The 57,092-nt window shown below is 68.8% G+C and carries 49 protein-coding genes, 2 tRNA genes and 1 pseudogene (2 of these 52 running past the window's edge); 26 read left to right on the plus strand and 26 right to left on the minus strand.

Going from position 1 to position 57,092, the window contains the following annotated elements; genetic code table 11:
* Together AB0J55_RS36595 and AB0J55_RS36600 are read left to right on the plus strand one after the other, a co-directional pair.
* Window positions 1-51: the 3' portion of a glycosyltransferase family 4 protein gene (locus AB0J55_RS36595; protein WP_364259572.1), read on the plus strand. 1,008 nt of this gene lie to the left of the window's left edge; 51 of the gene's 1,059 nt are visible here — the last part of the coding sequence; the start codon falls outside the window, past its left edge; its stop codon occupies window positions 49-51.
* A 39-nt stretch (window positions 52-90) separates the two neighbouring features.
* Complete coding sequence (locus tag AB0J55_RS36600; RefSeq protein ID WP_364259409.1) at window positions 91-642, plus strand: DUF4231 domain-containing protein; 552 nt, start codon at window positions 91-93, stop codon at window positions 640-642.
* Between the two features lie 41 nt (window positions 643-683).
* Here AB0J55_RS36600 and AB0J55_RS36605 read toward each other — a convergent pair whose 3' ends face one another.
* Window positions 684-3,932 (minus strand): GH92 family glycosyl hydrolase, encoded by a 3,249-nt coding sequence (locus AB0J55_RS36605; protein WP_364259412.1) that lies wholly within the window; start codon window positions 3,930-3,932, stop codon window positions 684-686.
* A gap of 93 nt (window positions 3,933-4,025) precedes the next feature.
* Window positions 4,026-5,348 (minus strand): PLP-dependent aminotransferase family protein, encoded by a 1,323-nt coding sequence (locus AB0J55_RS36610; RefSeq protein WP_364259415.1) that lies wholly within the window; start codon window positions 5,346-5,348, stop codon window positions 4,026-4,028.
* 47 nt (window positions 5,349-5,395) lie between these two features.
* On the opposite strand from AB0J55_RS36610, the gene AB0J55_RS36615 reads away from it, so the two are divergent.
* Complete coding sequence (locus AB0J55_RS36615) at window positions 5,396-6,391, plus strand: aldo/keto reductase (RefSeq protein WP_364259418.1); 996 nt, start codon at window positions 5,396-5,398, stop codon at window positions 6,389-6,391.
* On the opposite strand, the gene AB0J55_RS36620 is transcribed toward AB0J55_RS36615, so the two are convergent.
* On the minus strand, window positions 6,319-7,221 hold the full coding sequence (locus AB0J55_RS36620) for a LysR family transcriptional regulator (protein WP_364259421.1): 903 nt from the start codon (window positions 7,219-7,221) through the stop codon (window positions 6,319-6,321). The genes AB0J55_RS36615 and AB0J55_RS36620 overlap by 73 nt on opposite strands.
* Window positions 7,222-7,303: 82 nt before the next feature.
* Here AB0J55_RS36620 and AB0J55_RS36625 point away from each other — a divergent pair, with 82 nt between their 5' ends.
* Together AB0J55_RS36625 and AB0J55_RS36630 are read left to right on the plus strand one after the other, a co-directional pair.
* Window positions 7,304-8,437 (plus strand): MFS transporter, encoded by a 1,134-nt coding sequence (locus AB0J55_RS36625; RefSeq protein ID WP_364259425.1) that lies wholly within the window; start codon window positions 7,304-7,306, stop codon window positions 8,435-8,437.
* A 231-nt stretch (window positions 8,438-8,668) separates the two neighbouring features.
* Window positions 8,669-8,845 (plus strand): hypothetical protein, encoded by a 177-nt coding sequence (locus AB0J55_RS36630; protein ID WP_364259428.1) that lies wholly within the window; start codon window positions 8,669-8,671, stop codon window positions 8,843-8,845.
* 164 nt (window positions 8,846-9,009) lie between these two features.
* On the opposite strand, the gene AB0J55_RS36635 is transcribed toward AB0J55_RS36630, so the two are convergent.
* Window positions 9,010-11,928: a tetratricopeptide repeat protein gene (locus AB0J55_RS36635; RefSeq protein ID WP_364259431.1), complete on the minus strand. Its 2,919-nt coding sequence runs from the start codon at window positions 11,926-11,928 to the stop codon at window positions 9,010-9,012.
* A 148-nt stretch (window positions 11,929-12,076) separates the two neighbouring features.
* On the opposite strand from AB0J55_RS36635, the gene AB0J55_RS36640 reads away from it, so the two are divergent.
* The 3 genes from AB0J55_RS36640 to AB0J55_RS36650 all read left to right on the plus strand — a co-directional run bounded on the left by AB0J55_RS36640 (window position 12,077) and on the right by AB0J55_RS36650 (window position 16,178).
* Window positions 12,077-12,739, plus strand: coding sequence for a hypothetical protein (locus tag AB0J55_RS36640; RefSeq protein ID WP_364259434.1), 663 nt, complete (start codon window positions 12,077-12,079; stop codon window positions 12,737-12,739).
* Window positions 12,726-13,583: a hypothetical protein gene (locus AB0J55_RS36645; RefSeq protein ID WP_364259437.1), complete on the plus strand. Its 858-nt coding sequence runs from the start codon at window positions 12,726-12,728 to the stop codon at window positions 13,581-13,583. Before AB0J55_RS36640 ends, AB0J55_RS36645 begins: the two co-directional genes overlap by 14 nt.
* Before the next feature lie 72 nt (window positions 13,584-13,655).
* On the plus strand, window positions 13,656-16,178 hold the full coding sequence (locus tag AB0J55_RS36650) for a DUF262 domain-containing protein (protein ID WP_364259440.1): 2,523 nt from the start codon (window positions 13,656-13,658) through the stop codon (window positions 16,176-16,178).
* Window positions 16,179-17,254: 1,076 nt separating this feature from the next.
* Here AB0J55_RS36650 and AB0J55_RS36655 read toward each other — a convergent pair.
* From AB0J55_RS36655 to AB0J55_RS36675, 5 genes are all read right to left on the minus strand, one after another.
* Window positions 17,255-18,034 carry a hypothetical protein gene (locus tag AB0J55_RS36655; RefSeq protein ID WP_364259443.1) on the minus strand — a complete coding sequence of 260 codons (780 nt, stop codon included), beginning with the start codon at window positions 18,032-18,034 and terminating at the stop codon, window positions 17,255-17,257.
* A 982-nt stretch (window positions 18,035-19,016) separates the two neighbouring features.
* Window positions 19,017-22,220, minus strand: a complete 3,204-nt coding sequence (locus tag AB0J55_RS36660; RefSeq protein WP_364259446.1) for a type I restriction endonuclease subunit R — start codon at window positions 22,218-22,220, stop codon at window positions 19,017-19,019.
* Window positions 22,221-23,366 (minus strand): restriction endonuclease subunit S, encoded by a 1,146-nt coding sequence (locus AB0J55_RS36665; protein ID WP_364259449.1) that lies wholly within the window; start codon window positions 23,364-23,366, stop codon window positions 22,221-22,223.
* Entirely contained in the window at window positions 23,359-24,981 is a 1,623-nt protein-coding gene (locus tag AB0J55_RS36670) for a class I SAM-dependent DNA methyltransferase (RefSeq protein WP_364259452.1), read from the minus strand. Before AB0J55_RS36670 ends, AB0J55_RS36665 begins: the two co-directional genes overlap by 8 nt.
* Window positions 24,902-26,728, minus strand: a complete 1,827-nt coding sequence (locus AB0J55_RS36675) for a hypothetical protein (protein ID WP_364259455.1) — start codon at window positions 26,726-26,728, stop codon at window positions 24,902-24,904. Before AB0J55_RS36675 ends, AB0J55_RS36670 begins: the two co-directional genes overlap by 80 nt.
* A 334-nt stretch (window positions 26,729-27,062) precedes the next feature.
* Between AB0J55_RS36675 and AB0J55_RS36680 the strand changes: the two genes are divergently transcribed.
* Window positions 27,063-28,751 (plus strand): DUF6119 family protein, encoded by a 1,689-nt coding sequence (locus AB0J55_RS36680; RefSeq protein ID WP_364259458.1) that lies wholly within the window; start codon window positions 27,063-27,065, stop codon window positions 28,749-28,751.
* A gap of 149 nt (window positions 28,752-28,900) precedes the next feature.
* On the opposite strand, the gene AB0J55_RS36685 is transcribed toward AB0J55_RS36680, so the two are convergent.
* A tRNA-Arg gene (locus AB0J55_RS36685) sits at window positions 28,901-28,973 on the minus strand.
* A 262-nt stretch (window positions 28,974-29,235) separates the two neighbouring features.
* Here AB0J55_RS36685 and AB0J55_RS36690 point away from each other — a divergent pair.
* The 7 genes from AB0J55_RS36690 (at window position 29,236) to AB0J55_RS36720 (ending at window position 36,226) form a co-directional block, all read left to right on the plus strand.
* Complete coding sequence (locus AB0J55_RS36690; protein ID WP_003087851.1) at window positions 29,236-29,889, plus strand: response regulator transcription factor; 654 nt, start codon at window positions 29,236-29,238, stop codon at window positions 29,887-29,889.
* Window positions 29,890-30,498 (plus strand): TRIC cation channel family protein, encoded by a 609-nt coding sequence (locus AB0J55_RS36695; protein WP_364259462.1) that lies wholly within the window; start codon window positions 29,890-29,892, stop codon window positions 30,496-30,498. It abuts the gene before it with no gap.
* Between the two features lie 66 nt (window positions 30,499-30,564).
* A complete protein-coding gene (locus tag AB0J55_RS36700) occupies window positions 30,565-31,257 on the plus strand; it encodes a response regulator transcription factor (RefSeq protein WP_033263445.1) in 693 nt (230 codons plus the stop codon).
* Window positions 31,254-32,663: a HAMP domain-containing sensor histidine kinase gene (locus AB0J55_RS36705; RefSeq protein ID WP_364259466.1), complete on the plus strand. Its 1,410-nt coding sequence runs from the start codon at window positions 31,254-31,256 to the stop codon at window positions 32,661-32,663. The genes AB0J55_RS36700 and AB0J55_RS36705 overlap by 4 nt, the downstream gene beginning before the upstream one ends.
* 182 nt (window positions 32,664-32,845) lie before the next feature.
* The gene (locus AB0J55_RS36710; RefSeq protein WP_033263444.1) at window positions 32,846-33,646 is read left to right on the plus strand and encodes a DeoR/GlpR family DNA-binding transcription regulator; all 801 of its coding nucleotides are present in this window, start codon (window positions 32,846-32,848) and stop codon (window positions 33,644-33,646) included.
* Entirely contained in the window at window positions 33,643-34,725 is a 1,083-nt protein-coding gene (gene galT / locus AB0J55_RS36715) for a galactose-1-phosphate uridylyltransferase (protein ID WP_364259470.1), read from the plus strand. Before AB0J55_RS36710 ends, galT begins: the two co-directional genes overlap by 4 nt.
* Before the next feature lie 73 nt (window positions 34,726-34,798).
* Window positions 34,799-36,226: a trypsin-like peptidase domain-containing protein gene (locus AB0J55_RS36720; protein ID WP_364259472.1), complete on the plus strand. Its 1,428-nt coding sequence runs from the start codon at window positions 34,799-34,801 to the stop codon at window positions 36,224-36,226.
* 137 nt (window positions 36,227-36,363) lie between these two features.
* Here AB0J55_RS36720 and AB0J55_RS36725 read toward each other — a convergent pair whose 3' ends face one another.
* The 5 genes from AB0J55_RS36725 to AB0J55_RS36745 are packed head-to-tail and all read right to left on the minus strand — an operon-like array spanning window position 36,364 to window position 39,956.
* A complete protein-coding gene (locus AB0J55_RS36725; protein WP_364259475.1) occupies window positions 36,364-36,888 on the minus strand; it encodes a hypothetical protein in 525 nt (174 codons plus the stop codon).
* The gene (locus AB0J55_RS36730; RefSeq protein ID WP_364259478.1) at window positions 36,885-38,003 is read right to left on the minus strand and encodes a molybdopterin-dependent oxidoreductase; all 1,119 of its coding nucleotides are present in this window, start codon (window positions 38,001-38,003) and stop codon (window positions 36,885-36,887) included. The genes AB0J55_RS36725 and AB0J55_RS36730 overlap by 4 nt, the downstream gene beginning before the upstream one ends.
* The gene (locus tag AB0J55_RS36735; RefSeq protein WP_364259481.1) at window positions 38,000-38,632 is read right to left on the minus strand and encodes a class I SAM-dependent methyltransferase; all 633 of its coding nucleotides are present in this window, start codon (window positions 38,630-38,632) and stop codon (window positions 38,000-38,002) included. Before AB0J55_RS36735 ends, AB0J55_RS36730 begins: the two co-directional genes overlap by 4 nt.
* Window positions 38,632-39,315 carry a DUF2064 domain-containing protein gene (locus tag AB0J55_RS36740; protein ID WP_364259484.1) on the minus strand — a complete coding sequence of 228 codons (684 nt, stop codon included), beginning with the start codon at window positions 39,313-39,315 and terminating at the stop codon, window positions 38,632-38,634. Before AB0J55_RS36740 ends, AB0J55_RS36735 begins: the two co-directional genes overlap by 1 nt.
* Window positions 39,312-39,956: a glycosyltransferase family 2 protein gene (locus AB0J55_RS36745; RefSeq protein ID WP_364259575.1), complete on the minus strand. Its 645-nt coding sequence runs from the start codon at window positions 39,954-39,956 to the stop codon at window positions 39,312-39,314. Before AB0J55_RS36745 ends, AB0J55_RS36740 begins: the two co-directional genes overlap by 4 nt.
* A gap of 159 nt (window positions 39,957-40,115) precedes the next feature.
* On the opposite strand from AB0J55_RS36745, the gene AB0J55_RS36750 reads away from it, so the two are divergent.
* From AB0J55_RS36750 to AB0J55_RS36760, 3 genes are read left to right on the plus strand one after another with little or no spacing between them, the layout of a single operon-like run.
* Window positions 40,116-41,510 (plus strand): hypothetical protein, encoded by a 1,395-nt coding sequence (locus AB0J55_RS36750; protein WP_364259487.1) that lies wholly within the window; start codon window positions 40,116-40,118, stop codon window positions 41,508-41,510.
* Between the two features lie 10 nt (window positions 41,511-41,520).
* On the plus strand, window positions 41,521-42,222 hold the full coding sequence (locus AB0J55_RS36755) for a response regulator transcription factor (RefSeq protein WP_364259490.1): 702 nt from the start codon (window positions 41,521-41,523) through the stop codon (window positions 42,220-42,222).
* On the plus strand, window positions 42,219-43,268 hold the full coding sequence (locus tag AB0J55_RS36760) for a HAMP domain-containing sensor histidine kinase (RefSeq protein ID WP_364259493.1): 1,050 nt from the start codon (window positions 42,219-42,221) through the stop codon (window positions 43,266-43,268). The genes AB0J55_RS36755 and AB0J55_RS36760 overlap by 4 nt, the downstream gene beginning before the upstream one ends.
* A 294-nt stretch (window positions 43,269-43,562) precedes the next feature.
* Here the strand turns inward: AB0J55_RS36760 and AB0J55_RS36765 are convergent, their stop codons facing one another.
* The gene (locus AB0J55_RS36765; protein ID WP_364259496.1) at window positions 43,563-44,624 is read right to left on the minus strand and encodes an NAD-dependent epimerase/dehydratase family protein; all 1,062 of its coding nucleotides are present in this window, start codon (window positions 44,622-44,624) and stop codon (window positions 43,563-43,565) included.
* Between the two features lie 123 nt (window positions 44,625-44,747).
* Between AB0J55_RS36765 and AB0J55_RS36770 the strand changes: the two genes are divergently transcribed.
* Both AB0J55_RS36770 and AB0J55_RS36775 read left to right on the plus strand, forming a co-directional pair.
* Entirely contained in the window at window positions 44,748-45,248 is a 501-nt protein-coding gene (locus tag AB0J55_RS36770) for a molybdenum cofactor biosynthesis protein B (protein ID WP_013230045.1), read from the plus strand.
* Window positions 45,249-45,359: 111 nt separating this feature from the next.
* Window positions 45,360-45,530, plus strand: a complete 171-nt coding sequence (locus AB0J55_RS36775; protein ID WP_364259499.1) for a hypothetical protein — start codon at window positions 45,360-45,362, stop codon at window positions 45,528-45,530.
* Between the two features lie 7 nt (window positions 45,531-45,537).
* Here AB0J55_RS36775 and mscL read toward each other — a convergent pair whose 3' ends face one another.
* The 4 genes from mscL to AB0J55_RS36795 all read right to left on the minus strand — a co-directional run bounded on the left by mscL (window position 45,538) and on the right by AB0J55_RS36795 (window position 47,716).
* Complete coding sequence (gene mscL / locus AB0J55_RS36780) at window positions 45,538-45,951, minus strand: large-conductance mechanosensitive channel protein MscL (protein ID WP_364259501.1); 414 nt, start codon at window positions 45,949-45,951, stop codon at window positions 45,538-45,540.
* A gap of 39 nt (window positions 45,952-45,990) precedes the next feature.
* Window positions 45,991-46,608: an SAF domain-containing protein gene (locus AB0J55_RS36785; protein WP_364259504.1), complete on the minus strand. Its 618-nt coding sequence runs from the start codon at window positions 46,606-46,608 to the stop codon at window positions 45,991-45,993.
* 131 nt (window positions 46,609-46,739) lie between these two features.
* Window positions 46,740-47,039 carry an FmdB family zinc ribbon protein gene (locus AB0J55_RS36790; protein WP_364259507.1) on the minus strand — a complete coding sequence of 100 codons (300 nt, stop codon included), beginning with the start codon at window positions 47,037-47,039 and terminating at the stop codon, window positions 46,740-46,742.
* A gap of 86 nt (window positions 47,040-47,125) precedes the next feature.
* The gene (locus AB0J55_RS36795) at window positions 47,126-47,716 is read right to left on the minus strand and encodes a 5-formyltetrahydrofolate cyclo-ligase (RefSeq protein ID WP_364259510.1); all 591 of its coding nucleotides are present in this window, start codon (window positions 47,714-47,716) and stop codon (window positions 47,126-47,128) included.
* A 24-nt stretch (window positions 47,717-47,740) separates the two neighbouring features.
* On the opposite strand from AB0J55_RS36795, the gene AB0J55_RS36800 reads away from it, so the two are divergent.
* The 5 genes from AB0J55_RS36800 to AB0J55_RS36820 all read left to right on the plus strand — a co-directional run bounded on the left by AB0J55_RS36800 (window position 47,741) and on the right by AB0J55_RS36820 (window position 51,718).
* Window positions 47,741-48,646, plus strand: a complete 906-nt coding sequence (locus AB0J55_RS36800; protein ID WP_364259513.1) for a UTP--glucose-1-phosphate uridylyltransferase — start codon at window positions 47,741-47,743, stop codon at window positions 48,644-48,646.
* Window positions 48,643-49,920 carry a gephyrin-like molybdotransferase Glp gene (gene glp, locus AB0J55_RS36805; RefSeq protein WP_364259516.1) on the plus strand — a complete coding sequence of 426 codons (1,278 nt, stop codon included), beginning with the start codon at window positions 48,643-48,645 and terminating at the stop codon, window positions 49,918-49,920. The genes AB0J55_RS36800 and glp overlap by 4 nt, the downstream gene beginning before the upstream one ends.
* Window positions 49,920-50,588: a GNAT family protein gene (locus AB0J55_RS36810; RefSeq protein ID WP_364259519.1), complete on the plus strand. Its 669-nt coding sequence runs from the start codon at window positions 49,920-49,922 to the stop codon at window positions 50,586-50,588. The genes glp and AB0J55_RS36810 overlap by 1 nt, the downstream gene beginning before the upstream one ends.
* 163 nt (window positions 50,589-50,751) lie before the next feature.
* Complete coding sequence (gene glpR / locus AB0J55_RS36815; RefSeq protein WP_364259522.1) at window positions 50,752-51,588, plus strand: gephyrin-like molybdotransferase receptor GlpR; 837 nt, start codon at window positions 50,752-50,754, stop codon at window positions 51,586-51,588.
* Window positions 51,589-51,642: 54 nt separating this feature from the next.
* A tRNA-Ala gene (locus AB0J55_RS36820) sits at window positions 51,643-51,718 on the plus strand.
* 733 nt (window positions 51,719-52,451) lie between these two features.
* On the opposite strand, the pseudogene AB0J55_RS36825 reads toward AB0J55_RS36820, so the two are convergent.
* The 6 genes and pseudogenes from AB0J55_RS36825 to AB0J55_RS36850 form a co-directional block, all read right to left on the minus strand.
* Window positions 52,452-53,495, minus strand: a pseudogene (locus AB0J55_RS36825) (recombinase family protein); the annotation flags it as partial.
* A gap of 129 nt (window positions 53,496-53,624) precedes the next feature.
* On the minus strand, window positions 53,625-55,076 hold the full coding sequence (locus tag AB0J55_RS36830) for a tyrosine-type recombinase/integrase (RefSeq protein ID WP_364259525.1): 1,452 nt from the start codon (window positions 55,074-55,076) through the stop codon (window positions 53,625-53,627).
* A complete protein-coding gene (locus AB0J55_RS36835) occupies window positions 55,076-55,315 on the minus strand; it encodes a helix-turn-helix domain-containing protein (RefSeq protein ID WP_364259528.1) in 240 nt (79 codons plus the stop codon). The genes AB0J55_RS36830 and AB0J55_RS36835 overlap by 1 nt, the downstream gene beginning before the upstream one ends.
* Window positions 55,316-55,349: 34 nt before the next feature.
* On the minus strand, window positions 55,350-55,976 hold the full coding sequence (locus AB0J55_RS36840) for an ImmA/IrrE family metallo-endopeptidase (protein ID WP_364259531.1): 627 nt from the start codon (window positions 55,974-55,976) through the stop codon (window positions 55,350-55,352).
* Window positions 55,977-56,032: 56 nt separating this feature from the next.
* A complete protein-coding gene (locus AB0J55_RS36845; protein WP_364259534.1) occupies window positions 56,033-56,488 on the minus strand; it encodes a helix-turn-helix transcriptional regulator in 456 nt (151 codons plus the stop codon).
* 90 nt (window positions 56,489-56,578) lie between these two features.
* Window positions 56,579-57,092: the 3' portion of a DUF2637 domain-containing protein gene (locus AB0J55_RS36850; RefSeq protein WP_364259537.1), read on the minus strand. Its footprint extends 89 nt past the window's final position; 514 of the gene's 603 nt are visible here — the last part of the coding sequence; the start codon falls outside the window, past its right edge; its stop codon occupies window positions 56,579-56,581.

Raw genomic sequence — 57,092 nt, forward strand, 5'->3', positions numbered from 1 at the left:
CTCACCCACGTCCTCTCGCGGCTGGCGTCGGAACCGCGGATCGTCGCCTGACGCTTGCCGCGCGGACGGCGGGTCCGAGAACCTGGCCCGATGTGGCCCAGACACCGGACCTCGTCGCCGACCGAACTCGCCTCCGAACGAGGCTTCCTGGAACTGGTCGGGCGGCAGCCCGACCTCCCGCTGCGCGAGGTGTTCCTCGGGTTCCGTGATCTCGTGTCCGCCGACATCGAGTGGATCGATTCGCGGAAGAAGCGGTTCAAGCGGCCGGCTTCGCGGGTGCGGATCGCCGCGCTGGTGCTCACCGCGTTGTCGACGGTCGTGCTCGGCATCCCGGAGATACCGCTGCGGGCCTCGATCGCCTTGCCGCTGGTCGCGGCGGTCACGCTGCTGACCGGCCTCGAAACCTTCTTCACCTGGCGCTCGCGGTGGCTGCTCATGGAGGAAACGCAGTACCGGATGAACCGGCTGCGCGACGAGATGGACTACTACCTGGTCACCACGTCGGCGGCCGACCTCGAACGGAGCCGCCTCGACCGGTTCTACGCCGAGCAGCAGGATCTCTGGGCCGACGTGAGCCGTCGCTGGGTGGAGTTCCGCAAGCACGACCGCCCGCCGCAGCCGGGGGTGCGGCCCTCGCCCTGATCCGGCGGAAGGGTTCGCCGGTTGCCCGGCGAACCCGACCGTCAGGCCAGGGTGAGCGCGTAGATCTCCACCCGCGGGTCGTTCGGCAGGCTCACCGACTGCACGGTCTTCCCACCGTCCAGCCCGGCCGAGATCCCGAACAACCGCACCGGCGGTCCGTCGACCCCGCTGCCGGCCTTGATCCGGTGCGGCATCTCCAGCAGCACCGGGCTCCCCGATCCCGCCCAGTCACCGAAGGTCAACGCCAGGTCGGCGCTCGTGCCGTCGGTGTAGTGCGCGGTCACCGTCGTCGACACCGGGCCGTTGTGCGAGGCGCCCACGATGCGAAGCGCCGTGTGCTGACCCGCCGGGAGCAGCAGCGACTGCCCGCGGGCCTCCACGAAGTTGGGCGAAGTGCCCGAGGCGTCCGGGGCCGCGTACGTCACGCCGTCCCACACCACCGGGCCGGCCGCCGGGAGCAGCGAAGCGTCGTAGCTCCAGCCGCCGCCGTCGAAGTCGCCTTCCGTGGACGCGGCCACGGTGGCCGTGCCGTCGTGGTTGCGGTCACGGCTCAGATCGACCGCACACTGGGGGCCGGGCGAAACGCACGTCGACGGCGTCCGGACCTCGATCGTCGCCGAGCGCGTCACCTTGTTCGCGCCCAGGCCCGACACCGCGACCTGCACCGGGTACGTCCCGAGGGCCGCGTTCGCCGGCACGTTCACCGTGATCGGCACCGTCCGCTGCACCGGCAGCCGTCCGGACCAGATCAGCTCGAGCGGCTGGACGCGGGCCGGCCACGACCCGGCGGTGACCGAAACCGTCACCGGCTGCAACGCCGGGTTCTGCGCCACCACGTCCAGGTCGAGGTGCACCTGCTGCGCCGTGCCGGCCGGGATGACCACCGACGTCTGCCGCAGCGAAGCGTCGACGTGCCGCCGCGAGTCGCCCGGCGCGTTGTTCACCGAAGGCGGCGTCGCGGCCGGGGAGGTGCCCCACGACGACGGCCGCGAGCCGAGCTTGTGCGCCAGCGTCCCGCCGTGCGCCAGCGCCGGCCAGTCCAGGGACGTCTGCCGGACGTCGCGGCCGTTGAGCGACACGCTCTGGATGTACCGGTTCGTGTCGCTCGCGCCCGGCGCCGACACCGTCAGCGTCCCGCCCTGCGAAGACCCGTACTGTCCGATCCGGACGGTCGCCGACTCGAACTGCGGGCTCGACAGCGCCAGGAAGTTCGCGCCGCTCATCGTCGGGTACAGCCCCAGCGACGAGAAGACGTACCAGGCCGACATCGTGCCGAGGTCGTCGTTGCCGGTCATGCCGTCGGGTCCGGTGGTGAACAGCGTCATCGCCGCGCGGACGACGGTCGCCGTCTTCGCCGGGGCACCGACCCAGTTGTACATGTAGGGCGCCAGCAGGTCCGGCTCGTTGTTCGGGTTGTACGTCGCCTTGCCGTAGTAGTCGTACGGGCTGGCGATCCAGTCCTTCCGCGCGGTGCCCGCCGGGTCCTTCAGGAGGTTGCTGTAGGCGAAGAAGGAGTCGAGGCGCTTCTCGGTCGCCGTCCGGCCGCCCATCAGGGAGACGAGCCCGGCCGGGTCCTGCGGCACGAGCCACTGGTACTGGTAGGCGCCGCCTTCGTGGAACTGGTGGTCGGCGTCGACCGGGTTGTACGGCGTGAGGAAGGTGCCTTCGGTGGTGCGCGGGCGGAACTGCTGGGTCGAGGAGTCCCACAGGTTGCGGTACCACTGGCCGCGGCCGGCGAACATCCGCGCGTCGGCCTGGTGGCCCAGACCACGGGCCATCAGCGCGAGGGAGGCATCCGCGGCGGCGTACTCCATGGTCGCCGACGCCGGGTGCTCGCAGTCGTTGTCGCCGCCCTTGGCCGCGCAGTCCTTGCCCAGTTCGAGGCCGCTCGGGATGTACCCGCGGTCGTTGTAGTAGTTGACGCCGGAGCGGCCGTTGTACGGCGAGTCGGCGGGCGGGGTGCTCGTCGCGTTCTTCTTGAGCAGCGCGTACGCCTCTTCTTCGTGCCCGGCGAGCAGGCCCTTCGACCACGCCTCGACGAGGAACGGCGTCACCGGGTCGCCGGTCATGATGTTCGTTTCGCTCTCGGCCAGCGCCCAGCGCGGCAGCCACCCGCCGTCACGGCCGATGGCGACGACCGACAGCGCGACGTCCCGCGCGACCTGCGGTTCCAGCATTTCGAGGAGCTGGTTCTGCGGCCGATAGGTGTCCCAGAGCGAGAAGTTCTGGTACGGCGTGTAACCGCTCGCGGTGTGCACCTTGCCGTCGAAGCCGGTGTACGCGCCGTCGGTGTCGCCGGCCAGGTTCGGGTGCAGCTGCGCGTGGTAGAGCGCGGTGTAGAACGCCGTCTGCCGCTCGGTCGTGCCGCCGGCGATCTTGATCGCGCCGAGCCGGTCCACCCACTGCTGGTGCAGCGCCGTGCGAGTGGTGTCGAAGTCGTAGTTCGACGTCTCCGCGGCGAGGTTCTTCCGGGCGCCGTCCAGACCGGTGTAGGACAGGCCGACCTTGAGGACGACGTCGTGGTCGGTGGTCGCGTCGAAGCTCGCCCAGGCGCCGTTGTTCCCGGTGCCCGCCGCGTCGCGGTTGCCGGGCGTGCGCGTCGAGCCGCGCCAGGTGCCGAACGAGCTGAACGGCCGGTCGAAGGTCGCGGTGAAGTAGACGGTGTGTTCGTCGTGACCGGCGCAGAACCCGCCGGCCTTGACCCGCCCCTCGAGGGTGCGGTCGCCGACGACGTGGATCTCGGAGTCCTTGACGGACTGGTTGGCCTGGCCGGTGTTGAACAGGACGTTCGCCGCGCCGGTCGTGGGGAACGTGTAGCGCTGCCAGCCGGTGCGCGCGGTCGCGGTCAGCTCGGCGTTGATGCCGTACTTCTTGAGGCCGACGCGGTAGTAGCCGGGCTCGGCGTGCTCGTCGTCGTGGGTGTACTCGGACCGGTACGCGTTCTTGTCAACGTTGTCCACGGCCCCGGTGGTCGGCATGATCGGCAGTTCGCCCATCACGCCGCAGCCGACGCCGGACAGGTGCGTCTGGCTGAAGCCGTAGATCGCGTTCTGCAGGTAGTCGTAGCCGCCCTGACCGCCGGTGTCCGGGCTGACCTGCACCATCCCGAACGGCGCACTGGCGCCGGGGAAGGTGTTGCCGAAGTTCTGCGTGCCGACGAACGGGTTGACCAGGCTCACCGGATCGACCGGTGCCGGGGCTGCCGTGGCCGCGGTGGCCTGGCTCGTGGCGGCGACCACGAGCCCGACGGCCGCGGCGGCGACCAGCCGTCTGCTGTGCTGCGACCCCATGGGGCGCACCTCCCAGTGGTGACAACGTTGTCAGAAGCGGACTGTCCAGCAGCCTTTCACATCGGCGGCCCCGTTGGGAAGGCGGCAACCAGGTCAAGCCGTTGTCATAGCGCGCCGAAGCAGCCGCGCGGCGGCTTCGACGCCGGTGTCGGCGAGGTTGCCGTAGCCGAGGACGAGGGCGGGCTCGCCGGGCGCGGTCCGGTAGCTGTCGAGGTCGGCCACCTTGACGCCGTCCGCCCGTGCCTTACCGACGACGGCCGCGGCGTCCCGGTCGAGGTGGAGGACCAGGTGCAGGCCGGCCGCGACCCCGGAGAGCCGCGCCGGCCCGAGCGCGCCGACGAGCTTGTCGCGCCGCGCCCGGTAGCGCAGCCGCGCGGCCCGCAGGTGCCGGTCGTAGCCGCCGCCTTCGACGAAACCGGCGAGGGCCAGCTGGTCGACCACGGGCGGCGGGTGCGCCCGTACTGTCCACTGTGGAGGAAGCAGTGCCCAGCCGAGCCCGAGCGCGGGGCTGAGCGTCTTGCTGACCGACCCGAAGAGCGCGACCCGTCCCGGGTCGGTGCCCTGGACGGTGCCGACGGGCCGCCGGTCGTACCGGAACTCGGCGTCGTAGTCGTCTTCGAGGATCAGCCCGTCGACGTCCCGTGCCCAGCCGAGGAGCTCGGCCCGCCGCCGCGGCGAAAGGACGGAGCCGGTGGGGAACTGGTGCGCGGGCGTGACGAGCACCGCGCGCACGCCCGCCGGGATCCGCCCGACGTCGATGCCCTCGTCGTCGACCGGCACCGGATCGACGGTCATCCCGGCGCCTTCGGCCGCCCGCCGCAACCGCGTCCACCCGGGATCTTCGACGGCCAGCCGCGTGCTGCCGCGCTCGACCAGAGCCCGGCAAACGCTGGTCACGCCGTCGGTGACGCCGCCGCAGACCAGCACGGTGCCGTCCGCGGCGCCGCGGACGCGCCGGAGGTAGCCGGCGAGCACCCGGCGTAGCCGGGGGTGGCCGCCCGGCTCGGGCAGCCCGAAATCCGGGTGCGGTGTGTTCGCGAGGACCTCGCGCACCGCGTCCGCCCACGGCCGGCGGGGGAAGTTCCGCAGGTCGGGCAGGCCCGGCGCGAGGTCGTACCGCGGCGGCGCCGCCCGCGGCGGTTCCTTCGCCGCCACCGCGCCACCCACCGGCCGGACCCGGGTGGCCGACCCGGTGCGCCCGGCCAGGTACCCCTCGGCGACGAGCTGGGCGTAGGCCTGCGTGACGACCCACCGCGAGCACCCGAGGTCGGCCGCGAGCCGGCGGCTCGGCGGGACCGCGCCGGTCAGGACGCCGTCCCGGATCGCCCGGCGCAGCGCCCTGGCCAGCTGTTCGTGCTTGGGCCCCGGTCCGGTGAGCTCCGGCAGCCCGCCCCAATCGGTCTGTGATCCTGCCACGGAATTGGACTGTAGTACCGGACCGATCCGCGCCTAGCGTGATCGGCATGAAGAAGGTGGAACTGGGCCGGACCGGCCAGTACGTGAGCCAGGTGTCGCTGGGCTGCATGACCATGGGCACCTCGACCGGCGAGCCGGTGTCGGCCCGCATCCTGGACGCGTACCTCGAGGCCGGCGGCGACTTCCTCGACACGGCGAACTGCTACGCCTGGTGGGCGGGCTCGTCGTTTGCCGGCGGCGAGAGCGAATCCCTGCTCGGCAAGCTGCTGCGCGGCCGCCGCGACCGGGTCTTCCTGGCCACGAAGGTGGCGGCGGGCATCACGGACCTCCCGGCCGCCCGCGCGGCGTCCCGCCCGGACGGTTCGACGGATTGGGAAGCGCGGGAGCGCACGTACGAAGGGGCGAGTGCCGCGGTGATCGAGCGCGAGGCGGAGGCCAGCCTGCGCCGCCTGGGCACCGACCACATCGACCTCTACTACGTCCACGTCGACGATCGGCGCACCCCGCTCGAAGAGACACTGTCCGCTTTGGACGCATTGGTGCGGTCCGGCAAGGTGCGGTACATCGGCTGGAGCAACGTCCGCACGTGGCGCCTGGAGCGCATCCGCGCGCTGGCGCCGGCCAACGGCTGGGCGTCCCCGGTGGCGGTCCAGGTGCAGCACTCGTACCTGCGCCCGACCGGCGCCGACGTCCCCTCGATCGCGGGCGGCGAGCTGCTGGACTGGCTGGCGCTGCACCCGGACGTCTCACTGACGGCGTATTCCTCGCTGCTGCGGGGAATCTACGACGACGCCGCGTACCGGGAGTCCACGCAGATCTGGCGGTCGTACGCCGGCCCGGACAGCGAGGCGCGCCTGGCCGCGGTGTCCGAAGTGGCCTCCTCGCTGGGCGTCACGGGCAACCAGGTCGCACTGGCGTGGCTGCTGCACAAGGGAGTCATCCCGCTGATCGGCCCGCGGACGTGGGCGCACTACGAGTCGATCGCGCCGGCGTTCACTTTGGACCTCCCGGAGGAGTCGATGTCCTTGCTGGACAACGCGTAGGCGGTGGCGAGCAGCGCGGCGACACTCGGCTTGTGCTCGTCGCGCCGCCGCCAGGTCATGGTGACGCCGGTGGCCGCCCCGGCCAGCGGGACGGCGACCGCGCCCGGGTGCTCGACGAGGGCGGGCACGATCCCGCACCCCAGGCCGGCGGCCACGCACCGCGCGAGGGCGGCGAGGCTGCCGACTTCGGCCTCGACGACCGGCCCGTCGATCCGGTCCAGCATCTCCCGGAAGCCGCAGCCTTCCGGCGTCGCCAGGAATCCGGCGCCGTCGAGATCGCCGGGCCGGATTTCGTCCTTGCCTGCCAGCGGATGCCCCGGCGGGACGATGACGACGAGGGGCTCGGTGCCCAGTGACGCGCTGGCGAGAGCCGGGTCGGCGGGGGCGTCGCCGAAGGTGAAGCAAACGTCCACTTCGGACTGCCGCACGGCCTGGTAGAGCTCCCCGCGGCCGCCCTCCCGGAGCGTGACGCGCACGCGCGGCCACCGCGTCCGGTACTCGCCGAAGAGCGCCGGAATCCGCTGGGCGCACAGGGTTTCGAGGGCGCCGATGGTCAATGCGCCTTCGGGTTCGCCGCGTTCCCCGTCGACCGCGGCCTTGGCTTCTTCGACGAGTTCGAGCACCTGGTCGGCGTACCCGACGAGCCGTTCGCCGGCAGCGGTGAGCCGCAGCCGCCGCCCGCGTTCGAACAGCTTCGCGCCGAGTCCGGCTTCGAGGGCCTGGATCTGCTCGGTGACGCTGGACTGCGCGTAGTGCAGCTCGGCGGCGGCGCGGGTGAAGTTGAGCGTCCGCGCGACGACGCGGAAGGTGCGCAGGTGGCGCAGTTCCATGGCATCCCCCATCGGTGTTCCCGATCCCGGCCATCGTAACTGCCTGCTTCCGCCGGTGTCACCGAGCGTTCAGGCTTTCCCCGTGGCAAGACTCCTCACCGGCCTTTCGCTGGGCTACTTCCTGGTCATGCTGGACACGACGATCGTGACGGTCGCCCTTCCGGCCCTTTCGCCGTCTTTGGCGGCGCAGCAATGGATTTCCAACGGCTACACGCTGACGTTCGCGGCGTTCCTCCTGCCCGCGGGGGCGTGGTCGGACCGGTTCGGCGCCCACCGCGTGTTCTTCACCGGCCTGATCTCGTTCGGGGCTCTGTCCGGTCTGTCGGCGCTCTCCTTTTCGACGGCCTTGCTGATCGCGCTCCGGGCCCTGCTCGGCGTCGCGGGCGCGTTGCTGGTGCCTTCGTCGCTGTCGCTGATCGCCGCAGCCTGGCCGACTCCGGCCACGCGGGCGAAGGCGATGGGCGTCTGGGCGGCGGTGAGCGGGACGGGCCTGGTGGCCGGGCCGCCGCTCGGCGGTCTCCTGACGGAGGCGTTCGGCTGGCGGGCGATCTTCGTGGTCAACGTCCCGGTCGCGCTGGTCGCCCTGACGCTGTCCCGTTCGGCGCCGCCGATCCCGGCGAGGGCGGGCCGGATGCTCCCCGGGCGCCTGTTCCGGGTGCGGGCGTTCCCCCTGGGGCTCGCGGCGGGCGCGATCGTCAACTTCGGCTTGTCCGGGGTGCTGTTCGTGCTGTCGCTGTATTTCCAGGAGAATCGCGGTTATCCGCCGTCGGCGGCCGGGTTGGCCTTTCTTCCGCTGACGATCCCGACGGCGTTCAACCCGATTCTCACCGGCCGGTTGGTCGCGCGGATCGGGCCGCGGATTCCGGCCGTTTCCGGCTTTGTGCTGATGTCCGGCGGCACCCTGGTCCAGGCGTGTTCGACGTCGGCGGCCCTGTCGGTGGTCGCGCTGGCGCTGCTGGGCTTCGGGGTGTCGCTGGCGATCCCCTCGCTGCTGACGGCGGTGGTCGCCGCGGCTCCGCCCGGCCTCACCGGCGTCGCCGGCGGGGCGCTGAACGCGGCTCGCCAGGCGGGGGCGGCTCTGGGGGTGGCGGTCCTGGGGGCCGTGCTGGCCGGCACGACGACGTCGATCGCGCTGGTCACGGCGTCGGGGCTGCTCCTGGCCGGTGCGCTGCTCGTCGCGGCGATCCCGGCGGCGGAGACGCAGCCGGTGGGCTGAGCCGGAGGCCGCGTTCCCCCCTCGAGAACGCGGCCTCCGTGTGCTCACAGCATCCGCGCCGGGTGTGGACAAGAAGTGGACAGCGCGTGGATGCGACGGCGGAAACTGTTTCCTGTTCGTTTATGAAACAGGAAACCCCTTGTTGCCGGTGGCGGTGGAGCGAATCCTCATTGGTGGGCGCGGAAATTCTCCGAAGCGCTCAGAAATCACCGTTTCCGAGGAGGATTCGTCATGTCCAAGAAGCTGCTCAAAATCGGTGGCCCGGCGCTCGCGATCTGCGCGCTCGCGGCCCTGCCGCTGCTCGGTTCCACGGCGTCGTCCGCGGACGACCACGGCAGCGCCCCGGCCGCCGCGGTCGTCACGCCGACCCCGACGGACACCACCGACGGCAACCCCTGGCACGGCTGACGCGCCGGCCGTGAGCGGCGGCACCGCAGTCGCCGCTCACGGCTCACGGCAGCCGAGCGTTTCCGCTGTTCACCGTGGGCGCAGGCACGCGCGCGTTCCTCGGCACCATCCACGGTTCACCGCGGGCCGCAAGCGCCCGAGCGTTCCTCAGCACTATCCGCGGCTTACTGCGGGCCACAGGCGCAGCCGAGCGCCGACCGTTCCTCGCGCACCTCACCGGCCTCCGGCAGGTCGAGCGCGGCGAACTCGGCCTCGGCCGCGGCCCAGTGCGTCACCGCGCCTTCGTGGTCGCCCATCGCGTGCAGCGCCTCCGCCACCCCGCGGTGGGCGCGGGCCCGGTACGCCCGGTTCCCGCTGCCGTCGGCGAGGTCCAGGGCCGACTTGCAGGCCGTGAGGGCCTCATGCCGGGCGCCGCGGGCCAGCGCCGTCGCGCCGCGGTCGAGGTAGAGCTGCGTGCGCAGGTCGGCGTCCGGCACGTTCGCCGCCACCTCCCGGGCCTTGTCGTGGTAGCGCACGGCTTCGGCGAACCGGCCGCGCTGCCGGTGCACGTTGGCGATGTTGTTCAGCGCGTACGCCTCGACGCACAGGTCGCCGATCTCGGCGGCGTGCCCGTGCGCGTCCGTGTAACTGGCCAGCGCTTCGGTGAGCAGGCCGAGCTTCTCCTGCACCGAGCCCAGGTTGTTCATCGTGTGCGCCACACCCTGGACGTGGCCGATCTCCCGCAGCATCCGCGCGGCGGATTCATGCTGCTGCAACGCGACTTCGAGGTGGCCGTGCTGTTCGTTGAGGTAGCCCAGCATGCTCAGCGCGTGGGCCTCGCCCCGCCGGTCCTCGGTCTGCTCGTACTTGGTCAGCGCCGCCTCGAGGTGCGCGATCGCCTGGTCGTGCCGGCCCAGTTCCATGGTCGGGATGGCGAGCGCGCAGAGCGTCGCCGCTTCGCCGCGCGGGTCGCCGAGGCGGCGCCACTTGGGCAGCGCCTGGGCGGCGAGTTCCAGCGCCTCGGCCAGCTGCCCGCGCCGGTCGTGCGCGGTGGCCAGCCGCAGCAGGACGTGCGCCTGGCCGTAGTCGTTCCCCTCGTCGGCGGCGACGATCTTCCAGGCGAGCTCCAGCGTGCCGATCCAGTCCTCGAACTGGTTCGTCGTGTTGAAGTACCGCCACAGCAGCACGGCCAGCCGCCACGTGTGCTCGGGCAGCCCGTGCCCGGCGGCGTAGCGGATGGCGGCCACGAGGTTGTCGCGCTCGGCGACGATCCACCGCAGCCCGGCGTCGGCGTCGGTGAAGCGCGGCGTCACCGGGCAGGACCGGTCGGTCGTCGAGGGCAGCTGCGCCCGGTCGAAGGGGTACGCGGCGCGGACCGCGCCCGCGAGCGTGACGAGGTAGTAGTCGAGCAGCCGCACCAGCGCGTGCCTCGGCGCCGGCTCGACGGCGGCGAACTCCTTGAGCGGGTCGAGCATCTGGTACCGCTCGGGCGCGGCCTCCTCCAGCAGGCTGACTTCGTGCAGGTCGTCGAGCAGCAGCCGCGCCTCGGCGACGTCGCAGCCGGCCAGCGCCGCCCCGCCGACGACGTCCACGTCCGGCCCGGGCAGGCTCCCCAGCAGCCGGAACAGGGTGCGCTGCGGCTCTCCGAGCTGGTGGACGGACGCGCGGACAGCGGCGGTGCCGCCGTCGTCCGCGGCGCCCCACGGCCCGTTTTCCTCGAGCAGCCGGAGCAGGTGGTCCAGGGGCCACCGGTCGTGCCGCCGGAACAGCGCGGCCGCCACCCGGATGGGCATCGGCAGGTAGCCGCACCGCCGGACCACGGCGGCCACCTCGGCCGTCCGGCCGCGCACCCGCGCCGGCCCGATGAGCGTGTGGAACAGCTCGACCGCCTCGTCCGGCGGCAGCGGCGCGAGCCGGAGGGGCTCGCCGGTGTCGGCGTCACCCATCCGCCGGCTGGTGATGACGGCCAGGCAGCCGTCCGCCTCGGGCAGCAGCGGCCGGATCTGCGCGGGCGACGCGGCGTTGTCCAGCACGACGAGCGTGCGCGTGCCCCACAGCGTGGCCTGGTAGAGCGTGACCTTCCGGCCCACGGTGGCCGGGATCTGTTCGGCGGGCACGCCGAGCTCGACCAGCAGCTCGCTGAGGGCGTCCCCGACCTCGGCCGGGTCGACGCCGGGGGTGAAGCCGTTCAGCCGGACCAGCAGCTGGCCGTCGGGGAACCGGCCGCGCAGCCGGTGCGCGGCCTCGACCGCCAGCCCGGTCTTGCCGGCCCCGGGCGCTCCGCTGACCCAGATGGCGCGCCGCCCGGCCCCGGCGGCGGCTTCGATGGCGGCGATTTCCCCGGCCCGGCCGGTGAACCCGCCGGGCCGCGACGGCAGCGAGCTGGGCGGATCGCCCTGCTCGGCCCGCGCGGCGAGCTTGCGCAGCACCGGCCCGGGCGCCATCCGCAGCGCGGCGAGGGCGTCACGGGTGCCGTGGAAGACGCGCAGGGCCGCCACCCGGTCGCCGCCGGCCAGCAGGGCGCGGATGAGCAGTTCGGCGTGCCGCTGGCTGGCCGGATCGGCCTGGACGAGCGGCCGCAGCCGGTCGCGCGCCGGGCGGTGTTCGCCGGCCTCGATTTCCAGCTCGGCCAGGTCGCCGACGACGTCGGCGTAGCTTTCATCGGGCGAGATCACCTCGGCCCCGCCGACGCGGTCGATGTCGATGTCTTCGAGGAACTTCCCGCGCCACAGGCCGACGGCCTCGCGCAGCAGCGCGATCGCCCGGCGCGGGTCTTCGGCGCGGACGTCGGCGGCTTCGGCGCGGAGCCGGGCGAACCGCGCGGTGTCGAGCTGGTCGTCGCCGATCCGCAGCAGGTAGCCGGTCGGGGTGGTCTCGATGGTGGCGTCCCCGACGACGTCCCGCAGCCGCTTGATGTAGCTGCGCACCAGGGTGGGCTTGGCCTCGCGGTCGGCCCAGACGATTTCGGCGAGGCGGGCGGGGGTCACGGGCTTGTTGGCGTGCAGGAGCAGCACGACGAGGACGAACCGCTGCTGCTGGTCACCCAGCGGCACCGGCACGCCGTCGTGCCACGCCTCCAGCGGGCCGAGCATCCGAAACTCCACGCGGCCTCCCCGGCGTCAGCTTGCTGTCCTCTTTTGATGTCGCGCAATCGGCCGTCCGGGTTTCGCAAATCCGCATTTCTTCCACGTTCGGTGCACGCGGGGTTGGCAAACTCCGCCGGTCCATCAGGGGTGTGAAGGAGAAACCGATATGGGGTCCGACGTGTTGCCGTGTTACGTGGCGTGCGATGTTTCGCTCTCGATGGCCGACCACCTCGAGGAGCTGAACACGGGGTTGCGCGAATTCCGCGGCGCGGTCCACGCGGACGCGTCGGTCGCCGACCGCGTGTTCTGCAGCGTGGTCGGCTTCGGCGAGCGGCCGCAGGTGGTGCAGTCCCTGCTGCCGATGGACGACCTGGCGGAGCTGCCCGAACCGGGCCCGTCGGCGGGAACGAACTTCGGCCCCCTGTTCAAGTTCCTGCGCGCCGAGATCGACCGCGAGGTCTCGGCGTTGCGGCGCCATCGCGTCCGCGTCCACCGCCCGCTGGTGTTCTTCCTGTCCGACGGCCAGCCAACGGACCCGGTGACGTGGCCGGCGGCGTTCGCCTCGCTGTCGGACCCGGCGTGGCCCTGCTGCCCCCGGGTGGTGACGTTCGGCTTGGGCGACGCGGACCGCGAGGCGCTGTCCCGGATCGGCACGTTCCGCAGTTACCTCGCCTGCGACGGCATCCGCATGGGAACGGCGTTGATCGCCTCGGTGATGCACGTTCTGTCCACTTCCCGTCCACCGGCCGACCGCACCCTGTCGGCACGGGGGCTCGCAAAGGGGTTGCCATGGAAACGCACTGAGGGAGAGAACAGTGGAGCGCGCTGAGCTGGTCCGCGAGCTGAAATCGCTGCGGAAGGGCCGCGGCCTGCAGGCGAGCAGGCTCCCGGACCGCGTGGGCCCGGTGTTGCGGACGGCCTGCGCGGTCGCGGAGTCGGACGGGATGGTGACGGTCCGGGCGAAGGTGACGGCGAGGTTGTCGGAGCTGTCATCGCACTTGCCGGACGACCTGAGGGTGGCGGTGCTGGCGGCCTTCGCGATATCCCCGGAGGCCCGCCAGCCCCTGTACCAGGACAGAGTCAAGTGGGCAGCCCTCCGCGTCGACCGCGACCCCAGGACGGTGCGACGCCGCGTGGACGAGGCGATAGACCTGCTGGCCGAGCTGGCGCTGGGATCACCGGCGGGTGCTTCACCGGGAAGCTGGCACACGGCATGGGTGACGCTCGCCGTGATCGTGGGCGAGTCGTGCGTGTTCGAGCAGCACAGAGTGGTGGCGGACCAGGACGGCCTGCGCTCGTTCCCCCTGGCCACCGCCGGCGCCGACGGAATGGTCCTCTACGGCGGAACCCTTTCGGAGGGCACGGTGGAGCTGCCGCGCCCGCTGTCCCGGGGTGAGTCGTGGGAGTTCGCGGTGATGTCCAAGATGGAGCCGGCGACCCACATGGTCCACGTCCCGAGACACCGCTGCGAGCTGTTCGACCTACGGCTCCGCTTCGGCGGGGTCGGCCCGGCGGAGGTGCTCGCGCTGGACGGAGCGTTCGAGAGGGACGTCTCGGACGCGGGCTACCGCGGCCGAACGCAGACGGTCGATGTGGCCGGGGAGGTACACCTGCAGTTCCGCCACCTGACGCCGGGGCTGGCTTATGGGGCCCGGTGGGCGGATCGGCCGTGAACACGATCGTGGAGTAACACCGGCTCCGCTTCGCCTGATGAAAGGGGTTACAACGACCGGAGAGGGGACAACGTGGTCGCGGCTCGCGAGACGACGCTGCAGGAACTCCTGGAGGGTTCCAAGCAGTACCAGGTTCCGCTGTACCAGCGGACGTACTCCTGGAAGAACGCTCAGCTGGATCGGTTGTGGGACGACATCATCCAGCTCGCCGCCGACCGCTCCGAGGATCCTGGCCTCACGCACTTCATCGGGTCCGTCGTGCTCGCGCCCAGCCCGGCCAACGGGCCCACTGGTGTCCAGGAATTCCTGGTCATCGATGGCCAGCAACGGCTGACCACCTTGTCCATCCTGCTCTGCGCCATCCGTGATCACCGGGCGAAGCACGAAGGCGCCGAGCACCGCGAACGCATCGACCAGCAATACCTCGTTAACCGGTGGAAGCCCGAGCGGCAGCGCCTCAAGCTGGTGCCGACCCAGGCCGACCGCCCCGCCTACCGGGCTTGCCTCGACGCCGCGCCGCAAGCCGGCGGAACCGATCCGATCGGTGCCGCGTACCGGTATTTCTCCGCCAAGCTCACCGCGGCGGACGATCCGGATGACCCGGAAGACATCGAACGGATCGAGGACGCCGTCATCTCCGGGCTCGCCCTGGTTTCGGTCACCGCCCAGCGCGGCGACAACCCCCACCGGATCTTCGAGTCGCTGAACAACACCGGCCTGAGCCTCAGCCAAGCCGACCTCCTGCGGAACTACCTGTTCATGCGACTGCCCACCCGCGGTGAAGCCGTTTACCAATCGTTGTGGCTGCCCTTGCAGCAACACCTCGAACGCGGCCAGCTGGAACAGCTCTTCTGGCTCGATCTCGTGCAACGCGATCCGCGCATCAAGCAGACCGACACCTACGCCCGTCAGCAGCGACGTCTCGAATCGATGCGCACCGAAGAAGAAATCGAGCAAGAGGTGGCGCGGTTCAGCCGTCTCGGCGAGCTTCTGCGTACGATCCACGATCCGTCCCTCGAGGCGGACCCGTCGGTGCGGCGCCGACTCGCCCGGCTCCGCGACTGGGGCACGACCACGGTGTACCCGGTCCTGCTCCACCTGCTCGATCGACGCGACCACGGCTCGGCCGACTCCGAGCAGATCGCCAGGGCCATGCTGTACCTGGAAAGCTATTTCGTGCGCCGCCTCCTCATCGGCCGCGCCACGGCCAGCATCAACCGCGTGCTGCTGTCGATCGTCACCGAAATGGATGGTGACCTGCCGGTCGACCAGGCGTTGCACCAGTACCTCTCGACGGGCCGGAAGTACTACGCGACCGATCAAGACCTTCGCGCGGCGATCCGCTCGATCCCGTACTACTTGAACGGCCGCCCACAGCAGCGATCTTTGGTGCTGCGCTGGCTCGAGGAGACGTACGCCAGCAAGGAGCCGGTCGACCTCTCCGAGCTCACCATCGAGCACGTGCTTCCTCAGACTCCCACCGAGGAGTGGCGGCAGATGCTGGGCGAAGACCTGGAGGCCGGGGAAGACTTCGGGCAGGCCCACGAAGCTCTTGTGCACACGTTGGGCAATCTGACTCTCACCGGGTACAACTCCAAGCTGAGCAATAGTCCCTTCGCCGTGAAACGCCCCCAGCTGGCTGCCAGCGGCGTGCGCATGAACCAGGAGATCGCCGAGCAGGAGCGGTGGAGCCGCCCGCAGATCCATGCCCGTGCGGATGCCATGGCGGAGCGGGTGATCGCCGTTTGGCCGGCCCCCGCCGAGCGTGCCGCCGAGGTCTCCGGTCCGGATTGGAACGCCGTCGGCCAGGCTCTCGCGGCGCTGCCTGCCGGATCGTGGACCACCTATGGCGACCTGGCCGCGTTGATCGGCACCCAGGCCATTGCTGTCGGCCAGCGACTGGCGACCGTCGTCACGCCGAACGCGCACCGGGTGCTGCAGTCGGACGGCAAGGTGTCGCCGAATTTCGCGTGGGTGGACCCGTCCCGGACCGACGACCCGCGTGCGCTGCTCGAAGCCGAAGGCCTGCCGTTCGATTCACACGGACGCGCCGAACCGGGACGACGGCTCGCAACGGAGCAGCTGGCCGTCCTGCTGGGCGCCGAGATCCCGGATCAGCTGCCGAAGATCGGCCCAGGCCAGGATCGGCAGCTGGCCGACCGGTTCATGACCCAGCTCATCGAGCGGCAGGGGCCGGACGTCGCCCAGGCGGTGGCTGAGGTGATCAACGCGTGGACGAGCTTCGGAGGGCAGCTGGAGTACGGGATCGAGCAGGAAACATCCTGCTTCTTGATGTCGCGGGGAAAGTCCGACCCCCGCGGCAACATCTGGCCGGCCGCGCTCTACCCGAGCGGCAAGTTCGAGGTGGTGTTCCAGCACCTCGGTATCCGGCCGCCGTTCGACTCGTACAGCCGACGTGAGGAGTTGCGCCAGCGGCTCAACAAGATCGACGGAGTCGAGCTGCCCGAGTCGAAGCTCGGCCAACGTCCCGGTTTTCCCCTCGAACTCCTGACAGACCGCGGTCGGCAGCAGACCTTGATAGAGGTACTTGACTGGTTCCACGACACAGCCCGCGGCGACACATTGGCGCTGTGACGGCTTGGCCGGCATCTGATCGCCCCCGCCGAATCTGAAGTGATCACGGTCGCCAACGAAGGTCTCGCAGCGCGATGGCCGGGGACTACGTAACGTGACAGGCACGATCGCTCCTCGGAGGGCGGTGATCAGACGAAGAGGGGGTAACCGTTGCCGAGCGGTCTACAACCGGCGCCCAAGCCGGGCCCGCCACCGGTTGCGCAGCGGTGGTTCCAGGAACGGCCGTCGTCGTTCCCCTGGGAGCAGGACGGCTTCGATCACATCAAGCGGCTGATGCCGCCGGCTGAGCCCTACCGCGCGTGGGCGACGTTCACGTTCACCAGGACGTCCAGCAAGATCAACGAGTGCGTGCAAGGAACGGAAAACCCGGCTCGAGGGGGCGGCCAAGCACCTCGCGCCTCCTCGGTTGAGCCTGCTGGGTTCCTGTCGGCGCCCGGGCTGCAGTCGGCGCTCGACGAAGCTCAGTGGAACCACGTCTTCGGTCGTGATGACGACTGCGACGGCTTGCGGTGGGATTGGCGCGATCTGCCGGCCACGCCACGACAGCAGAAAACCGCCGGATCACTCCCGTGTTCTCGCACCAGATCCTGGCCAAGCTCCTGCAGCCGATCGGTATCCGGGCGGCCACGGCCGACCTGCGGTTCGACGACGACTGGGCGCTGGCATAGGATGTCCTCGACGCCGGTCCGACCTGGGAAGACCGCCTCGCTGAACGGACCGGGATCGTGCGCGAGGAAAGCAGGGTTCGGATCTACCTGACTCAGCAGGCGACCGACGAGCAGCGGCAATCCGTCGAGCGGGCCGCACGCCGTGAGTATCAGCTGCTTCAGGGCATCACCCATCGAGGGGGCCCCGAAGCGGTGCAGATTCGGGATCACCGGCGCGGGTCCGATGATCCTGTTCCACCACCGCGAGTCGGATCTCCGGCTGGACGTTTACGGCAAACGGCTCACTCCGAGACCCGGATGGAGATAGTGCTTCAACCGCGGCCCCACTAATCAACTTCACTCACAGTTTTAGTTGTGGCAAAACCTAGCCTTCGAGGGTCGCGACGACTTTTCCGTTGCAGGCGGCCGCTATCGGCCGCCGTGCTGCCGTTGGGAGTTGCCGAGCCGCTGGTCCGGACTGACACCGGCGACGACTGCACGCCCTAATCCAAGGCTGATCTTGATCTGTTGCGCGACCAACTCCGTTCCTGCTCCACGGGTGCCGATCCAGCCATCGCCGAGCAGGCCGGTGAACAGGGTGTTGTTCAGGTACCGAGGCGCTATCCGGTAGTCGATCGCGCGGCCTTGGCGGCCGGGGTGCGGGCCGTCCTCGAGTAGAGTCTCAACGTGCTTGCGTGAGAGGTACATGCCGGGTACGAGGTCTTGCGTTCCTGCTTCGAAAGGGACGGGGTCGCAGAACTTAAAAAATGTTGCCGCCTGCATGAGTTGAATATCCGCCGGCCGGTTATCGACCATGCAGGCCTTGTCGATTTCGCGCATCCGAGCTAGCTCGCTCGCGAAGTTCTTGTCGCTGTCCGGCCAGTACGTCAGTTCACGACCTTCGGAGTTGAATTTCTTGTACTGGACCAGTACGAAGCAGCCGTGAAAATCATTGTAATAGACGAGATCCACACCGGTCTGGCGCTCAAGCGATCGCGTGTTCGCGTAGTAGATGTGTAGCTCGCGGCCGCTCCGGGTGTGTCGTCTCACGGTCCAGTCGATCGCTTCGCCATCTGGCCAGCCCGGAACATGCATGAAGTCGCTCCGAATCAGATCGTCCTCATGGGGTATTTCTTCGCCGGGTATGTTGTAGTAGAAGTCCTCCGCGGAAGTTGAGGACGGCCAGTTCCTGATCGGTGCGCGGTCCATCTGGAACGCCGTAAGTAGGACGTTACTCCCGTCGCGTTGCACTAGGGAGTTCTCAGCGGCGTCGCTCGTTACCACTGGCACTGCCACTCTGGCCCGTAGCTCCTGCAACTGGCCCGCGAGCGCTGGGAACTCCAGTGCGAGAGCATCGAGAAGGCGGCGGCCTCGCGCAGGCGTGAGGGGCCCGTTTGCGCGCAGAGCGTCCGCTTGGCCTTTGAGGCGGGTTTCAAGACCGGCGACGGGCGCCGGCGTCCGCAACGCAGTGAATTCCTCGACCTCAATGCGGCGTTCGTATGACGTCGCTCTCCGACCAGGAATCACTATGCCGAGACCAACGAGATGGTCTTGTGTGCTGTCCGTCGGGCGGTCCACGAAGATGGCGAGACAACGGCGCCGGAGCTGCCAGTCTTGGGCCGCTGGCAGCGGGCAGGCAAAGACTGGCTGGTCGACAATGCGTAGGGACTCACCCAGTAGTCTCGAACGCATGACCTGGGTTAGTCGTAGTACGGCGACACGGAGTTCCACCTCATGCATTCTGTCACATGGGGCCGTAGCTGTTCAGGTCATTTAGATAGTTGTTGGCAGTCGAGGGCTGGTGATGGCGTCGCGGAGTGCGGTGATGATGGAGGCTGCCTTTGCGGGCGATGGATACCGGTAGATGATCTCCTCGACCATCGTCCGCGCATCCGAGAACGGTCGGTCCTGCTTGCCTGTGCGGACCGGGAGCAGGTCTTCGAATAAGGCCCAATGGTCGTCTGAGAGCAACTGAAATCGCGATACATCTCGGAGCATCTTAGCCTGCAGTCGAGGTCTTTGTCAGACAGGCCCTAGCTTGAGTCGTCATCGTCGAACTTCGAGAGGAGCCGAATGATAGGCTCGCCGCCGTCCGGCAGCGCGTTGCCCGGGCCGCGTCGGGCGACGCACCGTCGATCGGATCTCTCCGTCAATCGTGCTTGCTGCCACTCAGGGTGTCAGGGAGCGCATATTAGCGACCCGACGCGCGCACCACCGCATCCCGCATCGCCATTGTCTCCATCTGCTCGATCACGAGCTTAATGGCTTCGGGCTGCTTGTCCGGCGGATATTTGTACTTGACCAGGAGTCGCTTAACTGACGACCGGAGTTTCGCGCGAACGTCGTCCCGGACGGTCCAGTCGGTCTTGACATCGCGGGTCATGACGCTGACGAGTTCGCGGGCGATCTGCGCAAGGATGTCCTCGCCCTGGAGATCGACGGCGGACTCGTTGCTGCTGACGGCGTCATAAAACGCGAGTTCGTCGGTGCCCAGAGGCGGCGAGAAGTGCTTCCCTCGGTCGGCTTCCGCGGCAACCTCCTTGGCCAATTCGATGAGCTCGGCGATGACCTCGGCGGAGGTCAGTTGCTGGTTGGTGTACCTCCGCATGAGTTCGGCGATGCGCTCGGAGAAGGCCCGCTGCCGCACGAGGTTATGCCGGGTGACACGGGTGGATTCCTCGTTGATCAGCGACCGCAGCGCCTCGATGGCCAGATGCGGGTTGTCGGCCCGCTGCGTCCTACGCTGGAATTCGGGTGTTAGGTCGGACAGCGACGGCTTCGGCATGCCCGCGGCCTCGTAGATGTCGACGATGCCTGTGGTGCCGGTAGATTCCGCGACGAGGGCGGTGAGCAGGCGCTCGATGTCCTCAGGCACGGGCTTTCCAGCGGCTTGGCGTTCCCGTGCATCGAACTTCGCCATCCACTTGCGGGTTTCCTCGAAGAACCCTGCTGCGGGGCGTAGCTCTGCCAATTGGTCCCTCCTGCCGGCACACAGAGCCCATGCGCGTGCGAGCTGGTTGCTGAGCCGGCGGAACCGGTCGCCGAGTGATTCTTCTCCTGGCTCGACCTGGTTGCCGGGTGTGTGAGGGGAGCGAAGATAGTTGGTGAGCCCCTTGACGGCGTAGACGAATCCGTTCTTGCCGCTGTCGGCCATGGTCTTGCGCCATGGGTACCCGGAGGATAGCTGTTCGAGCTGGCCGATCAACGTTTTGGTGAGCTCGACCGCTTCCTCGACAGTCTTGCCAACGGGCTTCTTCTCCTGGTCGGTCTCGGTGTATTCAGCGAGAGCCCTGCTGAGGTTGTCGGCAAGGGGAGCGTAGGCGACCAGCAGTCCATCTTCTTTGCCTCGGAAGGTGCGGTTGACGCGTGCGAGGGTCTGCATGAGCAGCGCGCCTTTGAGCGGCCGGTCGAGGTAGAGCGTGTGCAGCGGAGGTGAGTCGTAGCCGGTGAGCATCATGTTCTGGACGATCACTAGTTGCAGTTCGTCGTCGGGATTGCGCAGCCGCTCCTTGATGGTCTTGTTCTGGCTTTCCCGCCGCACGTGCTCGGAGATCGGGGGCTTGTCGGAGGCGTCACCGGAGTAGACGACCTTGATGACGCCCTTGTCGACGGCCTTGTCGTGCCAGCCGGACCGCAACGACGTGATCGCGGTGTAGAGCTTGGCGCAGATCTCCCGCGTGTTGCACACGATCATCGCCTTGCCCGGCCCAGAGATGAACTGCCGCATCGCTTCCGAGCGGGCTTCCCAGTGGTCGACGATGTCGGTGGCGAGGGTGGCGATGCGTTCGGGGGCGCCGTAGACGGTGTTGAGCTGGGCAACTGCCTGTTCGACCTTGGCGCGCTCGGCGTCGTCGAGTCCTGTGGTGGCTTCGTCGGCGGCCTGGTCCAGGGTCTCTTCTGAGACCTCCTCCGTCAGTCCGACCTTGATCAGCCGGGGTTCGAAGTAGACAGGAACGGTCGCGCCGTCCTCGACGGCCCGGCTGAGATCGTAGATGTCGATGTCGGTGCCGAAGACCTCGCGGGTGTTGCGGTCGGAGAACGAGATCGGAGTGCCTGTGAAGGCGATTAGCACCGCGTTCGGCAGTGCATCCTTGAGATGCCGGGCGTAGCCGTCGAGATCGTCGTAGTGGCTGCGGTGAGCCTCATCGGCGATGACGATGATGTTCCGGCGATCGGACAACCGCGGATGCTCGGCACCCGCGCGCTTCTCGGCTCTGCTGAGCCCGAACTTCTGCAGTGTCGTGAAGTAGATACCGCCAGTGGTGCGGTTGGTCAGCTCGTCGCGCAGCTGTGCGCGAGTGGTGACCTTGACGGGCTTCTCGTCGAGCAGTAGCGACCGGCTGAACGTGCCGAACAGCTGCCCATCGAGCTCCTTGCGGTCGGTGACAACCACGACGGTCGGGTTCTTCAGCGCGGGCTGGGTGCCGACGAGATGGGTGTAGAGCTCCATTACCATCGACTTGCCAGATCCCTGCGTGTGCCAGACGACGCCGGCCTTGCCGTTGCTGGTCGCCGCGTCGACTGTGGTTCCGATTGCCTTGGTGACTGCGAAGTACTGGTGCGGCTTGGCGATTCGCTTCTCGTAGCCGTCGGCGCCCTCGTCGAACGCGACGAAGTTGCGCTGCAACTGGAGGAACCGCTCGGCGTTGAACAATCCGTCGATGAGCACCTCAATCTCCAGCAGGGGCTGCCCATCGACCGTCTCGGCCTCGAAGTCGACAGGTTTGCCGTCGTCGTCGACGTTCCACGGCGAGAAGTGGTTCAACGGTGTGAACGGGGTCCCGTAGCGTGCGGCGATCCCGTCGCTGATCACTGTCAGCACCGCGAACCGGAACGCCATCGGAAACTCGCGCAGGTATGTACCGAGCTGCGCGTGCGCATCGTCGAGGTCTGCCTTCTCTGCCCCGGCCTGCTTGAGCTCGAAGATTGCGACCGGGAACCCGTTGAGAAAGCAGACAATGTCGAACCGCCGCTCATGCTCCAATGACTTCAGAGTCACCTGATTGACGGCCAGGAAATCGTTCTCCTCCGGCCGGTGGCTGACCAGTCGGATCGTGGGGGTCTGCTCGACCCCGTCCGAATCCACATAGCTGATCTTGCGATAGCCGTACACGAGCACGTCGTGTAACCGCTTGTTCTCGCTGATCGGGTCCTGCGATTCCGGTTGGACGATCTCCGCGAGCGCTTGCTCCAGGAACTCCGGTGGCACCTGCGGATTCAAGGCGCGCATCCGCCCCAGTGCACGATCCTTGAGTACCAGGTCGTCCCAGGAGGTGCGGCCGTTCTCCGCGCCGGGAGCGATCTTGGTGCCCGGCAGGTAACGCCACTCGTTCTCGGCCAGGTAGTCGCAGGTCAGCTGCTCCCACTGGGCTTCGCTGAACCCGATCCGCGACATCTACACGACCTCCTCGACTACCTTATCGGCGTCCCGAACTCGAATCTTCCCCGACATCAACAGCGAGAGCAGTTCGTCGCGGGTGGTGGATAGCTTCTGGTTTTCTTGGTGCAACGAGTGGAACCGATTGATGAACGTGCGCTGGAGTTCTCCTTGTTTCCGTTGGGTTTCGGGGTTTGCGAGCGGGACGACGAGTGATCGTGCGTCCTGGAGGTTGATGTACGGAGCCATGTCGCTCTTGTGCATGCGGTTGGCTGTTTGAAGTTCGAGATCGCGGCTTCGGAACCACGCGGCGAGGTATCCCCAGTCGAGAGCATCGTGATCGACGACGCGGAAGTAACACAACTGAGGGCTGTAGACTACCGGTTCCAAGTGCGCCGGAACGACAGCCACGCGGCCGACCGTGCCCTTAGTGGTAAGGACGATGTCGTAGGGCTCGGACTTCTTCTTCCCGATTTGCCGTTCATAATCGTGAGACACGAAGTCAGATCCCTCTGGAAGGATTCGGCCGTCACGGACGTCTCCGGCGCGGAGAATACGGAGCCCCGACTCACCGTGTTCGTCACGCTTAGTCCGGTAGCCATCGCTCATGAGGAGATGGCCGCGGATAACGAGCTCTCCGATTGTTGTCGCCGTCGCGGATGGGCCCCTCAATCCATTCGCGAAGTGGGCGTCTCCGAGCTTGATCAGCAACGATGCAGCCTTGTCGTTGGCGGAGATCTTTTCGTCGAGTGCCCCCAGTACCTCGGCAATTTTCCGCTGCTCTGGAATTGACGGAAGTGTTACTGGTAGTGCATAAAAATCAGCGCGCGTAGTCGACGGAATGGCAGATCCGGATCCAAGTCCGTTGATATCGGTGTTGCGAAGCGCATAGTAGGCCCAGGTTGGATCTACCGAGTTGTCATGGTTTAGGTAATAGGCGGTATCAATGACCCAAAATGGACCTTTTGCAAAGTGTACACCTCGGTAGGCCCCCTTTCTGCCTATGATGACCCTGGGGCCTACTCCCATCTCTTGATCGGTGAATCCTATTGGTCCATTTGTTCCAAATACCTCGACCGGTCTATGGCTGTCTTTTGAATAAGTGCGTAATGCTTTGCCGTATTCTAAAGTTGCAATCTTGCCCCAAGTTGTTGCTTTACCCATCGATCCGCTCCAACTGCTCGCGCACGACCTTCTCCAGCCTGGCGGACTCATCGAACGCCTCTAGTAATTCCTTGGTGAGCTGCGCGATCTTCTCCTCGACGGGTTCTCCGTCGTCCTCGAGCTGAGGTGCTCCGACGTAGCGTCCCGGCGTGAGCGCGTAGTCGGCGGCCTTGATCTCGGCGAGGTTTGCGGATTTGCAGAAGCCGGGCACGTCCTCATAGGTGAGGCCCTTGCGTACGGCGGAATGGGTGCCGCGCCAGGCGTGGTAGGTGTCGCCGATCTTCACAATGTCTTCATTGGACAATGCGCGTTCGGCGCGGTCGACCATGTAGCCCATCTCGCGGGCGTCGATGAACAGCACCTCGCCGCGGCGGTCGACTCCGGCGTAGTCGCCCTTGTTCTTGTCCTTGGCGAAGAACCAGACGCACACTGGGATTCCGGTACTGCGGAACAGCTGCGTGGGCAGGGCAACCATACAGGACACGAGGTCGGCTTCGACGATTTGCGCGCGGATTACGCCCTCGCTGTTGGAGTTCGACGACATCGAGCCGTTGGCCATCACGACGCCGGCCTCGCCCTTAGGCTTGAGTTTGGAGATGATGTGCTGGATCCAGGCGTAGTTGGCGTTGTTCGCCGGGGGAATGCCGAACCTCCAGCGCGGGTCGTCCTCGTTGCGGGTCCAGTCTTTGATGTTGAACGGAGGGTTCGCCATCACGTAGTCCATCCGAACGTCCGCGTGCTGGTCACGGGCGAACGTGTCGCCCCAGCGGGAGCCGAGCCCGGAATGGTCGATGCCATGGATGGCGAGGTTCATCTTGGCCATACGCCAGGTTTCCTCGTTGGCTTCTTGGCCGTAGATCGCGACCTGCTTCGGGTCGCCGTCGTGTTCGTAGATGAACTTCTCAGTCTGGACGAACATGCCCCCTGAACCGCAGCATGGGTCGTAGACTCGACCTCGGTTGGGCTCGAGGACCTCGACTATTGTCCGGACCACGCTGGGCGGAGTGAAGAACTCGCCTCCGCGCTTGCCTTCTGCTCGAGCGAAGTTGCCGAGGAAGTACTCGTAGACCTCACCCATCAGGTCGCGGGCGCGATGCTCGCCCTGGCGAGAGAAGCGTGCGCTGTTGAACAGGTCGACCAGCTCGCCAAGGCGGCGCTGGTCGATGTTGTCCTTGTTGTAAAGACGCGGGAGCGTGCCTTGCAGCGTCGGGTTCTCCTTCATGACCAGTGACATCGCCTCGTCGATGAGCTGGCCGATCGGCTTGGGGTTCTCGTCGGCGAACAGGGTGCCCTTCGCGTTCTCCGCGAGGTACGACCACTGGGCGGCCTCAGGTACGACGAACACGCCGTAGCCCTGGTATTCCTCGGGGTCATCGATGAGGTCAGAGATCTGGTCCTCGTCGTAGCCTTCGGCTGCGAGTTCGGCGCGGATGGCCTCCCGGCGTTCGTCATAGGCGTCCGAGACATATTTGAGGAACACCAGACCGAGAATCACGTCCTTGTACTGGCTGGCCGACAGTGAACCGCGCAGCTTGTCAGCGGCCTTCCAGAGCGTGTCCTTGAGTTCCTTCATCGTCGACGGCGCCGACGGTTCCGTCTTCTTGCGGGGAGGCATCCTCGTTCCTTCTTCCTCGGTTATAGCTTCGGTCGGCGATGGTGAGGGCACCCTCAGCGACCGCGTCGATTAGACACCCGGTCAGATCCCGGAGCGCATCCAGCCGGTCGTGCAGCTGGGCTTCGTAGGTGGTGGCCGCGGCGAGCGCGTCGTCAAGCTCGCGGAGGTTGTGCGTCAGCTGCGGAACGTTCCACGACAAAGGGTCACCCGCTTGTTCCGGCAGTCGGTTGATGATCGCGGCCAGCGTATGCGGGCCGACCCCGGCGCCGCGGGCCAACCGGATGATTCGAGCCGGAGCGCACAGCAGCGCTCCACCGATCGGGTCTACCCAGGCCGCCGGCCGCTTCTGGGATTGGTACACGACGTCGCCGGGTTCGGTGCGGGTCGCGTGCTGGTGGCGCTGCGCGGCGTCGATCGCGTCCAGACGAATGCCGGTCGGGCCGGTGCCGTCTACCACGTGCACTGTGCCCAGCGGGTCGTGGTCGTCCTGGTCGTAGCGCCGGCCGCGTTTGATCGAGAGCAAACGCTGTGTTTTTAGTTGCCCCAGCGACGACCAAGCGACAGAGATGTGAGCAGCGGTGGACGAAACGTGGACGTCGAATCCTGGGACCGGCTCGGCGGTACGCTGGGTCACGGCCGTGACACGGTCGCGATGGTCGGCCGGTTCGGTCGTGACCAGCCGTACCGCCTTCGTGCCTTGTGGGACGACCGCTTGCTTGGCCAGGACCGCTCTGCGCTCGCGCAGTCGGGCGTAGCGGAAGGCACGTGAGGTGTCGTCGTTGAGGGCGGCCACGACATCCGAGGCGACGTCGTCGGGCTCCAGATCGTCGAGTTTGTCGATGTCAGTGACCCGCAGTGGCGCGTCGGTGTGGCCGACGCATACCCAGAGACCGAGCGCCTGGCGGTGCGCTTCCTTCCAGAGGCCACGGGGGAGGCGTGCGGCGAAGACGAGTGTTCCCCGGCGTACGAGTTCAGCGCGTTCCTTCTCCGCGTCGCCGCTCAACTCGTCGCACAAGAGGGACGCCGGACCGAGGATAAGCGCCACCGATTGGCCAGCGAGACCGTCGATCACATACTCGATCTCGCCGAAAACGGCGCCGGGGTTCGACCCGACCACGGACCGCAGATGGACGCTCGGCCCCGGAGGCTCGTCAGCACCTGTCTCGATGCCGCGGATCATCGCGCGCCGCAGCAGTCCGCGGGTGTTGGCGGCCTGCTCGGACTCGGGAACGACCAGTTCCATGAACTCGGTTCCCAGCGCGAGCGCGAGTTGGTGAGACCCGCCGGCGTGTACTAGGGGCACCCTAGTGGGGCTGAGGTTGCGCGCACACCCCACGGCGACCGTGCGAATGAGGTCGATAGCGATGTCAGTGAGTTCGCGGGTGGGCCTCTGGCGGGCGGTCCGGCTGCATTCCAGCCGGTCCAGTGCTTCTGTCGGGCCTCGAGACGCTTCCGCGAGATCGTCAACGTACCGAGCGTTCGGCCTAACATCCGACATGGCTCGAACTTCCCTGAGCAGATAGCCGTCGTCCGGGTCGATCTCCTCGGCCATGTCAACGAGGTCGTCGTGCTCGAGCTCGCCGAGTTCCTCTCCCGTGGCCGAACGCAGGCACAGTAACGTCACGAGGTCTTCCAGCGACGCACCGTCAGGCGTGCTCCACGCAGGGGCGTCGAGGTCAGCATCGGGGTTGTTGCCGCGTCCGGTTTCGCGCAGCCACTCGACGATCTCGTTGCGACGAAACCGCACCGGGGCGGTGTCATCGATTGGAGCAGGAAACGGGACGTATCGGCCGCGTGCTTTCGGGCGAGTACGCCACGCACTCACCACGGGACGCTGGACACCGGCAAGGACGGCTATGTCGCCCAGCGTGAGCGATGCCTCCCTATCCGTCACTATCGGTCTCCCTCCAGGTGTCGCAAGCTTAGACCACCGAGTCGATACGTCGAGTCCCGCATTGATAACCCAGCTTATCGGAAAAATGCTCGCGTCAGTGGTCGATGGCTGTCACCGTCGACGACGGTTCCGACCTTCCCCGTCAGCCCGGAGACCTGACTCCGGACGCGGAACCGTGGAGAATCTCATGGCACCCAGGACCTCAAAGCACACGCTCTACCGACTGGTCGGTGTAGCAGGCACGTCGGATGGATTGTTGCAAGCCGTCGACGACGAGTTGTTCGACGAGATCAGCGGTTCCTTTGAGGTGCCGCCCGCGTTCACCGCACTCGGCGTTGAGGCGTTGGCGGTGACCGGTGCTGCGCTGAAGGACGAAGCCGACTGGTGTGAGGAATTCCGGCGCACGACCGGGCTCGACTGTTCTCAGCCAAGCTGGCGGGGATGCGGCCTACTGCTGCTCGCCGTCGACGGCGAGGTCTACGCGATCGGCTATGGCCAGGGCTTCCGGCTACTTCAGGATCGGTTCAAGGACAAGAGCTTCGGCTTGGCGTTCGCGCTGCGCGCCGTCGATCCGAACACGGTCCACGGAATCCGGTCGCGGGTGCTGGGCCGGGGCCGGACCGACATCACGATGGTCTCCGGCGGTGCGCCGGTGGGCAGCCTCGGGATTCGCGAGTTCCAGCGGATCGTCGACAAGGTGGCCGGAGAGATCTGTGGTGTTGAGCTAACAGGTGTGCTGCACGGCAAAGGAAAACTGGTCAAGGTCGGCGGTGGCCTTGGGCTCGAACTGCCGTTGGGGGTGGACCCGAAGGAACTGCTTGCCGACATCCGTGAGGTTTCCCGTGTGTGCCGTGAAGTACGGCCGCACCCGGCGCTTGAGTTCGTCGAACACGTGGTGCCGGTGAGCTGTCCGGCTCTGTTGGAGCAACTCGACACGATTCTCGATGAGGGGCTCAGCGACCCCGGGTGCTTGCAGATCACCCCGACGATCCCTTATGACCTCACGGAGGAGTGTACGTCCGCCCGCCAATGGCGCGTGAGGATCGGTGGTGACGGCTGGCACGAGTCCGACGAGTTCGATTTCGGCTATGTGCTGGCCCGAGCGAATGCCCACCGGACGGGGCGCCGCGTCTGGGCGCTGCGGGAGAAGGGTGAGGTTGAGTTGTTCCGATGGCCCGGGGGGCGATATGTCGACAGGTTGGCCAAGGTGAAGGCGATCCGGTTCCTGGAAGCCAACGTGTCGCTTGGGCCCCGGTGGTTCTACCTTACCGACGGCACGTGGTACGAGCTTGGCGAGAAGTACCAGCCTGAGATCGTTCGGACCGTCACCCGCGTGATCAACCCGGACGCTTTGAGGCTGCCGGCATGGCGGCCGCACCAGGACGAGGCTGCCTACAACTACAGTGTCCCAAGCGAACTCCCCGCGGAGGGCTATCTGTGTCTGGACCGCAGGAACGTGAGTAACCCGTTGAAGTCACGCGATTTCCTTGAAGTTTGCGATCTGCTGGCCCCGGATGACACGTTGATCATGGTCAAGCGCGCGCACGGGTCGAGCGCCCTCAGTCACCTCTTCTATCAAGGGCTGGTAGCGGTGCAGATGCTGCAGAACAGTGCCCAGGTCCGGAAACGGTTCGCTGACAAGGTTACCGAGGTCAGCAAGGGCAGCGTCAGCGTCCCGGAGAACTTCGTGCCAAAGCGTGTCGTGTTCGCAATCCTGCTCAAGAACGGCGAACAGCTCACGTCCGACACCCTTTTCGCGTTCTCACAGGTCGCGCTTGCGCAGACGGTAAAGCTGCTCGAAGAGTGGGGCGTGCGGGTCGAGGTCATCGGGATCGAGGCCGAGACAACGCAAGGTGTAGGGGTCGAGGCCGCGTGACTGCTCGCGGAATAGTCTTAAGACGTCCGGGCCTGGGGCAGGCCGGAACCTGCCCCAGGTTTGCTTCAGTTCGAAGGGGTCGAGCGACAGTCTTGAGGTCGATCGAGTAGTTCGATCGCACCGATCAGAACGCGTGTCGATTGTAAAGGTGCCCCCGGCAGGATTCGAACCTGCGACACCCGCTTTAGGAGAGCGGTGCTCTATCCCCTGAGCTACGAGGGCCTGCTACTACCAGCCTCAGCTTAGCGGGCCTCACCCACACCGGGCACCTGGGGCGACCCGACGGACGTCGTCACCCAGGTGAGTGGTTCTCGTCGGCGGCCGGCACGGCTGATACACCCAGCCGGACGGGGCACCGTACCTGACCTGGACGGACCAGTGCGTCACCTGGTCGTGTCTGGTTTCGAACTGCTGAACAACAGTAGGTAACCTTCGTTAACGGGATGCGGGGAGCCGCCTCCACCGGCTGTTGCGGAGGGCTTCGTTGATCAAGCTCATGTTCGCCGACGACGAGGAACTGGTGCGCTCGGGGCTGCGCGCGATGATGTCCGGGGCTCAGGACATCGAGATCGTGGGCGAGGCCAGCGACGGCAGATCCGCGGTGGAGGTCGCGCGGCGGTACCACCCCGATGTTGCCCTGCTCGACATCAAGATGCGGGCTCCCGATGACGGCATCCGCGCCCTGCGGGCCATCCTCGCCCTCCCCGATCCGCCCACCGTTGCCATGCTGACCACCTTCGACATCGACGAGTACGTCAGCCTTGCGCTCCGGCTCGGGGCCAACGGCTTCCTGCTCAAGGACATCGATCCCGCCGCGCTGCTCAGGGCCGTCAGGGACCTGGCCCGCGGTGGTGCCGTGCTGGATCCGGGTGTTGCCGCGCGGATGGTTCAGTCGCATCGGGACGAACAACGCGCTGCTCAGCCCGCCCGCAAGCTGCTCGCCTCGCTGTCCGAACGCGAACGTGAGGTTGTCGCGCTGATCGGCCAAGGCCTCTCCAACGCCGAGATCGGGGGGCGGCTTCACCTCTCCGAAGCCACCGTCAAGGGGTACGTCTCCGCGGTGCTCTCCAAGATCGGTGCTGCCAACCGGGTGCAGGCCGCGCTGCTGGCCTACCGGGGTGGCCTGCTCGACCAGTAAATGCTGCTCACGGCGCTGGAGTTCCTCGGGCTCGTCGCCTTCGCCGCGTCCGGGGCGCTCGCCGCCGTGCGGGCGCGGCTCGATGTCTTCGGCGTTGTCGTCGTCGGGCTCACCACCGCTCTCGGCGGCGGTGTCATTCGGGACGTCCTGCTCGGCATCCACCCGCCCACCACGCTGCGGAACTGGCCCTACCTCGCCGTCTGCGCCGGGACTGCCCTGATCGTGTTCGTCTTTCACCCGCAGGTGGCGCGGCTGCGGCGGGGCGTTCTGCTCGCGGACGCGCTCGGGCTCGGGGTCTTCGCCACCGCCGGGACGACCATTGCCCTCAACGCCGGCGCCACCGTCTACGCCGCGTGTCTGATCGGGATGACCACCGGCATCGGCGGCGGGGCCGTGCGCGATCTGCTGCTCCGGGAAATCCCGCTCGTCCTGCGGAAGGAGATCTACGCCGTGGCCGCGCTGGCCGGCTCGGTGCTCGTCGCCGCCGGTCACGCTCTGCGACTTCCGGCCGGGCCGGTGACCCTCGTCGCCGCCGCTGTCGTCGTCTCCGTCAGGATGGTCGCGCTCTGGCGGCACTGGAACGCGCCGGTCGCGCGCGGTCCCGAGTGAGAAATCCTTTGTTAGTTCTGTGTGTGTTCTTAGGCGGGTCTCAGCACGCTGCGTAAAACTGTCGCCATGCGCATCCTTGTGGTGGACGACGACCGCGCCGTCCGTGAGTCGCTCCGGCGGTCCCTGGAGTTCAACGGTTACCAGGTCCAGCTGGCCAGCGACGGTGCGCAGGCGCTGGAAGCGATCATCGCCGACCGGCCGGACGCGATGGTCCTGGACGTCATGATGCCCCGGCTCGACGGCCTGGAGGTGGCCCGCCGCCTGCGCAGCACCGGCGACGACCTGCCGATCCTCGTCCTCACCGCCCGCGACACCGTCTCCGACCGGGTGTCCGGCCTGGACGCCGGCGCCGACGACTACCTGCCGAAGCCCTTCGCGCTCGAAGAACTGCTCGCCCGGCTGCGGGCGCTGCTGCGCCGCGCTGCCCCCGACGCTCAGAACGGCCAGGCGTCCGAGGTCCTGTCCTTCGCGGACCTGACGCTGGACCCCGGCACGCGGGAGGTCCGCCGCGGCGGCCGCGAGATCAGCCTCACCCGGACCGAGTTCGCCCTGCTGGAACTGTTCCTTTCCTACCCGAAGCACGTCCTCACGCGGGGCCGGATCCTGGAGGAAGTATGGGGATACGACTTCCCGACGTCGGGCAACGCGCTGGAGGTCTACGTCGGCTATTTGCGCCGCAAGACGGAGGCCGAGGGGGAGCCGAGGCTGATCCACACGGTGCGGGGAGTGGGGTACGTCCTGCGGGAAACCCCGCCGTGACCGAACCCGGCGACCCCCGCGGCACGCGCTGGGGAGCCCGCCGGTTCTCGCTGCGCGGCCGGGTGACGCTGCTCGCCGCCGCCTGTGTCGCCGGCGCCGTCGCGCTGGTGTCGATCGGCGCGTACATGGTCGTGCGCAGCAACCTCTACCAGCAGCTCGACGACAGCCTGATGGCCCGCGCGCAGGCGGCGGCCGACTCGCCGCAGGTGCAGACCCAGCTGCGGCAGGTCCCCGGCGCCTTCCTGGCCAGCGCCGACCTGCAGATCGGGCAGCTCACCGCGGCGCCCGACGTGCAGCACGCCGTGATGACGTACCCGTTGTCGAGCTCGCCGCCGCCGTTCGGGCAGAGCGAGCTGGCCGTCGCCAACGGTGATTCGGCGGAGTCGCTGCGGACGGACTTCCGCACCGACAGCCGCGTGGTCGCGCTGCCCACCGGGCACGGCGAGGCCATCGTGCTGGCGCAGTCGATGGGCCCGACCAAGCGCACGCTGAACGAGCTCGCGCTGGTGCTGTTCCTGATCGGCGGTGCCGGCATCCTGGTCGCCGCCGCGGCGGGCACCGCGGTCGCGCGCACCGGCCTGCGCCCGGTCGACCGGCTGACGTCGGCCGCCGAGCGTGTCGCCAGGACCGGCGACCTGCGGCCGATCCCGGTCAGCGGCGACGACGAGCTGGCGCGCCTCACCCAGACCTTCAACACCATGCTCGGCACGGTCGCGGACTCGCAGGAACGCCAGCGCCAGCTGGTCGCGGACGCCGGCCACGAGCTGCGGACCCCGCTGACGTCGCTGCGCACCAACCTCGAGCTGCTGCTCGCCGCGAGCAAGCCGGGCGCGCCGCCGCTGCCGGACGAGGACCGCGTCGACATCATCGCGGACATCAGCGGCCAGCTCGACGAGCTGACGCAGCTCATCGGCGACCTGGTCGAGCTCGCCCGCCAGGACGAGCCGCGTGAGCGGTTCGAGCGCGTCGAGCTGCTGGAGGTCGTCGAGCGCGCGCTCGACCGGGCGCGGCGCCGCGCGGGCGAGATCAACTTCGACGTCTCGCTGCAGCCGTGGGTGCTCACCGGCGACAACAGTTCGCTCGAACGGGCGGTGCTGAACCTGCTCGACAACGCCGTGAAGTTCTCGCCGCCCGACGCGACGGTCTGGGTGCGGCTGTACCCGCTCGGCGACGGCACGGCCGTCGTCGAGGTCGCCGACGCCGGGCCGGGCATCGCCGACGAGGACCTGCCCAAGGTGTTCGACCGCTTCTACCGCTCGTCGGAGGCGCGGACGCTGCCCGGCTCGGGCCTCGGCCTGGCGATCGTGAAGCACGCGGCCGAGCGGCACGGCGGGGCCGTGTACGCCTCGCGGGCGCCCGAAGGCGGCGCGCTGATGACGATCCGGCTGCCGGGGGCGCCCGGCTGAGACCCGAGCCCCGGCAGCCAGCTGTTGCCACTTTGCGTTGTCCGTGATGATGTTGTTCAACTCGGTTGCCGCGCTCCCGCCCTGACCTGTCGTTTCGAAGTTCACCCGTCTCCGTCCTGCGGATCCCGTGTTGAATCGTGTAGGATTTTGTGTAGTTGGCTTGACGGGGACGGAGTTGAACGGTGCTGGCGCGTCAGCGACAGGCGGTGATCCTGGAAGAGGCACGCCGGACCGGGGCGGTCCGGGTCAGTGACCTGGTGACCAGGCTGGGCGTGTCCGACATGACGGTGCGCCGCGACCTCGACGTCCTCGCCGGGCGCGGGCTCGTCGAGAAGGTGTACGGCGGCGCCACCTCGGTCGTCGGCAAGAGCACCGACGAACCGGGGTTCGAGGCCAAGTCCGTCCGCCAGCGCGCGCAGAAGGAAGCCATCGCCGAGCTCGCCGCGACGCTCGTCCGGCCCGGCACCGCGATCGGCATCTCGGCCGGCACCACCACGTGGACGCTGGCGCGGGCGCTCGACGCCATCCCCGGCCTCACCATCGTGACCAACTCGATCCAGGTCGCGGACGTCCTCCGCGGGTCGACGCAGCCGGACCGCACGGTCGTGCTCACCGGCGGGGTGCGGACGCCGTCGGACGCGCTGGTCGGGCCGGTCGCCGTGCACAGCCTGCGGTCGCTGCACCTGGACGTCGTCTTCCTCGGGGTGCACGGGATGGCCGACGGCCCGGGGTTCACGACCCCGAACCTCACCGAGAGCGAGACCGACCGCGCGCTGGTCGAAGCCGGGCGCAAGCTGGTCGTGCTCGCCGACCACACCAAGTGGGGCACCGTCGGGATCTCCACGATCGCCGACCTCGACGAGGCCGACGTCGTCGTCACCGACGACGGCCTGCCCGACGAAGCCAAGGAAGTTCTCGCCGAACGGGCGGGAGAACTCATGATCGCCGAGACGGCGGAGACGGACGAGGCCCAAGAAGCGTGAAGCGCACCGTACGACACCTGGCCGACGGCCGGGAGATCATCTACTTCGACCAGCCCGGCGCGCCCGATCGCGTCGCCGAGGACACCCGCGACCTGCCGCCGGTCTCGGCCGCGTCCGAGATCCGGCTGGACCCGCTGACCGGTGAGTGGGTCGCGATGGCCGCGCACCGCCAGACGCGGACCTACAAGCCGCCTGCCGACCTGTGCCCGCTCTGCCCGAGCAAGCCCGGCAAGCCGAGCGAAATCCCGGAAAGCGATTACGACGTCGTCGTCTTCGAGAACCGATTCCCGTCCTTCGCCGAGGACGTCGTCGGCGAGCCGTCCACTGTGGATGGTTTCGGGCTGGTGCCGGTGCGGCCCGGCCGTGGCCGCTGCGAGGTCGTCTGCTTCACCAGCGACCACGACGGGTCATTCGCCCAGCTGAGCGCGAAGCAGGTGCGGGCCGTGGTGGACGCGTGGGCGGACCGCACGGCCGGGCTCTCCGCGGTCCCCGGCGTCGAGCAGGTCTTCCCGTTCGAGAACCGCGGCGAGGAAATCGGCGTCACGCTGTCGCACCCGCACGGGCAGATCTACGGCTACCCGTTCGTCACCCCGAAGACCGAGCGAATGCTCGACGTGGCCCGGGCCTACCAGGCCGAACACGGGCGTCCGGTGCTCGGTGACGTGCTCGCGGCCGAGCGCAAGTCCGGCGCGCGCGTGGTGACGTCCGGCGAGCACTGGACGGCGTACGTGCCGCCGGCGGCGCGCTGGCCGGTCCAGGTCCAGATCGTGCCGCACCGGCAGGTCCCGGACATCCCCGCGCTGACCGACGCCGAGCGCGACGACTTCGCCGAGGTCTACCTCGACGTGCTGCGCCGCTGCGACGCGCTGTACGACCGGCCGCTGCCGTACATCGCGGCGTGGCACCAGGCGCCGGTGCGCCGCGACCGGGAGCTCGGCTGGCTGCACCTGGAGCTGTTCTCCGTCCTGCGGGCGAAGGACAAGCTGAAGTACCTGGCGGGGTCCGAATCGGGCATGGCGGTGTGGATCAACGACGCGACGCCGGAGCAGATCGCGGAACGGCTCCGCGCGGCGGGCTGATCACGGCCATACTCATCTCCGATGCACAGGTTCGGCTCAGGAACCTCTCAGGACCATCGCGCAAGGTGAGGACATGACCGAGAACGACCCCAGCGCACACGACCCCGCGGCGCCGAGGCACCCCGAGACCGGCCAGCAGCCGGCCCAGGGCGGTTGGGCGGGGAACCCGTACGGTGAGCAGGCCCAGCCCGAGTCCGGCGGTGCGCCGCAGTATTCGGAGCCGTCCTACCACGCGGTGACCGGGGCCGATCCGTCATCGTCGGCGTACGGCGCGCAGAACGCGAACCCCTGGTCCGCCCAGGGCGCGCAGCTGCCGTCCGGGCAGACGCAGCAGAGCGTCTACCCGCCGCCGAACCCGTACGGCCAGCCCGGCACGTCGGTGTACAACGCGCCGGCGGCACCGCAGCCCAAGCGGTCCAGCGGGAAGCTGCTCGCCGGGGTCGCGCTGGTCGCGCTGCTGGTCGGCGGCATCGCGGGCGGGGCGGTCGGGTACCTCACCGGCGGGACGTCGGGCCCGGCCAGCAACGCCCTCGACGCGCCGAAGCCGGCCCAGCAGACCGGCAACGCGCCCGCCGGCTCGGTCGAGGCCGTCGCGCAGAAGCTGTCGCCGAGCGTCGTCGAGCTGCAGGTCAGCGGCCAGCAGGGGGCGGGCGAGGGCTCCGGGTTCGTCATCAGCACCGACGGCTACATCCTGACCAACAACCACGTCGTCGAGGTCGCTGCGAACGGCGGCCAGATCCAGGCGGTGTTCCAGGACGGCAAGAAGGCCGCCGCCAAGGTCGTCGGCCGTGACCCGACGACCGACATCGCGGTCGTCAAGGTCAGCGGCGTCGCCAACCTGACTCCGGTGGAGCTCGGCCGGTCCGACGACCTGCGCGTCGGCCAGTCGGTGGTCGCCATCGGCTCGCCGTTCGAGCTGGCCGGCACGGTCACCTCGGGCATCGTCAGCTCGCTGCACCGCCCGGTGCGCGCCGGCGGCAGCAGCGGCGACCAGACCACGGTGATGGACGCGGTCCAGACCGACGCGGCGATCAACCCGGGCAACTCGGGTGGCCCGCTGGCGAACATGGCCGGCCAGGTCATCGGCATCAACTCGGCGATCTACAGCCCGCAGTCGGCATCCGGCGGCCAGGGCCAGGGCGGCTCCGAAGGCGGCAACGTCGGCATCGGCTTCGCCATCCCGATCGACCAGGCGCGGCGCACGGCGGACACGATCATCAAGACCGGCCAGGCGGTGCAGACCTACATCGGCGCCCAGGTGAAGGACGCCCCGCAGGGCGGGGCCGAGCTCGGCGCCATCACCGCGGGCAGTCCGGCGGAGAAGGCCGGCCTGAAGGCGGGCGACATCGTCACCAAGATCGACGACCGCACGATCGACTCGGCCGACACGCTGGTCGCGGCGGTCCGCACCCGGGCCCCGGACGAGAAGGCGACGTTCACGCTGTCCGACGGCCGCACGGTCGAGGTGACGCTCGGCGGCCAGCCCGTCCAGCCCAACTGATCAGTTCAGACGCTCGGCCGCCGTGGTGCGGCCGAGACCAACTTCGGCTCGACCCCCGTATCCGGGGCCGGACCCACTAGGCCACGCGCGACCAGGCACTCGATGCCGGTCGCGCGTGGCCGCATTTGTGCCGCGGGTCAGGAACCGGGACGGTCGGCCGGCGTGCCTGGAGGGTCGGATGGCGTGCTGGCCGGGGCATCTTGCGTGACTGGAGGGGCATCTCGCGTGATTGGAGGGGCATCACGCGTGATTGGGGGGACGACTCGGCGGGTCAGGGCGGTCAGGACCACCGCCAGCCAGACTGCGGCCAGGGTGAGGGCCAGGCCGAGGGCGGGGTTGCCGTCGTGGAGGCCGGGCATCGGCGGGGTGCCGTACGGGCGCCAGAGCAGCGGGAACGCCACCATCGTCAGCACGGCGGTGATGACCGTGCCGGTGATGACCGGGGCCTTCCAGCGGGGCGGGAGGAGCCGGGCCAGGACGAGGCCCAGGACCGCCGTCAGCGGGGCGACGACGGCGTCGTTCAGGATCGGGCCGCCGACGATCCAGCCCACCGTGCCGTAGACGTCCGGACGCAGCGGCAGCGCGTACTCGGCGAACAGCACCACACCCCACGCCAGCGCCGCGAGACCCGGCAGCGCGAGGAGCACCCGAGCGGTCTTCACAGCACCTCCAGCTTCGTGACCCACTTCGTCTGCAGCACGCCGGGCCGGTTGGGGGCGATGATCCGGCAGGGGAAGCCGTGGTCGGGGGCGAGGACCTCGCCGTTCAGCTCCAGGGCCAGCAACGTCAGCTCGTCGGCCGTGTGCTCGCCGGGGAGCACGCTGACGCCGTAGAGCCCGCCACGCTCCGAAGAGGACACCCGGATCGCCGTGCCGGGTGCCGCGCCGACTGCCTTCAGGAGCGTGGGCAGGGAGATCCCGCGCCAGGTCGCCGACTGGCTCCAGCCCTCCACGCACGCGATCGGCAGCTCCGCCGACGTTTGCGGCAGGGCGCGCAGCTCGTCGAGCGAGAACATGGTCGTGCCGCGTGGACTTACCACCGAGAGCCGCCAGGAAGGCGACCACGTGATCCCCGCGGCCGCCGCCGTGCGGTTCACCGGCAGGTTCTGGGTGCCCTTGCCCGTCTTCCAGGAGAGACCGGACACGCCCCGCAGGAACGGAACGGTCGCGCCGGCGGTGGCCACGACCGCGACGCCGGTGGCGAGCCCGGTCGTCACGAGGAAGCCGCGGCGGGACAGCCCCTCGGCCGGTGGTTCCCCGGCGGTGGTGGTCCGGGTCAGGGCCCGGCGGATCACCGGCAGCTTCACCGCGACGTGCACCAGGATCGATCCGATCGCCAGCCACGCGACCGCGTAGTGCACCTGCGGGAAGTAGAAGCCCCACGGGTAGTTCTGCGCGACGTTCAGCAGCCCGGTGGTCAGCTCGAAGAACGCGGCACCGGACAGCACCAGGATCGACAGCCGCTCCAGGGCGTGCGGCAGCGAGCGGACGAGCGGCCGGCCGAACAGCTTCGGGTAGACGCTCCACAGTTTCGCCAGCAGCAACGGAACCGACGCCACGCCGCAGATCACGTGCAGCCCCTGGGTGACGCGGTAGAGCCCGGCCGGGCGGCTGGGCCACCAGAACCACGCCGGCGGGTGCTGGATCAGGTGGCTGATCAGGCCCGTCACGAAACACGTGGTGAACGTGATCGCGAGCGCCAGGCCGATCTTCGACGTCACGCGCTCGTGGTGCGCCGGGGCCCGGAACTGCTCTTCCTTCGGGATCGGAAGCTTCACAGGTGCTCCAACCGTGCGAACCAGCGCTGCCCGCGCCGGACGGTCCAGCTGACACGCAGCCCGGCGCGCACGGCGACCTCCGCGATCGCGTCCACCCCGACCCAGGCCCAGGTGAACCAGGCGACGTCGGCGTGGCCGGGCCGGAGCCGGACGCGTTCGTGCCGCAGGCCGCGGCCGGGCGGTTCCAGCTCGACGAGGACGTCGCCGTCGGCGGCGATCAGCCGGGCCGTGCGCCGCAACAGCGCGGCCGGGTCGCCGCCGATGCCGATGTTGCCGTCCGCGAGCAGGGCGTGCCGCCACCGGCCTTCCCCGGGCAGGCGGTCGAAGATGTTGCGCTGCAACGCACTTCCGCCGCGACGCCGGGTCAGCGCGACGGCCGTGCGCGAGCTGTCCACGCCCAGTGCGACGACCCCGCGCCCGGCCAGCGCCGCGGTGAGCCGGCCGGGGCCGCAGCCCAGGTCGACGGTCGGGCCGGAGCAGGCGTCGAGCAGGACGTCGTCGCCTTCGGACGGCTCGGTCCAGCGCTCGACCGGCAGCTCGACCCGCTCGCCGTTCGCCAGCTCGAGCCAGCAGCGCTGGCCGAGCAGCCCGCGGTCGAACTCGTGGCCGGTGATAGCCGGGGCCGTCATCACGCGACCACCCGTCCGCCGACCGCCGCGACGGCGCGGGCGAACCGGCTCCCCGGGCACGCCGCCGAGACCGAGCGGGCCTCGGCCATGGTGTCCACATCGGACAGCCGAGCCGCTCCGGTCGGCCGCAGCCCGCACGCGACGAGCGCCTGCAACGTCCGGATCCCGGTGTCGTCGCGGGACATCGGGACGTCCGCGAGGACCTGGGCGTGCCGCGGCTCGGCGAGTCCCAGCGCCCACCAGCCGCCGTCGACGGCCGGGCCGAGCACCGAGTCGTGGTCGCCGTGCCGGACCGGTGCGGCCGCCGCGGCGAGGGACTCCGGCGTGACCTGCGGTGTGTCCATGCCGATCTGGAGGACCGGCAGACCGGGGTGCGCCGCGGCGGCATCCGCGTGCGCGTTGGCCAGCCGGGCGCCGAAGTCCCGGCCGCGCTGCGGGAGGACGAAGGCGCGCCGCAGCGCCGCACCTATTTCGGTCGACCGGGCGGCCGCGCCGAGGTCACCGGTCATCGCCACGACGGGCACGGCACCAGGCACCGCGCAGACGGCGTCGAGCGTGTCCAGCAGCGCCGCCGCGGCGATCTCCGCCGCTTCGGCCGGCGTCGCGGGCGGGCAGAGCCGGGTCTTGGCCAGTCCCGGGACCGGCGCCTTGGCCACCACCAGCAGGACGAACGGACGCGTCATCGGGCCAGCACCCGCCCGAAGTCGCGGACCGCGCGCAGCGTGCCCCGCGCCGAACCGGACACCTTCGATTTCGTGCCCTTGGCGCGCTCGCCGTAGCGGACGTCGAACTCGCGGACCTGCCACCCCGCGCGCTGGGCCTTGATCAGCAGCTCCAGGGGGTAGCCGAACGCGCGGTCGGCGACGCCCAGGCGGAGCAGCGCCCGCCGGTCCGCGGCCCGCAGGGGCGCGATGTCGCGGACCGGCAGCCCACGGCTGCGCAACAGCAGCGCCAGCACGGCGTTGCCCGCTCGCGCGTGCCACGGCCACACCCCGGGCCCCGTCGGCACCCGGCGCCCGACAGCCAGGTCCGCGGACTGCTCGACCGCGCGCACCAGCTGTGGCAGGTCGGCGAGGTCCAGCGACCCGTCGGCGTCGGCGAAGCACACGATGTCGGCGGTGGCGGCTTCCAGCCCCGCGTGCACGGCCGCGCCGTAGCCGCGACGCGGTTCGTGGACGACCTTCGCGCCGAGGGAGGCCGCCACTTCGGGTGAGCCGTCGGCCGAACCGTTGTCGACCACGATCGCGCGGTAGGTCGGCGGCAGCCCGGCCAGCACGCCGGGCAGGGCCGCCGCTTCGTCGAGGCAGGGCAGGACGACGTCCACTTCTGAGTCAGTCACGGCGCCGACCGTAGGACCGCCCGGAACGCCGGAGAACCCTTGCGACGCTTACCGAATCATGACATCCGGTGAGTTCTTACCGCGTCGTTACGGCTGCCGTTCCGGGGGCGCGGGCGGCCGGCGGCGGACCTAGGGTGGGCGGCGATGAGCGAGCCGAACCCGGCAGCCCGGCTCGCCGAGCCGCCTGCCCGCGAACCAGCAGCCCCGGTCTCCGGCCGCCGCGCCGACCTCCTCGCCGTGGCGGCCGCCGCGGTGCTCGTGGCCGCGGCCACCGCGGTCGGTCTCTACTACAACCGGCCGAACTCGGGCGTGGTCATCTTCGTGTCCGCGCCCCCGCTGTTCGCCGACTGGCTGCCGCACGTCGGCCCGGGCTCGGTGTTCGCCGTGCTCGTCGCGGTCGCGGTGGTGCTCCACGGCCCGGTGCTGGCGGCCCGCCTGCCGTGGCGCGGCGCGCTCGCCGCCGGCTACTTCGCCTCGCTCGCCTGGATCTTCTCACTGGCCATGGTCGACGGCTGGGCTCGCGGGTTCGCCGGTCACCTCACCATCCCGCAGGAGTACCTCCACGAGGTGCCCGGGATCACCGACATCCCGCGGATGCTGCGGGAGTTCTCCTCCCGCATCCTCGACTTCCAGCCGCACTCGTGGACGACGCATGTGTCCGGGCACCCGCCGGGCGCGACGCTCGTCTTCGTCTGGCTGGACCGGCTCGGCCTGCACGGCGGCGCGTGGGCGGCCACGGCCGTCGTGCTCGCCGGCAGCCTGGTCGCGGTGGCCGTGCCGGCCACGGTCGCCCTGCTCGGCCGGCCCGAGGCGGCCCGCGAGGTGCTGCCGTTCGCCGTCCTCACCCCCGGCGCGGTGTGGATCGGCGTGTCCGCGGACGGCCTGTTCGCCGGGGTGACCGCCACCGGGCTGGCCCTGCTCGCGCTGTCCGCCAAGGGGTTCGCCCACGGCCGCCGGTACGCCGTTCCGGCCGGGCTGGCTGCCGGCGTTCTGCTCGGCTTCGGCATCTTCCTGTCCTACGGCCTGGTGCTGCTCGGCCTGCTCGCGCTGGCCGTCGCCGTCCTCGGCCGGCAGTGGCGGGCGGCGGCGCTCGCGATCGCCGCGGCCTTGGCCGTCGTCGGCGTCTTCGCCTGGGCCGGCTTCTGGTGGCTCGACGGCTACCACCTGGTCGTCGAGCGCTACTACCAGGGTGTGGCGCTGGTCCGGCCGTACTCGTACTGGGTGTGGGCCGACCTCGCGGCGGTGGCCGTCGCCCTCGGTCCCGCGGTGGTGGCCGCCATCCGCCGCGGGCTCGGGTCCTCATCCCGTTCGCTGCTCACCGATCCAGTGCTCCTGCTCGGCGTCGCCGCCTTGGCCGCCATTCTGTTCGCCGACGTCTCGGGCCTGTCGAAGGCCGAGACCGAACGAATCTGGCTACCGTTCGGGGTGTGGCTGCTGCCGATGACGGCACTGCTGCCGCGGCCCGGGCGCCGGTGGTGGCTGGCCGCGCAGGCGGTGACGGCCCTGGCCGTCAACCACCTGCTGCTGACGGGCTGGTGAGGGAGACGTGATGGACGATCAGGCCGGGCGGGTGCTCGTGGTCGACGACGACGAGACGGTCCGCGACGTCGTCCGCCGCTACCTCGAGGTGGCCGGGTTCACCGTCGACATGGCCGGCGACGGCGCCGAAGGGCTGGCGAAGTTCGCCGCCCACGAGCCCGATCTGGTCGTCCTCGACGTCATGATGCCGGGGATCAACGGCCTCGAGGTGTGCCGGCGGCTGCGCCAGGTCAGCCAGGTGCCGATCGTCATGCTCACCGCCCTCGGCGAGGAGGAGAACCGCATCGCCGGGCTCCAGCTCGGCGCCGACGACTACGTGACGAAACCCTTCAGCCCCAAGGAACTCGCGCTTCGCGTGGCGTCGGTGCTGCGCCGCGCCCGGATGCCCCGCCCGGAGCCGGCCGCCGCGGAGCTCGTGGACGGCGACCTGCGCCTGCAGATGAAGGCCCGGACCGCGACCCTCGGCGGCCGCGAACTGCCGCTCACCACCCGGGAGTTCGACCTGCTGGCGTTCTTCCTCGCCCACCCGGGCGTCGCCTACTCGCGCGCGGACCTGCTCGAGAAGGTGTGGAGCTGGGACTTCGGCGACCAGTCCACAGTGACCGTCCACGTGCGACGGCTCCGCGAGAAGATCGAGCGCAACCCGGCCAAGCCGACCCGGGTGGCGACCGTGTGGGGTGTCGGCTACCGCTACGACCGGGAGCAGCCGTGATCGGCTCGGGCGAATCCGTCGCGGAGATGCTGACGCATCTCTGGCACATCCTGCCGTTCGCGCTGCTGTTCTCGCTGCCGGTCGCGGCGCTGGGTGGCGTGGCACTGTACGTCCTGCGCCGCGGTTCCCTGGCCACCACGCTGACCGTGCTGGTGCTGATCCCGGTGCTCGCCACGCTGGTCGGCGTCCTGGGCATCAGCGGGTTCATGTTCACCCCGGCGCTGACCACGATGCTGCTGGTCTGCCTGCTCGTCGCGCTGGTCACCGTGCCCGCGGCCATCATCCTCGGCCGGGCCATCGCCCGCCGCAGCGTGTGGGAACGGGAGGCGCGCGAGCGGGAACGCGCCGCCGAGGCGTCGCGGCGCGAGCTGGTCGCGTGGATCAGCCACGACCTGCGCAGCCCGTTGGCCGGCATCCAGGCGATGGCCGAGGCACTGGCCGACGGCGTGGTGTCCGAACGCGACGAGGTCGCGGACTACGCCCAGCGGATCAGCGGCGAGACCAAGCGGCTGTCCGCGATGGTCGGCGACCTGTTCGAGCTCTCGCGGATCACCGCCGGCGCCCTCGAGCTCACGATGTCCGCGGTGCCGCTGCGGGACGTGGTGAGCGACGCCGTCGCCGCCCAGGCCCCGGTCGCCCAGCGGAAGCGGGTGCGTGTGCTCGCCAGGGCGTCGACCTGGCCGGTGGTGACCGGCAGCGACCCGGAACTGGCCCGGATCGTGCGGAACCTGGTGTCCAACGCGATCCGGCACACCCCACCGGACGGGACGGTCGCCGTGCAGATCGGCGTCGACGGCGATGAGGCATTGCTCGCGGTCGACGACTCCTGCGGTGGTATTCCGGACGACGAGATCACGCGGGTGTTCGACGTTGCTTTCCGCGGGACGCAGGCGCGGACGCCGGAGCGGGGTGGGACCACCAGTGGTGGCGGGCTCGGTTTGGCCATTGCCAAGGGGCTGGTCGAGGCGCATCGCGGGCGGATCGGGGTGCACAACCACGGGCCGGGGTGCCGGTTCGAGGTGCGCCTGCCGCTCGCGATGCCTTAGACGCGGGGCGGTGGCGCGGCTCGCTTGGTCGGCTGGCGGGTGGGGTTGGCTGGGCTCCGGTGGTGGCGGGGCTGGTTGGCGTTGTGGCTGCGGTGGCCTCGGTTGCGCGGGCAGCGGGGTTCGGCGAGGGCTGACTGGGGCTCCGGTGGCTTTGAGTCCGGTCGCTGGGAGTGGCCGCGGCGACCTTGTCGGCGCGGCCGGTGGGGGTTGACTGGCTCGGGTAGTTGCGGGGCTGGTTGGCGGAGGTGGCTGCCGGGCGGTTCGGGGTTCGCGCCGGCGAGCTCTGCCCGCCTGTCAAAGCGAGACCGGTTCCCGGAGTTCGGCCGTGGCGAAGTCTGCGATGCCCTTTGCGAAGCCGACGTCCGCGGTGAAGCCGAGCAGGTCGCGGGCGCGGGTGGGGTCGGCCACCACGTGGCGGACGTCGGCCGGGCGGGCGCCGCCGACGATCTGCGGTGCCGGGCCGTTGCAGGCCCGGGACAGCTCCTCGGCCAGGTCGCCCACCGTGTGGGGGGTGCCGGAGCAGATGTTCAGTGGGGTGATGTCGCCTGCCGGGGCTTCCGTGTGGAGGGCCAGGACGTTGGCCCGTGCGACGTCGTGGACGTGGATGAAGTCGCGCTGCTGGCGGCCGTCCTCCAGGACGCGGGGTGCCTCGCCTCGCACCAGCGACGAACGGAAGAGCGAGGCCACTCCGGCGTACGGCGTGTTCTGGGGCATCCGCGGGCCGTAGACGTTGTGGTAGCGCATCGCCCACACGGTGCCGCCCGTCTGGCGGGCCCAGGCGCCGGCCAGGTGCTCCTGCGCCAGCTTCGTCGCCGCGTACGTGCTGCGGGGGTTCAGCGGTGCGTCCTCGGGGACCAGCTGCCAGCTCAGCTCCGCCTCGCAGGACGGGCACCGCGGCTCGAACCGGCCGGCGTCCACATCGGACCGGCGGCGCGGTGACGGCGGCACCACGTCGTGGTCCGGGCACGTGTACCGGCCTTCGCCGTAGACGACCATCGAGGACGCCAGCACCAGCTTGCGCACGCCGGCCGCGTGCATGCCGGCCAGGAGCACCGCCGTGCCGTAGTCGTTGTTCAGGGCGTACGACGGTGCGTCCGACGGGTCGATGCCGTGCCCGACCACCGCCGCCTGGTGGCAGACCGCGTCAGCGCCGTCCAGCAGCTCCGCGACGAGCTCGGTGTCGGTGACGTCGCCGCGCAGGAACCGGTGCCTGCCCGTGTACGGCGGTGGGGTGCGGGACCCGTGGGCCGTGGGGAGGAGGTTGTCCAGCACCACGACTTCGTCGCCGTCGTTGGCGAGGAGGTCGGCGATGTGTGACCCGATGAACCCGGCTCCGCCGGTGACCAGTACGCGCACACCGGCCACGCTAGGGGTGCCCGCCCGGCTGCGCCGGAGACCGCGCCCGCACGTCACGGAATCGTCAGAACTCACCCGGCACCTCCCGGCGCCCGGCCACCGAAACCGGCTACGGTGGGCGCCATGGAACGGAGTGCACAACGGCTGGGCCGGGCCCTCGTGGTCATCGTGGACGATCGCGTGGCGCACGGCGAGCACGAGGACACCACTGGCCCGCTGGTCACGGAGCTGCTCGAAGAAGCGGGCTTCATCGTCGACGGTGTCGTGGTGGTCGAGGCCGAGACCGCGGGTATCCGCAACGCGCTCAACACCGCCGTGATCGGCGGCGCCGACCTGGTGATCACCGTCGGCGGGACCGGGGTGCTGCCGCGTGACCGCACGCCTGACGCCACCGCCGGTGTGCTCGACCGGCCCATCCCGGGCATCAGCGAGGCCATCCGCGCCTCCGGGCTGGCGGCCGGGGCCGTGGACGCCGGGATCTCGCGCGGGCTGGCCGGGGTGTCCGGCAGCACGCTCGTGGTCAACCTCGCCGGCTCGCGATCCGCGGTGCGCGACGGGATGGCGACCCTGACCTCGCTCGTGCCGCACGTGATCGACGAGCTTTCGGGTCTCGAAGAGGTGTGACCGGGCCGGGCCTCGGCGAGATCGAGGCCTGGTTCGACGACGTGCTCCGGGCGGAGGACGCGGGAGTTCACTCTGGAGTTGTCAAAGAACGCGGCGTGGGACACTGGGGATATGGCGGGCGAACAGCGCAAACCCCAGACCACTGAGCAGCGCCGCCGGGTGGACGAGATCTTCGGGGATGTCCTGCCCGAGACGACCTCCGACGAACGCGATCCCGAGCGGCGGGCCGGCCTCCCGGATGACTGGTACCGGGAGAACCGGCCACCGCACCACGACCGCTGACCGGACTTCAGCTGCGGTCTTCGTCGCGCTGGTTCTGGGCGCGCAGGAGGTCGCGGATCTCGATCAGCAGCTCCACGTCCGTCGGCTCGGACGGGCCCGGTTCCTGGCCGCGCTTGCGGCGCTCCTGCAGCTTCTTCACCGGCAGCACGATGACGAAGTAGACCACCGCCGCGACCAGCACGAAGTTGATCGCCGCGTTGATCACGGCACCGAAGTCGAGGAACGTCGACGGGTTGCCGGGGAAGATCTTGAACCCCAGGCCCTGTGCGGCGTCCGTGCCGCCGACGCTGTTGATCAGCGGCTTGATCAGGCCGTTGGTGAACGCCGTGACGATCGCCGTGAACGCCGAGCCGATGACCACCGCGACGGCGAGGTCGACGACGTTGCCGCGCATCAGGAAGTCCTTGAAACCTTTGAGCACCTTGCTCTCCTCACGAACCGGAAGGGGACGCCGCGTGGGCTAGCGGAGAGTAACCGTTACCGGTCGCTCCAGTGAAATCGCCGCCACCCTCGTCGCGATCGCCTCCGGGAGCCGGAGCAACACCAGCGGCCCCTTGGTCGCAGATGGCTCCTGGTGCCCGACCGTCACCACCGTCGCCCCGCCGGCCAGCACGGACGCCGGCGCTCCCGGTTCCGGTGCGGCCACGACGTCGACGCGCCGCCCGGGGCCCAGCAGCTCGGCGACGGCTGCGTCGGCCAGCCGGACCGGCACGGTCGCCGTTCCGGGGTCACCCGGGCCGGGGATGGCCGCCAGCCGGACGTCGGTCAGCGGTTCACCGGCCCGGACGGCGCCCGCCAGCAGACGCCCGTCGACCGCGTCGAGAGAGCTCAGGACACCCAGGGGACGTGCTTGGTCGGGAAGGTCGGCCAGCCGGACGTCGGCAGCGCGCAGCGTCGCGCCGGAAGGCAGGTCGCGGGCCGCGAGGACGGTCGGGGCGCCTCGCGCGGAGCCGGGGTGGACGAGCAGCAGCGCGCCGGTCAGCAGCAGGCAGGCGGCGAGCCAGCGGCGGATCAGCCGCGTCCGCCGGCCTTGCAGCCGGGTGAGATCGGGTAGGCGGAACTTCGCCAGGACGTCCACGGTGCCCCCTCGGTCGGATCGGGTGCGACGCTCCGCCGCACAAGATCGACGTTAGGGAAGCCGGACGGGCCGCCGGAAGGGCCTCGTCCGGCATCTGTGGACAACCGGGGTGTTGTGGATAACTCGGCGGGTCAGGACGCCGCGGCGGCCGTCTTCGTCGTGGTCGAGGAGGAAGATGCCGAGCTCGTGTCCGACTTCGTCTCCGTCTTGGTCTCGGTCTTCGCCGGGGCCGCGGCGGTGCTCGACTTGCTCGAGTCGCGCGAGTCGGTGCGGTAGAACCCGCTCCCCTTGAAGACGACGCCGACCGAGCTGAAGACCTTGCGCAGCGCCCCGGAGCACTGCGGGCAGACGGTCAGGCTGGGGTCCGAGAACGACTGCACGGCTTCGAACCGGTGGTCGCATTCTTTGCAGGCGTACTGGTACGTAGGCACTGACGGCTCCTTTGCTGGCACTCATCCGACTTGAGTGCTAACCCGATTGTGCGGGAAAACCTTCCCCGAAAGCAATTCCTGGTTGCTCACACCGGCAGCTCGACCACGCCTCGACCGGGCGTCAAGGCCCCGGTCATGCGCACGTCGTGCGCCTCCCCGGGCAGCCGGTCCACCAGCTCGTCGTCCCGGACGACCGCCACCAGCGCCGCGCCGGGCGCGGCGAAGACCAGCGAGCGATCGTAGTGACCGGCGCCGCGCCCGAGCCGGACGCCCCGGTGGTCCACGGCCAGCGCGGGCACCAGCACCAGCTCCGCCGCCCCCACGGCGTCCGTACCCAGGCGTTTCCCACCCGGTTCGCGGATGCCGCGGAACCGGCTGGGCACCAGGTCGGCCTCACCCGTGTACTCGGCCCACTCGAGCGGATCGGTCCGCGACAGGATGACGGGCAGCAGCACGCGCGCGCCACCGGCCGCCAGCGCGTCGACGAGCGCCGTCGTGCCCGGCTCCGTGCCGAACGGAAGGTAGGCGCACACGGACTTCGCTGTGACCTTCGACACCGCTTCGACCAGCGCCGACGCCTCCCTGGCGTGGGATTCGGCTGCCTGGTCCGCCCGCGCGCGCAGCAGGCGGTCACGCCACTCCGCCTTGCTCAGGTGCTCATTGCCCAGCGCATGCATGACCTCACGTTAGGCTTTGCGCCCATGACGGGCGCCGCAACCTCCCAGACGTTCAGAACCGCCATCGTGCCTGCCGCCGGCCTCGGGACACGGTTCCTCCCGGCGACGAAAGCAGTGCCCAAGGAGCTCCTGCCGGTGGTGGACACCCCGGGCATCGAGCTGGTCGCCGCCGAGGCCGCTGCCGCGGGCGCCGAGCGCCTGGTCATCGTGACCTCGCCGGGCAAGGACGCCGTGGTCCGGTACTTCGAGAAGCAGCCCGAGCTGGAGCAGAACCTCGAGGCCAAGGGCAAGACCGACCTGCTCGAAAAGGTGCGCCGCGGCTCCGACCTCCTCGCCGTCGAGACCGCGATCCAGGAGCAGGCGCTCGGCCTCGGCCACGCCGTCGCGCAGGCCGAACCGAACCTGCGCCCGGACGACGAGGCCGTCGCCGTGCTGCTCCCGGACGACCTCGTGCTGCCCACCGGCGTGCTCGAAAAGATGAGCGCGGTCCGCGCCGAGTTCGGCGGCAGCGTGCTCTGCGCGTTCGACATCCCGAAGGCCGAGATCTCGCCGTACGGCGTGTTCGACGTCAGCGACACCGACGACGACGACGTCAAGCGCGTGCACGGGATGGTCGAGAAGCCGAAGCCGGAGGACGCGCCGTCGACCTACGCCGCGGCCGGCCGGTACCTGCTGGACCGGGCGATCTTCGACGCGCTCAAGCGGATCACCCCGGGCAGCGGCGGCGAGCTGCAGCTGACCGACGCGGTCGCGCTGCTGATCTCCGAGGGGCACCCCGTCCACGTCGTCGTGCACCGTGGCGGACGTCACGACCTGGGGAATCCGGGTGGTTTCCTGCGCGCCGCGGTCGATTTCGCGCTTGAAACGCCCGAGTACGGTCCATCTTTACGGGCGTGGCTGACGGAACGGATCGGGACAGAGCGCCCATGACGGAATCCCTCGACGCGGCGCGGCCCGAGGTGGCCGAGGAGGAGGCCGAGTTCCGCTCGGTCGACGCGCAGATCGCGATGACACTGGACGCGGCCGTCCGGCCGCAGCCGGTGCGCGTGGCGATCTCCGAGGCCCAGGGCCTGCTCTGCGCCGAGGAGGTGGTCGCCGAGCACGCGCTGCCCGGGTTCGATCAAGCCGCGATCGACGGGTACGCGGTCCGCAGCGTCGACGTCCGCAACGCCGGGCAGGAGCCGGTGCAGCTGCCGGTCGTCGGGGAGATCGCGGCGGGTTCCCGCCAGCCGCGGCGGCTCCAGCCCGGCCAGGCCGTGCGCGTCGACACCGGCGCGCCGCTGCCGACGCTCGCCGACGCCGTCGTCCCGCTCGCCTACACCGACGGTCACCAGGCCAAGGTCACCGTGCACCGGTCGGTGCCGTCGGCGGGGTACGTGCGGCGGGCGGGCGAGGACGTCCAGATCGGGGACGTCGCGGTGCGCCGCGGCGACACGATTGGCTCCGCGCAGGTCGGCCTGCTGGCCGCGGTGGGCCGGGCGAAGGTGCTGGTCTACCCGCGGCCGCGGGTGTCGATCGTGTCGGTCGGCGACGAGCTGGTCGACATCGACCGGACGCCGTCGGTCGGGCAGGTCTACGACGTCAACTCCTACGCGCTGGCCGCGGCCGCGCGGGACGCCGGCGCCGAAGTCAGCCGGGTCGGCATCGTGCCGAGCGATCCGAAGCGGCTGCGGGAAGTCGTCGAGGGCCGGTTGCTGATGTCGGAGATCGTCGTGGTCGCGGGCGGCGCCGGGGGCGCCACCGGCGACGAGGTCCACGCCGCGCTGTCGGACCTCGGCCGGATCGACATGACGCGGGTGGCGATGCACCCCGGCTCGGTCCAGGGGTTCGGCAGGCTCGGCCCCGACTCGGTGCCGACGTTCCTCATCCCGGGCAACCCGATGAGCGCTCTGGTCGTGTTCGAGGTGCTGGTGCGGCCGCTGATCCGCGCCGCGCGCGGGACCCGCAACCCGCACCGGCGCATCGTCGGGGCGCGGCTGCTGTCGCCGATCACCTCCACCGAGGGCCGGCGCGGGTTCCTCCGCGGCCAGCTGCTGCGCGACGAGGCCAACGGCGAGTACCTGGTCCACCCGCTCGGCCAGTCCGGGGCGCACCTGCTCGCGTCGCTGGCCGAGGCGAACTGCCTGATCAACGTGCCGGAAGAACTGACCGAGGTGGCCGCGGGCGACCAGGTCCAGGTCACCTTCCTGGCGCAACGGGCCTGATGAACTCCGTGTCGGGCGTGTCCTACCCGGTCGAGAGCCGGCACCCGGGCTGGCCGGCGCGGCTCGGCCCGCTGCGCGTGCCGGCGGGCGAGGTCGCGGTCCGGCCGGTCCGGCTGCGCGACGCCGGGGAGTGGAGCCGGATCCGGCTCCGGGACCGCGCGCACCTCGAAATGTGGGAGCCGACCGGCGTCGGCCCGTGGCCGGAACGCAACGCCTTCTGGTCGTGGCCGTCGCAGTGGGCGGCCCTGCGTTCGCTCGCTCGGCGTGGTCAGTGCCTCCCGTTCACGATCACCCTGGACGGTCGTCTCGCGGGGCAGATCACTGTGGGTAATGTCATCCGGGCGTCGCTGCGGTCGGCCTGGATCGGCTACTGGGTGTCGTCCGAAGTGGTCCGCGGCGGCGTGGCGACGGCCGCCGTCGCGCTCGTCACCGACCACGCCTTCGGCCCGGCCGGGCTGCACCGGCTGGAGGCCACCGTACGCCCGGAAAACGCTGCCAGCCTGCGGGTTCTCACCAAGGCAGGCTACCGGCAGGAGGGCCTGTTCGAGCGCTACCTCGACGTTGCGGGTGGCTGGCGGGACCACTACTGCTACGCCGTGACGCGCGAGGAGACCGGGCCCGGGCTGGTGTCGCGCCTGGTCGCCGCGGGCCGCGCCGACTACGCCTGACCGTGATTACCCACCCGGGTCAGTAGCTGCGTTACCACATGCTGTGAGTTTCACCTAATCCGGTGAGGCTTTTCCGTGATCGAACCCGGCGAGTCTGCGCCCGATCTGTTACTCCTGTGACTAACGTGATTTCTGGTGGAAGGATCGGGGGAGGTGACGGGAGATGCCCAGCTCCGTGATCATCGTCGCGCTCGCCGCGGCATGGCTCGTCGTACTCGTGCCCATGGTCGCGCGACGGCGGCAGCAGGTCGCGAGAACGGCCGACTCGGCGCTCGCCGCCCGGGTCGTGCGCAGTGGACGCAACGAGGACCGGGAGGAATTCGCCATGTCCGACGACCCCGGGAAATCCCGGCCTTCGGTCGAGGACGACCTGGCCGAGCTGGAGGCCGAACTCGAACTCGACGACGACGAACCCGAGCCCGAACCGGAACCGCTCCCGCAGCCGAAGCGCGGCACACGAGCCGAACGCGACCGGCCCGGCTACCGGCCCGGCCGGGGCGGCTTCGACCCGGAAGCCGCCGAGATCGCCGCCCGCGCGAAGTACGGCTTCCGGCAGCGGATCGTGGTCATCCTGCTGGTGATCGCGGTCGCCACCGGCCTCATCGCCGGCTTCGTCGTCCCGATGGCCTGGTGGGGCCACGGCGTGGTCGACGTCGTCCTCGTCGGCTACCTCGTGTACCTGCGCCGCCAGGTGCGCATCGAAGAGGAGATCCGGCAGCGCCGGCTCGCCCGCTTCAACAGCACCCGCACGCCTCGGCGTCAGTCCGCTCCCGCCTCTTCGTCGTCTTCGTCGTCTTCGGTGGCGGAGGAGGACCACGCGCCGGAGGAGGACGTCGACGTCGTCGAACCGGTCCGCCGCGAGGTGGTCGAGCGCCGGCCGTCCCCGACGTCCCGCGTCCGCCGCAGCGCGGTCGTCGTCGACCTGGACGACGAGGATCCGGCGTTCGAGGAGCTCGATGAGCCCGGGACGGGGCCTTATCGGCGCGCGGTCGGCGAGTGACCCCCCTGTGTGGGGTGCTCGTGGGGCACTGCTAAGCTCTACGAGCACAACCAAGGGGCTGTAGCGCAGTTGGTAGCGCGTCTCGTTCGCATCGAGAAGGTCAGGGGTTCGATTCCCCTCAGCTCCACCAGAGTATGGACGTTCAAACCCCGGTCCCGACAAGGATCGGGGTTTGTTGTTTCTTCGGGTAGTGGGCCGTTTGGACGCTGGATGAAGTCCCGCGGACGCCAGCCTTCAACGGCTGGGTCCGGTGTCTTCTTCAGTTGTGGCCGTTGGCCGAGTAGTCGTTCGATAGCCGTCCCGACAGTCAGCTCGCTCCCGTCGCCTGCAGCCAGTCGATCGTCGAGTTCCGGGGCTAGGAGCTGACCAAACGTTTCAGTGAGATCGGCGCCGTGGACCTTGTTGTCGATGATCCAGAACCGCTCGAAGACGGCTTGGTTGAGCTGGCGACGGACGTCGGGCGGTGCCGCTAGGTAGAGGCGATGCGCATCCGCGCACAGCAGTAGGGCTTCTTCGACGGCGGCCAGCACGGTCTCGATGCGCATCGAGTAGGTCTCAATGAGCTGCTCCGTGCCGGCCAGTTCTCGGGCGATCCGCTCCTGCTCTGACTTGAGTTGCTCAAGCGTGATGGCCTCGGCGTAGCGCATCTCGATGAGCTTGACCTGCTGGTTCTGAAGGTCCTTCTTGCGCTTCTCCTGTCGTTCTAGGTCGGCTTGGTTGCTCCGGTGTCGACGCATCAGTTCGCCCATGACCTCGTGCCGGACAGCGGTCATCCGTCCTTCGGTGATCGATACGCGCGTCCAGTAGTCGGCCACGGCCGCTTCGACGTCGGTGATGAGGACGGCGGACTGCTGACACTTGTTGTGGCGAGTGCGGCCAATGCAGTAGAAGTACGGGTAGATCGTGCCCCGCCGGTTCTTGGCGTAGGTGATGCCAAGCCGACTGCGGCATCGGCCACAGAAGACCGAGCCTTTGAGGTAGTGGGGATGCTTCTGCGGCTTCTCTCGCGAGGCGGCTCGCGCGTCGCTGATGGCCTGCACTTGGTCGAACACGACGGGGTCGACGAGCCGCTTGTGGCGACCTTCGTACCAGATGCCTTCGAACTTCACGAAGCCCGTGTAGTAGCGATTCGCGAGCATCTTGTCGATGTGCTGGACGCTGACCGGCCGCTCCGGCCGCTTGCGGGTCGCCGGAATCCGGAGCCCACGACGGTCAAGTTCATCGCGAAGCTGCGTCATGGTCCACTCGCCCGTGGCGTAGGCCTCGAACATCCATTGGATGAGCGGTGCCCGTTCGGGATCGACTACCACTGTGCGGATTTCGCGGCCGTCCACTTTGGTGCGAACGTTGAGGTAACCGAGCGGCGCGAGCCCAGGCGTACCACCTGACTTGGCTTTCTGGCGCATACCTTTCTTGGCCTCTATTGCGAGGTTGGAGGAGTAGAACTCGGCTATGGTCGCCATGATGCCGTGCAGCAGCTTGCCTGAGGGTGAGTCGTCGATGTTCTCGATGCAAGACACCAGACGTGCTCCTGCATGGCGGATCGCGATGTTGATCGCGACGTCCTCTTCTCTGTTGCGAGCGATGCGGTCAACCTTGTGGATGATCACGTAGCTGATGCAGCCAAGTTCGCGGATGAACTGAAGCATCTTCTGAAGATCCGGTCGGTCGGCGGTCTTCGCTGACTCACCAATGTCGACGAACTCGGCGATGATGACCGCGCCAAGTTTCTGAGCCTCACGTTGGTGTGCCTCACGCTGAGCTGGGATGGAGTACCCCTCGGCGTCGTAGTCTGTCTCGGCCTGCTCGGGCGTTGACACCCTGAGGTAGCTGACGGCGAGCTTCAGCCCGCCCGGGAGCGGTTGTCCAAGGTCGATGCCTTGGAGAACGTCGGTGAATATGCGCATGACGTCGCCTCTCGGGTGGCAGTCGGATAGTCGGTTTGAGCGGGCGCAAGGCCAGATCCTTTCGAGTCGGAGGTAGGAGGGAGTGCATCCGAGATCGTGGAGGGCCGCGGTCGCTGCGTCGTCGGTGGTTCATGCCGCATCCTTCGTCGAGCGATCTGGCAGCTCGATGTCGCGCCAGGACGACGTGACAGGCACAGTTGGCGGCTGATCCTTGACGGCCAAGTGGACGGCGATGCAGCCGAGTTTCTGCAAGAAGATGCGACGCCGACCTTCAACTTCTATAGAGGTCAACTGCTCTTCTAAGGTAGCTCCAGATTCCCTGAAGAGCCTTGTGTCCCCAGTTCGAGTCTGGGAGGAGCCACCAAAGAAACTTATCGTATTTTTTACAACGAAATCTAGGGCTGACGGCGAAGTCTGACGGCAACGCTCTCTGGTGTACCCGAGGTTGCCCGCAAACAGTCGCTGTTGGACCTTTTCAAGGGCCGTTCGCTTGCTGTCCATGTCGACGTGTTCGTAGATGCCGGTGGTGCGCACGTCGCCGTGGCCCAGGATGGCCGAGATGTCACGGTCGTGCACCTGAAGACTCTTCTGTGTCGTCGCGTTGGTATGGCGCAGTCCGTGGATGGTGATGGTGCGTAGGCCGTTGGCTGCGCAGATCCGCAGGAACGAGCGGTACAGGTTGCGTGACTCCACCGGCGTGCCGAACCTGGTCGTAAAGACAAGCTCATCCCCTGTGCTGCATCCGCGCCAGCTGTCGCCGGCGGTCGTTCGATGAGCTGTCTGGGTCGATCTCTGCTGGACGAGTGCCGTCCGGGCCACAGCGAGGAGCGGTTCGTCTCTGACGCTGGTGTCAGTCTTGAGCTCGACCTGCTGCAGCTTGCCGTCGATGCGCTGGATCTGCTGCCGGATATGGAGTACATCGTGATCAAAGTCGACGTCACGCCACCGGATGCCGAGGACTTCCCCGCGTCGCAGACCGTAGAGGGCGAGCAACGCAAACGCCGGGTAGAGCGGGTCGGACTTCGCCGCACCGAGGAACCTCGACAGCTCATCAGCCGACCAGTGGTCCGCCTCCTTTGGCTTGTAGCGCGGCATCTCAACCAGTCGGGCTGCGTTCCGGAAGATGATCTCCTGCCGAAGCGCGTAGGTCAGCGCGCTGCTCAGCACCTTGCGAGCCTGGTGGATCGTCGGGAGGGGAACCTCGTCGTGCTCGAGCTGGTTGATGAAGGCCTGCACTATCTGCACGGACAGCTGTTCAAGTTGGTAGCGGCCAAGTCTTGGCTTCAGATACAGCCGCACCATCGATTCGTGCCGGCGCATGGTCAAGGGCCGACGTTTTTCAACCGTGAGCCAGTGGTCGAGGTAGCGGTCGAGCCGCCATGTCTTGTCGGCAATGGGCTGGCCGGCCTGAACGTGAGCAGTGGCGGCAGTCAACCGGTCACGAGCGTCCTTGCGGGTGCGACCGTAGACACGCAGCCGTCTGGTGCGGCCGCTGACTGTCGGCAAGTACGCGGCGGCTTCCCAGCGCCCGTCTTTGCGCTTGTACACGGTCCCTTCGCCGTTGGCGTTGCGACCAGCCATCAGGTTATGGCCTCGATCTGATGCTCCTTGATGAGCTCCTGGATGGCGGTGCGGGGGACCAGGCGTCGGCGCCGCAGCTTGACGGTGGTGAGCTCGCCGGAGTGGATGAAGGTGTACAGAGTCCAACGGCCGACCCGCAACGCGTCACATGCCTCCTTGACGGTAAGCAGGCCGTCTTGCGCATCGCTTCCGTCCTTGGATCCGGTGGTCGATAGATTTGTGCTAGTGGTTGTATTCATGTGTGAGTTCTCCGATTGTCGTTATTAATGGTGATCAAGCCGCGATAGGTTGTGCCGCTTGGCGCATGTAGCCCAGCAGCTTGGTAGGCTTCTCTGCTTTGCTTAGGCCGGCTTGTCTAATGCGAACTTCAATGAGGCGCGTCGACACGTCGAACAAGGTCGCTAGCTTGGCTGGACTGCGGATGCCAAGTTGCCAGGCGCGGTGTAACCACGGTGTTGGCACGAGCACACATCCGGCGAAGTAGTCGCTGACTCGCTCCGCCATGGCAGGCGGCTGAGTGCTGCCATCACGTGACCATCCCGGATAGAGTTGCTCGCGGAACGGATCGTCCAGGATGTGCTTGAGCTCGTGAGCAAGCGTCGCCCTCGAGCGCCAAAGGCTGTCGTTCTCGTTGATCTGGACATGCCACAGGCCGCGCTGCCAGGTCGTATGGCCTGACCATGGCAGGTCGGCCACGACCTCGACTTCGATCTCGGGTAGGTCTATCACGAGCTCGATCCCGACACTGGGTTTGCTAATCTCTAGTAGCTCAAGCAGCTTGGCTGCTTGTCGCTCGGCAACAGTCCTGGCTTCTCGCTCGGTGAGGGGCCGCTCCAAGAGATGGAGCGTCGATGTCGGCATGATGCTTCGGACTTCTTGAATGATTGACTTCTGGTTCATGTATTTTCCTTCGGTTGTCCCACCCACTGCAAGATAGTTTGGGGCAGCGCGATCGCTTAGGCGGCCCAGTCGATGCTTTCTCGCATGCTTCTTAGTTCTTCGGTTTCATTGTCATCTTGATCTACTTTGAGTTGAGGCTTTACCTTCTCGGTGATGTGGTGTCGTTGACGTAGGCGCTCGAAGTGTTCGGTCAGTGAACGTGCATCGCTGTCGCTCATGTCGTAGCGAATGCGCAGGTACGGTGCGAACGCGGGTAGGCCGGGCAGGCTGTACCCGGCGAGTGCGCACAGATCCGAAAAGTCGAGTCGTAGGTATTCGGCGATTCGCTGGAGCGTCTCGGGTGAAGGCTGTTTGAAGTATCCGGTTTCGACGCGTGATATGTAGGAGCCGTGCATATGTAGATCGCTCGATAGCTTGCGAGCCGTTATTCTCTGCTGCTCGCGGGCTTGTCGTATGTGTGCTCCGAGTGTCACCGGCGTGTCTTCTGCTTGTTTGTTTTGGTCGTGCTTCATGCAGTGGATCCTTTCGTTGTTATGACTTGGTGGTCTAATGCCCATTGTTGGCTGTAATGCGATCTTTGGGAATAGTGGAATTTACAACAATCACTTGTCGTCTGAGGTTGATGGCGAATTCTGCCGAAGCAGCCGCAGGATGTGGCTCGTCCGCTCCGTACTGACGTGCAGTACCTTCCGGAGCTCGTCCCGGGTGATGGCCTTGCCGTGTTCGGCGCGATGTGCCGCGTCGGCAGCCCGAGCCGCTTCGAGCAGCCGGGCGTCTTCGTCGACCATGGTGCCGTCGTCCTGGCGCTGGTCCTCGTCAGGCCGATCCGTTAGAGCCGCGTCCTCGGCGTTCTGACCGCGCAGTACGGCGAGATGCGATAGCAGGCCGAGAACGGCCGGCGGGACGGCGCCGACACAGACAACGATCGGCCAGCCGAGCTGAACGGTCCCGGCGGCGACGAGGTGCCAGGCCGCGTTGCCGACGAGCGACAGCGTGATCGCCAGTATCGCGTTCCAGCGGGCGAAGCCGCGGGCTTCGGCCGAACGCGTTCTGCCCGACAGCCAGACGCGCGTGCCGGTCATCGCGTAGGCGTCGATCGTGAGCGGCAACAGCGGG

Origin of the sequence: Amycolatopsis sp. NPDC049688 (genome assembly GCF_040674975.1) — a bacterium.
Classification (GTDB): Bacteria; Actinomycetota; Actinomycetes; order Mycobacteriales; family Pseudonocardiaceae; genus Amycolatopsis.

Coding starts and splice junctions, on each gene's coding strand:
- AB0J55_RS36600 (WP_364259409.1), top strand. CDS start 91: ATGTGGCCCAGACACCGGACCTCGTCGCCGACCGAACTCGCCTCCGAA.
- AB0J55_RS36605 (WP_364259412.1), bottom strand. CDS start 3,932: ATGGGGTCGCAGCACAGCAGACGGCTGGTCGCCGCCGCGGCCGTCGGG.
- AB0J55_RS36615 (WP_364259418.1), top strand. CDS start 5,396: ATGAAGAAGGTGGAACTGGGCCGGACCGGCCAGTACGTGAGCCAGGTG.
- AB0J55_RS36620 (WP_364259421.1), bottom strand. CDS start 7,221: ATGGAACTGCGCCACCTGCGCACCTTCCGCGTCGTCGCGCGGACGCTC.
- AB0J55_RS36630 (WP_364259428.1), top strand. CDS start 8,669: ATGTCCAAGAAGCTGCTCAAAATCGGTGGCCCGGCGCTCGCGATCTGC.
- AB0J55_RS36640 (WP_364259434.1), top strand. CDS start 12,077: ATGGGGTCCGACGTGTTGCCGTGTTACGTGGCGTGCGATGTTTCGCTC.
- AB0J55_RS36655 (WP_364259443.1), bottom strand. CDS start 18,034: ATGGACCGCGCACCGATCAGGAACTGGCCGTCCTCAACTTCCGCGGAG.
- AB0J55_RS36660 (WP_364259446.1), bottom strand. CDS start 22,220: ATGTCGCGGATCGGGTTCAGCGAAGCCCAGTGGGAGCAGCTGACCTGC.
- AB0J55_RS36665 (WP_364259449.1), bottom strand. CDS start 23,366: ATGGGTAAAGCAACAACTTGGGGCAAGATTGCAACTTTAGAATACGGC.
- AB0J55_RS36670 (WP_364259452.1), bottom strand. CDS start 24,981: ATGCCTCCCCGCAAGAAGACGGAACCGTCGGCGCCGTCGACGATGAAG.
- AB0J55_RS36680 (WP_364259458.1), top strand. CDS start 27,063: ATGGCACCCAGGACCTCAAAGCACACGCTCTACCGACTGGTCGGTGTA.
- AB0J55_RS36695 (WP_364259462.1), top strand. CDS start 29,890: ATGCTGCTCACGGCGCTGGAGTTCCTCGGGCTCGTCGCCTTCGCCGCG.
- AB0J55_RS36700 (WP_033263445.1), top strand. CDS start 30,565: ATGCGCATCCTTGTGGTGGACGACGACCGCGCCGTCCGTGAGTCGCTC.
- AB0J55_RS36720 (WP_364259472.1), top strand. CDS start 34,799: ATGACCGAGAACGACCCCAGCGCACACGACCCCGCGGCGCCGAGGCAC.
- AB0J55_RS36735 (WP_364259481.1), bottom strand. CDS start 38,632: ATGACGGCCCCGGCTATCACCGGCCACGAGTTCGACCGCGGGCTGCTC.
- AB0J55_RS36740 (WP_364259484.1), bottom strand. CDS start 39,315: ATGACGCGTCCGTTCGTCCTGCTGGTGGTGGCCAAGGCGCCGGTCCCG.
- AB0J55_RS36750 (WP_364259487.1), top strand. CDS start 40,116: ATGAGCGAGCCGAACCCGGCAGCCCGGCTCGCCGAGCCGCCTGCCCGC.
- AB0J55_RS36755 (WP_364259490.1), top strand. CDS start 41,521: ATGGACGATCAGGCCGGGCGGGTGCTCGTGGTCGACGACGACGAGACG.
- AB0J55_RS36770 (WP_013230045.1), top strand. CDS start 44,748: ATGGAACGGAGTGCACAACGGCTGGGCCGGGCCCTCGTGGTCATCGTG.
- AB0J55_RS36775 (WP_364259499.1), top strand. CDS start 45,360: ATGGCGGGCGAACAGCGCAAACCCCAGACCACTGAGCAGCGCCGCCGG.
- AB0J55_RS36795 (WP_364259510.1), bottom strand. CDS start 47,716: ATGCATGCGCTGGGCAATGAGCACCTGAGCAAGGCGGAGTGGCGTGAC.
- AB0J55_RS36800 (WP_364259513.1), top strand. CDS start 47,741: ATGACGGGCGCCGCAACCTCCCAGACGTTCAGAACCGCCATCGTGCCT.
- glp (WP_364259516.1), top strand. CDS start 48,643: ATGACGGAATCCCTCGACGCGGCGCGGCCCGAGGTGGCCGAGGAGGAG.
- AB0J55_RS36810 (WP_364259519.1), top strand. CDS start 49,920: ATGAACTCCGTGTCGGGCGTGTCCTACCCGGTCGAGAGCCGGCACCCG.
- glpR (WP_364259522.1), top strand. CDS start 50,752: ATGCCCAGCTCCGTGATCATCGTCGCGCTCGCCGCGGCATGGCTCGTC.
- AB0J55_RS36830 (WP_364259525.1), bottom strand. CDS start 55,076: ATGGCTGGTCGCAACGCCAACGGCGAAGGGACCGTGTACAAGCGCAAA.
- AB0J55_RS36835 (WP_364259528.1), bottom strand. CDS start 55,315: ATGAATACAACCACTAGCACAAATCTATCGACCACCGGATCCAAGGAC.
- AB0J55_RS36840 (WP_364259531.1), bottom strand. CDS start 55,976: ATGAACCAGAAGTCAATCATTCAAGAAGTCCGAAGCATCATGCCGACA.
- AB0J55_RS36845 (WP_364259534.1), bottom strand. CDS start 56,488: ATGAAGCACGACCAAAACAAACAAGCAGAAGACACGCCGGTGACACTC.